Source organism: Planctomicrobium aquicomposti, assembly GCF_051466325.1.
Lineage (GTDB): Bacteria > Planctomycetota > Planctomycetia > Planctomycetales > Planctomycetaceae > Planctomicrobium.
In genome coordinates, this window is the sequence record NZ_CP195792.1 from 2,625,930 (window position 1) to 2,683,600 (window position 57,671).

Genomic DNA, 57,671 nt, shown 5'->3' on the forward strand with positions numbered 1-57,671 from the left:
ACGCGGTAGAAATCCGCAATTTTGATTTTTGCAATCCAGAGAGCCCAAGGAAGAAACGGACGTCCCGGATCGTATTCGTCAAATCGCATGGCAACTTCAACGGCTACTTCCTGCAGCAGATCCTCGGCGTCAGAAAACTGCGGAGCCGAGGCGGTAATGAAGGCGAGCAGCGACGCTTGAACATTTCCCCAGTTGCGGGCCAGAAGGGCGCGGGAACGTGCTAACGCGAGGGCGTTCTCCGGAACGGGTTCCATTGATGCCATTCTGCCTTCCTGACGCTGTAATTCACGAAGCCCGATCAGACAGGGATTTCAGAGACACTCTTTTCATCCTGACTCTGTGAATGCCCTGTTTGCTCGATGTGCCTTTTCGCTCGATAGGATTGACCGATGTCGCTTCGTCGGCAGGAATCGCCGAGCAGAGAGGACCGCCGTTTACCATCCTATTCGCCGGGTAGCCATTTCAAGGGTGGGGGGATGTGAATTTCGCGTGAAGACCGGATTTGATGATAACAAATTGAGTCCGGCCAACGATATTCCCACATCGAATGTAGAGATTCTTGCTGTGAATTGAGGCACAACATGATTCCCAGTGAGAGTTTAACCCAAAATACGCCGGCCTGCTCTCCAGACTTCAGTCTGAACCCGGAGAAGCCAACTGAGACTTCAGAGAGGAATCGATCAATGGCAATCCGCTCTTGCCATGCCCACAGTCTTCGACCGGGCGTGACACGTCCCCGCCTCTCCCAGGGCAGCGTCTGGGCGGGTCCCCGCAAGTCCGGATTCACGCTCATTGAACTGCTGGTGGTCATCGCCATCATCGCTGTCCTGATCGCACTCTTGCTGCCCGCGGTGCAGCAGGCGCGCGACGCCGCCCGCCGGTCACAGTGCAAGAATAATCTCAAGCAGATCGGATTGGCGATTCACAATTATCACGATGCCTTTGATCGCGTTCCAATCGGCTACATCGACACCGCCACCGTCACGAATGCTGCCACTGAGGATGGAGGCTGGAGCTGGGCTGCCCAAATTCTTCCACAACTCGATCAGGCGACAGTTTTTAACCAGTTCGACTTTCGCTTTCACCCCCACGGCAAGCTGACCAACGAAGAAAAGAACACTGTCGCGGGGGCCACGTCGCTGGGGGTGTTCAATTGCCCTTCCGATCTGAAGCCCCCCACACGTAAGTCAGGAAGTTCGGATCCCACCGCCACCAGTACCGCCAACGGCGTCGTCGAGGCGGCGGCCACCAGCAGCTACGTGGGAAACAGCGGTCCATTTAACGCGAAATTCTGCGATCAGGCGAATCCGGCTTATCAGAGTCCGCGATCGGTCGGAGCATTCCGGGTCAACATCGGACTCCGCTTCCGCGATTTTACCGACGGGCTGTCGAACTGCATGTTGGTCGGTGAAACTCATTGGGACCAGACCCGCAACAACCTGCTCTACGGGTCCGTGCAAAACGGGGGAGGCGCGGACTGCACGGATCTGAGTGAATTCCGGACCAACCCGTACAACCATATGCGATCCACCAATACCTTCCTGAACGCGACGATCGAGAAGTATCCCAATAAATACTTCACCGCCTTTGCCAGCATGCATGTGGGAGGGGCTCACTTCCTGATGGGAGATGGCAGTGTGCGATTCATTACGCAAAGCATTGAGAACACCTCGACCAATTTCGACGATGCAGGTGTCTCGGCCGATGGTCCCTACGGCCTTTATCAGCGTCTGTCGGCCATCGCCGACGGTCAGACGATTGGTGAGTTCTAGAGCGGGTGGCTCTTCCCCGTGCCCGTGCCGCCAAAGTATTGCAAGGTGAGACGCTGGCTGTCACGTGGCGAAGAAGGGGGAATCCGACGTTAAAGTGCTCGACGACATTTGGGCTCGCATCGACCGAAAACCGCTCTGTTCCATCTGGAGTGACAAACGATGAAGCGCTTCATCTTTTCCCTGTTGGCCGCAGTGTGCTGCCTGTCCGCATTTTTCTCGAATTCCACGTCCGCTGCGGACCGGAAGCCAAATGTACTCCTGATCCTGTGCGATGACACAGGCTGGGGAGAATTCGGTTTTCAGGGGGCGACGGACATCCCCACGCCCCATATCGATTCGATCGCAGCCAACGGAGTGAAGTTCACACAGGGCTACGTCTCCTGTCCGGTTTGCAGCCCCTCGCGCGCCGGCCTGATGACCGGACGCTACCAGACCCGCTTCGGCCATGAGAACAATGCCGGAATGAAGCGACTCGGGCTCGATGTGAAGGAAAAAACGATTGCCAACCGGATGAAGGGACTCGGCTATGCCACCGCCGCTTTCGGGAAATGGCACCTGGGAGAACTCCCCAAATATCATCCGCTCAAACGGGGCTTTGACGAATTCTACGGAGCGCTGGCCAATACGTCGTATTACCATCCCGCGTTGTTCGTGGACTCCCGGAAATCACCCGATGTGATCGAGATTCAGGACGATCTGTTCTACACGACCGAGCAATTCGGGATTCGCACGGCCGAGTGGATTGAAGAGCACGGGGACACTCCGTGGTTTGTCTATCTTACGTTTAATGCTCAGCACAATCCGTTGCAGGCCCCACAGGCCTACCTCGATCGTTTTCCACACATTGGCGATGAAAAACGTCGTACGTTTGCAGCCATGATGTCCGCCATGGACGACGCTGTCGGCAAAGCACTCAGCAAAATCCGGGAGTTGAATCAAGAAGAACAGACGCTGATCATCTTCCTGTCCGACAATGGAGGCCCCAGTAAATCGACCACCTCCAGTAACCTGCCGCTGCGGGGGCTGAAGGCAATGGTCTGGGAAGGGGGCGTTCGCATTCCATTCTGCATGCAGTGGAAGGGGCACCTGCCGGCTGGCGAAACGTTCGCCAAACCGGTCATTCAGCTCGATCTCCTTCCGACAATCATCGCTGCCGCCGGGGGGACCGTCGATCCTGAGTGGAAGCTCGACGGTGTGAATCTTCTCCCCTACCTCACAGGCAAGAACCCCGGCCTGCCACACGAAACGCTGTTCTGGCGCTACGGGGATCAATGGGCCATCCGCCACGGCGATGACAAGCTCGTCGTGGGCGAAGGGGGAAGCGGCCGTCCAGAGCTGTACGATCTGGTTGACGACAAGGAAGAGACACGAGACCTCGCCCCCCAGCATCCAGAGAAGGTGAAGAAACTGCAGGAACTCTACGACGCCTGGAACTCTGAACAGGCTCCGCCCAACGCGGAAATGGCGCCAAAAGTCCAGCCCGCCAAGTCAGGCAAGAAAAAACTGAAGAAGGCCCGTAACAATTAACGTGATTCACCCCTCATCGTTACCCGTTTCGTTCACGCGGCGTCGGTCTTTATCATCGGTTTCATGAATTGCGGTTCGTCGCCGGCCAGCTGACTGTCTGCTAAGCGATATCCCACGCCCGACTCTGTCAGAATGATTCGAGGTCGGGCACTGTCCCGTGCCAGCTTCTTAGAACGTGTTTTGAAATTGCGATGAATTGAAAAAACGGCTACGGCTCCCTTGGGAACATCTTGGCAATCCCAGGAAGGAGCCGCAGCCGTGTTGAGGACGAAGTATTCCAGCAATCTCTCGGATGAGCAATGGCAACTGATCCGGAAATACCTTCCCCAACCTTCCCGTCGGGGGCGTCCTCCCATCGATCGGCGGTGGGTTTTGGATGCCATCTGGTACGTGGTCAGAACCGGTTGCCAATGGAGATTGCTCCCTGGCGATTTTCCCAACTGGAGTACGGTCTATGGCATTTACCGACCATGGGTTCGCAGTGGTCTCTGGGAACAAATTCACCGGCACCTGAGGGAACAGCTCCGCCGGGCTTGGGGAAAGAAAAAACGTCCCAGCGTGGCGATTCTGGACAGTCAGTCCGTGCGGACCGCAGCAGGGGGATTCGAGCGGGGATACGATGGGGCCAAGCAAATCACAGGTCGCAAGCGGCACATTGCCGTCGACACGCTGGGCCTGATCGTGGCCTTGGTCGTGCACGGAGCGTACTGGCAGGATCACGACGGAGCCTGCTTTCTGTTGATGAAGTTGAGGCAGGTCTGTCCCAGATTGAAGGTTTTATTTGCCGACTCAGCCTATGGGCGTAAGGAACTGCCAATGTGGGTTCGGCAGACATTCGGTTGGGTCTTGCAGGTTGTCCTCAGGCCAGTTGGGCAAAAGACGTTCGTGGTCTTGCCGAAAAGGTGGGTTGTGGAGCGGACCTTCGCCTGGCTGGCCCGCTATCGACGACACTCCCGAAACTATGAACGAACACCCGAGTCGAGTGAAACGGTGACCTACATCGCCATGATCAACCTGATGAGCAAACCCCTCACTCGGCTTCAAAACTGATTTTTCAAACACGTTCTAAGTCTGCTGAAGAACGAAAAGACCGCGAAAGTGGGCGTGAAGAACAAACGCCTGATGGCAGGCTGGAACGAAACGTATTTGGAAAAAGTCCTGTTCGGAACTCAGCTTTAAACGCAATCGCCCTGGTCACTGGAGACCACGCAGGAACTTCATCCCAAACACGGATTTATAGCAAGATCACTTTCCGAATAGCCTCTTAATGGATCAGCTCTTGACAAAGAGGAGTGGATACTCCAAAGCCGGCACATCGCAGCCAAATCGCTCCCTCGTCCAAAACAAAGAATTCAATACACCCGTACTTCGTAGATTCTTGCCGAGGCATCGCCATGGGTCTCGAGCACCTCGATGCGCAGCTTGCTGGCTTTAACCACGCGGTCGAGCTTGTGGATTCGATGTCGATGATAGTTGCCTTCCACTCGGACAACCTCTTTCCAGCCGGATGACTCAAGTGCAACGATGCGGTAGTCCTTAATGCACTGCGGAACAGGAAACGGGAACCGATAGGCTTCCCGCGGCCATCCGTAGCAGCGATCCGGAGCACAGAGATCCGTATCGAGCGTGAGACGAATTTCACGAATCGTCTGTTGCTTCTTCCAGGAAAGTGTCAGGTGCTGAGGTACCGACTCGGAGGGGTCGGAAATCCAGATGTTAGGCCAGTCCTCGGCTCTGGAAATCCCGTTACTGACATTGGCCCCGCTATAAGGCGAAGATTCGGGACTGACCTTGCAGCACAACGTGGCGCGCACCTTGCGATCATGCTCCATCCCCATGTTCTCTGCGATCCAATGGTGAAGTTCCGCCGGCAGTCGTCCGTGATGATTGATCGCGAACCAATTCTCTTTGTGGGGAGCGATTCTCGCCAGACCGTGCGATGGCGTCGGTTCGACTCGCCCTTCGAACCGGACGGCAAAACGTGTCGAAAAGACTTCCGTGTTCGAGAATCCCCAATGAATGCCGGCATGTTTGCCGACAACGATCCAGAGGAGAGTGTCGTCCGGGAACTGGTGATGGACATCAAAGCCGAACCACCGTTGCTGGCCCGGTTCGAGGAGCAATTCGGTCGCCAGCAGGGGTGAACCTTGATCCAGGCGACCGAGTGTCTTGCTCGTATAGAGTTGGATGCTCACCTTGCTGCATTCCGGCCGGGTCGATTTCAGGCAGACGGAAACGCGATCGACCGTTCCCTTCGAAACTGGAATCTGCTGCGCCAGATCGTAAGCGAGTTCGACGAATCCATCCGGCTCGGGCGACCCAAGTCGCAGCTCACTCGATGTCGTCACGGACGCGTCGCGCGCCAAGTCGTACGGATCGGCATTCGGCATCTGGATGATGTAAACGTCTTCTTTCAGGAGTCGTTGTTGCAATTGGGCGATGTGGTCGCGACGGACATCTCTCGGGAGCACGTTTTTCTCAATGCAGATTGCGGCGGCCATTCCCACCGCTTGCGCTGCGGCTCCGAGTGAACACATCACGCGAATTGATCCCATCGCGACGTGGGTCACGCTGATGCAACGTCCGACGAGCAGCAGATTGTCGATATTGCGTGAGTACATCGCGCCGAATGGCACGCTGTAGAGTTCGTTGAGAAACGTCTGATCGCAGGGTGGGTCCTTACTGCGGAGACCTTCGGGAGGATGCACGTCAACGGGCCAGCCGCCGTGCGAAACCCGATCTTCGAATAATGTCGCCTGAAAAATATCGTTGCAGGAGAGCATGACGTCGCCGATGGCCCGGCGCGACTCGCGACGGAGCGGGAACGGCGACCACCAGACTGCTTCGTAGTTCGCCAATGCCTCCCGCGTCTCAGCGGAACAATGATTTTTCAAATGGTCCCAGACGCCGAAGGCTTCGGCTTCGAGGTCGGCCTGGATCTGTTCACTTTCTCTGATGATGTTTCGCTCTCCCCCCAGCGAGAACCACCAGAACAACTGAATGGCAGAACCTTCCTCGTTCAGTCGCTTGCCGTGCTGATACTTGTCCACCACATGGGGACGATGAGGAAAGTTGTCACAGCTTTCACGCTTGCAGATCCAGCTGGGTGGCGTAAACGGCATGGGGCGTTCGCGCCGATGAGCGATCAGATAAAGAGCACATGGTAAAGTTTTCGAGTCGCCTTGCTCAGGTGCGAGGGCTTCCCCGAATTCTTCGCGGCCTTCGCGTCCGATACGAAACTCGGCGCCGGATGCAGCGGCCACCAGGGCATCTCCGGTGCCGTCAACAAACAGCGGAGCGTGGAATTGATACTGCGTTTCGGTCGAATGCTGGATGGCGGTGATCGACGTAATGCGACCGTCCTTTGTCTGAGCACTCTCCACACGCGTGTTGAAGAAGAGGTCCAGGTGGGGTTCGCGAACGCACCATTCTTTCAGAATCATGTCGAAGATTCGTCGATTGTCGGCCGCAGGCGAGCGTGCCGCATATTCGATCATCACTTCTTCGAGGAGGCCCCCTTCACGGGCCATGCGATTGTGCCAGAACGACGCCGCACCATGAGGCGGAACAAGCGCAAGGCTGCTGGCGTTGCCTCCCAGGATCGGACGATTCTCAAGCAGCGCAACACGAATTCCCGCTCGGGCCGCCGTGATTGCAGCGCAGATTCCGGGAATCCCACCACCACAGACAACGAGGTCATACCTGGATTGTGTTTCTTCCATGGGACGTCAACTCAAGTCTCTTTCACGTTCTCGATTGACAGACATCAGAACCGCCCCAATGCCCAATAACACGGCGGCTGCAATCATCAGCGGAAACATTTCCTCGCGATTGATGAATGCCAGCACCGCCATCATGACTGCCAGTAAGACCAGGCAAATCCCCACCATCAGGCCGGGAAGACGGGACGATGGAATGGTCGCCCGTTCTGCAGCGCGCGACTGAAACTGCATGACCCGCAGCCACCCGGGATTCGTTCTTCGAGCTGAAATCTCAAAGACGAGCAGCACGACAAGCGGAACAATGATCCCGACGGTGTCCTCGACGATGTCCTGGTACGCGACGATCCACTGTACCAGGGGACGCAACGGGCCAATCTTCGTCAGGAAGCCGTCGGGCGAGACCCCAATCTTGACGCAATAGGCAGCAGCGAACCCCATGATGACAGTCACCCAGACGGCGCGAAGGTCGATCTTGCGCGAAAACAGGCCCCAGATGGTGGGCATCAGAATGGGCCCGTATAGCAATGTGTTCATGTCGAGGATAAATTTGGTATACCCATACTTGGGGATCACCAACGATCCAGCAATCACAATCGCTCCGAGCATCATCGTAATGATCCGTCCCACGACGACGAGCTGTCTCTCTGAAGCATCGTGATTAATCTGACGCTTGTACACCTCCGTCGTGAACGCACCGGCAAAAACATTCAAGCGGGTTGTTGCGCCGCTGATCGTTGCCGATGCCATCGAAGCCACCATGAGGCCCATCATGCCGGCGGGCAACACAGACTGGCAAGCGTAAATATAAGCCTGTTCCGTGTCCTGCAAGTCCGGATCGATCAGGCGATAGATCATCGGCGGCAGCATCCAGATCACAGGTGAGACGAAGTACATAATCCCAAAGAGATAGGCAGCCTTCTTGGCATCCTTCTGGGTTGGGACACAGAGAAATCGCTGAACGAAGGCCCATTCCGCGCCAATCATACAGAAGTTGACCAGCACCCAGGCAGTAATGAACCACCATGTGTACTCGCCGGCGACCGGATCAAAAAAACCTGGAGGGGCCCGCTCGACAACGACCTCCATCCCGCCGACCTTCTGTACGATCATCGGTACAACGAAGATGACCGCGACCGTCAGAATCACGAACTGCAGCACGTCTGTGACCAGCACCGCCCAAAGGCCGCCCGAGAACGTAATGACGATGATCATCAGGCATAAGACGACAGAGGTGATCTTGACTGACAATTGTCCCGTTGTCGGATCCGCCAGGAAATGTCCCTCCGGCAGCGGCAGGAGCGCACAGACGATTTTTGCGAGTGCATACACCGAGCCCCCCATGACGAACAGTCCCACGGTTCCTTTGAACCACGTGTAGAACTGGACAATGGAGTTGCCGAAGCGCAGCTGCAGAAACTCGGCTGCCGAGTCGACCCCGAGCTTTCGCCAGCGCCCGGCGACGAACCAGCCGGCCAGCATGGCAGCCACTCCGTAACACAGATTAATGACGATTGCGACTGCGCCGTACCTGTAGGCGATTCCACCCCAGACGACGAATGTGCCTGCTGAGAACATGGTCATGAACCCCGACAGGCCGGAAACCCACCATGGTGACTGCCCACCGGCGGTGAACATCTCTTTGGAACTGGTCATTCGACTGGTGAAAACCATCCCCGCGACGACGATGCCCATCAGGTAGAGTGCGATGACAATGTAGTCAATCAATTGCATCTGCGCCGTAGTCTCTCCCATCGATCTCTTTCTGCAGTTGCTCGTCTTAATGCCAGTATGATCGGTGTGCCGCGTCCGGTCCCGAGATGAAAGGGGCTCCAAGGACTTCTCGTCCGGAGGTATCCATCCCGGATTCGGCAGATCAATACCGAGAGAACGCAATTCTCAGCGATTGTGAGTGCTCATCTGTCGCTTCACTCCATCCAGAAGTACGTACTGACCCCATTTGAAACGGGGGCTGTGCGGGCACCCGAAGGAGCAACTTATCGATCCTCATGACCACGCGAACACTTCCAGTCATGAGTGCTCTTGTTTACCGGTTCTTTTACGAATTCCAAAACAGTGCTTCCCGATTGACACCACTCACTGGGTAGGATGACTCGTTTTCTTATGTCGACTTGGAAATCTGAAAATGCTTTAACGAGGCGCCGAGGGGTCGGCTTGCAGGTATGGCGGGCGGACGTCGAAGTGAGAGAGTTCCTCTTCACGCGGCAGTTGTAGGGGTTGCCATCCACTGGGAAACAGCCTGACCGTGTAGCCCGGGCGGACTCCTTCCAGGAGTTCGGCCATACTGAATGTCGCAGAGAAGCCACTATGACCGGGGGGAGGGGATTCAACAGCGGAAATTTCAATGTAACAGACGGGTTTGGAGTCGTTATTCTGGTGATAGACGCGCAGGTTGGATTCCGCCACAGCGAGTCTTCCGCAGGTATTCGCCTGAAACGCCTTCAGGTCCTCCGGCGATGGGCCCTCGTAGAAACTGACTGTCACCTGGCCGCTCCCATTTTCGGAGTGCGTGACATGGTCCACTCGCGCGGGAAAGCCACGATCCCTCAGGTATTGAAAGAACCTACGGTGTTGGTGCTGCATGGCGATGTCACGGCTTTGGGGATCGATCCAGACGTCGGTCAACCTTCCCGGGCCGAATAACGTGCACCACGTCAGATTAAATAATACTTTCTGGCCTGGTTGGAGGTCGCCCAGAGTCGCCACACGGTCCCCTTGCCACACTTGTGTCGAGGGGGTGAGATCGAATGTCTTTTGTCCGGTCAGCCCCTCCGGATGTGACATTCCAGCTTTGGTATCGACCCGCTCCGCGACGAGTTTCTGTGTTTCCCGGTTGATCGAAACAATGTTCCAGGTCACTCCCAGCCGTTTGTAGAATGAGAAGTCGTCTTCCATCAACAGGACCGATTCATACTGTGAATCGGGAGAGAAGCTGTTCGGCTGGTTCGCAGTGATCTGCCCGAAGTCTGTATCGAGCAGGGGAACCTGAAACTTCCCTTTGGGACCCAGGAAAAGTTGACAGTGGAGGTGGGTGCCGAGGGGCAAATCGCTCAGCGTCGCCGGACTGCCGTGGCGATAGACCGTGCCGTAAGGGAGCAGCTTGAAATGGTGTGGGAGATCCCAGTGGTACTTGATGTGAACGTCGCTGCGATCGGGACGCAGAATGCCCATACGGTTGACGTGATCGACCATCGTCAGCTCGCCCGACATTTTAAATGGCTGCTGCTTGGGGAACTCATCGATCTTGGCGGTCGGTGCAGGCTCATCGGCCAGGACAGAGACGTTCAAAAACAGGAGCACGACGGTGAGGTTCAGTCCCCATAAATTTGCAATTTGCATTACGACTCAACTTCTGAAATGGTTCCGAGGCTGTCCGCGAATGTCTCCGTCTCCACTCCCATTCTCTGGGCCATCGTCAGGAGCACGTTACTGAAGCGCCCCCGCTCATTGACCGGCCGGGAGCAGATCTGATAGTGCCCCTTTGCATTGCTTAAGTCATAGCCGTCAAAATGGCCAACGTTGTAGTCCACGTGCTTTCCATGCTTCAGCCCCAGTCCGCTGCCCCCTGCCAGAATCGTAGGAATGTTGGCATTGCCATGACTGTGCCCATAAGCCATGCCGCTTCCAAACAGAACCATCGTCGAGTCCAGCAGCTTCCCTTGAGCGTCCTCCACTTCACTCAGGCGATCCAGCAGGTAAGCCAACTGCTGAACGTTGAATGTGTCACTTTCTGTCAGACGACGAAGTTGCTCAGGATCGCCATTATGATGCGATAGAGAGTGCCGAGTCTGGTTGATCTGGATCTCCGGAATCGGGAGCCCTTTGCCCTCTTCTCCCGTGCTGAAGGTGGCCACGCGTGTCAGATCTGTTTCAAACGCGAGCACGATCAGATCGTACATCGTGCGGAGATAATCACCGAACTCCTGCTGGGAGACGTTGCGATTGACTCGACGTTCCTTCGGCTTTTCGATCGTCGGGCGGGGAACATCCAGCCAGTTACTGGCCCGTTGCGTACGAATCTCGACTTCGCGGACCGAGGTCAGGTATTGATCGAGCCGGGTCCGGTCTTCTCCTCCGATGACGCGCTGCAGGTCGCGGGCTTCCTCAAGGACGGCGTCCAGCACGCTTCCCCTTTGTGACAGGGCCGAGCGTTCCTTCTCCGCTCCTCCCCTGGGAGCATGAAACAGCCGCTCAAACACCTTGTCCGGTCGAGTCTCGGACGGCAACTGAATTCCGTCGGAGTTGTAGGATAATGACCGTCCGGTATCACTCAGAACCAGTGAAGAGAATCGTGTGTGAGGAGCGGTCTCCAAGGCCATACATTGATCGACCGAAATCGAATTGCGTTGGGTCGGTCCAATTTTGGCCCCTGTCAGCCAGATACTCTGGCATCCGTGGTGATGCCCCAACCCATTCGGGTGATGCAGACCACTGATGGGTGTGACATTGTCACGATGACGCTCCAGCGGCTTCAGGATTTTGCTGAATTCATAATTCTTTCCTGCCTGGAGAATCTGATAATCCAGTGTGTTCACGCCGTTTGGCAGGTAAATGAAGATGCTGCGCCGCGCTTTCGCCTGCGTGGCTGCTGTTTTTGATTCCGCATGCAGCGGTCGCATGCAATTCAGCAGGGGCAAGGCAATGGAAACGCCAAGGCCGCGCAACATGTGACGTCGACTGATCATCCATGTTTTTCTCATCGGTTCACCTGCATCTCTGTTAGTCCAGAGCCCGCTCATCGTTCCAGAAATAAATCCGAGAGCACGAACTGTTCGATAAGATCTCTCAGCCGATAGCCATCTTGCTGACATGCAGCGGCGATCTGCTGAATCCGATCACGGTCATCAATTGTCATTGGACGTCGCAACGCGTATGTGGCCAGCTTTTCGACAAGGACCACCCCAAACTGGTCCAGGTCTTCAGTCAGCAACGTCTTGAATTGCCGGGGTCCGTCATACTTTCGACCATCCGGCATCTGGCCGCTTGCATCGACAGGAGGATGATCCCCTTTGCCGTGGGCCACGAACTCAGTCGTTCGCCAGCGGCCGACTGCGTCGTAATTGTCCAAGGCGAAGCCGAATGGGTCGATCTTGCGGTGGCAGGCGGCACACTGGACATGTTTGGTGTGCGCGTCCAGCTTCATACGAATCGTCGCCCGCGGTTCGCTCGGCGGATTCGGCTCGATGGCATCGACGTTGGCGGGTGGCGGGTTCGGGGTCTTCCCGAGAATGCACTCAGAGACCCAGATCCCCCGATGCACCGGCCGATGCCGCGTTCCGTCCGAGGTCAGGGAAAGGATGGCGGCCTGTGTCAGGATTCCGCCGCGATGAGCTGCGGCATCGAGAGGAACCAATTGAAAGCCCATGTCGGACGGAGCCGGCAGGTCATAATGTGCGGCGAGCCGCGGGTTGAGAATGGTCCAGTCCGAGTCGAGAAACTCGCGAATCGACAGGTTCCGGCGGAACACTTCGGAGAAATACCCCACTGTTTCCTGCACCATGCTTTTTTCCAGCCACGGGTCGTAGTCTGGATACAGTTGCGGGTCGGGCGGAAACATCCCCACCTTACCGAGCTGGAGCCACTGGCGGGGAAACGAACCGGTGAAACGTTCGATTTTGTGATCGTTGAGCATCCGCGACAACTGCTTCTTCAGCGTCTGCGGCTCGTGTAGCTTCCCCGTCTCGGCTGCATCGAGAAGCTCTTCGTCCGGCGTCGAGCTCCAGAGGAAATAGGAGAGCCGGGAGGCCAGTTGCCAATCATCGATTTCTGCTTGCGGACTCGCGGGAACGCCAGAGGACAAATAGTAGAAGTTGTGCGAGGCGAGAATCCCGAGCATCCCCACCTTCCAGGCGGCTGGTGGTGACGCACCAGCCGCCTGTTCCCGCTCGATGATCTGGAGGTAGCGGTGAAGTTCCCGGTCTGTGGGGGGACGGCGCCACGCCCGCCGGGCGAAGCGACGCAAGACCTCCAACTGAGAGCTGCTCTCCACAGCGTGAGAAGAGAAACTGTCCCGCTTTTTCTGATCGGTCTCGTCGACGAATGGCCCTTTCCATTCGATTGAATCCAGAATGAGCAGAGGGTACAGCGGCTGGCCTTCATCATCGGTCAGCTTCCGCTGCCACGGCGAGCGAGATTTCGGATCGTCGAGCCGGGTAAAGACACGCTGATGACTGGGCCTCCCGGAATAAGGAGAGTTGGAGGGGCCGGGCACCTCATTGGTCATCGTGATACTGACTTTTCCCGTCAGAAACGTCTCGAACTCCAACTCGACCGGCGCGTCCTCAGCAGCGATCACGTCCTGCTCAAAGAGGATATGGTCCAGCTGCTTGCAATACAGGGTGACATGCGGCGGGCGTCCCGTTTTCGACCGCAGTCCGCTGACCTTCAGCTTGGCGCGATACATCCCGGGCGGGAGCTCGTCTTCACTGTGGGTCGGTTCGAGATAGCTGTAGGACAGCCCGGGCCAGATGAGTGTCCGGACCTGTTCCTCGATCCCCGCCTCGCGCAGCAGACCTCGCTTTTTCCGATTCCACGTGTCGATTTCGAGGGCATCCTTCCGCCATTTCTTCATGCGCGGAATGGGCTCGGGATAAGCCCTGTCGAGGACCGTGCGAGCAGCCTCGACATACTTTTCGACATGCGAGGGGGAGAGTGTGAGTTGCGAGCCAATCCGTTCGAAGCCGTGCCATTCAGGGTCCGCGGACATTTCACCGGGAGCTGACGCATCGTAGTGCACTCCGAGCAGATCACGGACCGTGTGGGAATACTCCTCGCGGCTGAGCCGGTAAAACTCGACCGGCGCTCGTTTGGCCATCCGCGCCCGCGCCCCTTCACTGATACCCGCCCCGATCCAGTCAACAATGCCCTGGATCTCCAGCGAGGTCGGTTGCGGTTCATCCGGCGGCGGCATTTCTCCGGAATTGATTCTGCCGATCATTTCCGCCCAACGTTCGGCCGTCAGCACTGAATCGAAGTCGGGTTTGAGATTGTCCAGCCGGAAGCCCCCTTCCTGGACCTCGGGGCCGTGACAGCGATTGCAGTACCGCTCGACGAATGGCTTCACCGCAGTCTCAAAGGAAGGCTGTGCTGAACAAACATCGGCAAGAGCCAGCCACGTGATGACAATCAGGACGCCACTGGAAGAAATGCACTCAGTCATTGCACCTGAACATCGCGTAGAGAACCGGGGCGGGAAAAGTCCCATCTGAGTCGTCATTCGTTCACGCACGATCAATCTGCCGTTGAAGGGATGCCTGCCGTCCCGGCGGTGAGCAATCGAACAACCCTCTGTTGCACGGAGCGTTCGCATTTCGGAATGAACAAGTGCATCCTGCGGCGAGGGTCCATCGCAGCCTGTCAACGGAATCGTCCGAGTCACATTCACGACAATCCTCACGCCGCAGCAAACAAAGCCGCTCCTGCAAATCACCGGGCCTTTCGGCCTATCTCCCCCAGCTGGCCTTTCCTTTAAAATTTCCGGTCTCGAGAGCGTAATCGAACTGATGGGTTGGAGCGTTGATCTCCTGGGTCAACTCAGTCGCGGAGTTGTACTTGGGAGGCACCCGTTCCACTCCCCCCAATGACGGGGGCGCGGTCGCGATGGAGACCGAGTGCCTGCCCATCATCACGCCGTCACGGTCCCGGCTGTATCTCATGCGATAAAAACCGTTCTTGTCTGTAAATGCAGACGAATACGTCCCGACGCCGCTGAGGGGCTGATAGGTGACCAGCGCTTCAGGCAATGGCTCACCATCCAGCATCACTGTCCCTGTCACAATGGACAACTCGGGGCCGCTCTGCTGACATCCGACCAGCACACCTGCCAGGGCAGACAGCATGAAAATCGTTGCGGTTTTCAAATCAGAATTCTCCAATTACGAAGCCATCATCTTTGCGATGGAGTTTCTGGTACACGCCAGCCGAGGCCGACATCACATTGCCAATCACCGCATTTTCGGGTCCGGAGTAGTTGATGTTTTCACTCATGAAGACCACTCGACCGTCACCCATCAACACATGTGCTCCACCCGGATGCAGACTGGCAAATGAATAATGACAAAGAATACTGCCGTTGGCATGAATGAGTGGATCATTCAGTTTATATTCGGTGCTGTTCCAGGCTCCGGTATCACGACAATCGCAGCTGGCCCCTTCGATTCCTGCCCACATGCCTGCGGTGCACTTACTGTCACGTTCGCCGATCAGGATGGTGTTACTCAGTCCGTCCGTCACGTCTCTCAGCATCACTTTGCTGGCGGGCCAGAAGACTCCGGAAGCAAAAATACGTCCCCGCTGACCGCCGTTGTCTTCCACATAGTGCCGATACGAACTCCACGGCTGCCACCCATAGTTGGCGACATAGTTGGAGGTTGCGAGTTCTGCCTTGGCGGGCGTGAAATAGGAGTTATAAGAGGCGAGGACTCGATTGCTGGCGGTGTTGAGCTCAGTGCCGTAATCCGAAGGACATCGATAAACCGACAGCGGCGTCTGTGGCAGCTTTTGCAAGGTCGGGCTTTTCAGGACCGTATCCAGATCTGTGACGGCGACACCCATCTGATTGTACAACCCACTCTGATCCAGGTAGGGAAGAAGGAAGGCCCCCCAGGTCCAGTTCGCAACCTTTGCGGGATAGGCCCCGCCGATTGCTCCCCTCATCGCGGGATCGCTCTTATGCAGGGAACTCCCGGAGGGAAGCACTCCTGCTGAGCTCTCATAGTTCAGGATCGCCAGGCCAATCTGCTTGAGATGGTTTTTGCACTGAGTGCGCCGCGCCGCCTCACGCGCCTGCTGAACCGCTGGCAGCAACAGGGCAATCAGCACCGCGATAATCGCGATGACAACAAGTAGCTCGATCAGCGTAAAGCCGAGCTTTTGATCCTCACGCCTTTTCATCAGAGACGCTCCCAGAAGATGAATACAGGGAAAAATCAGCGAGCCCCGGCAGTCACAGAGGGGCCGAACGGTGCGAGAGGCAGGGTCACAGGGACGAATGATGCGAGCTGCCCCCATGCGGAATATGCTTCCTCGAACGACTTCCCAACGAGGCAATCACGCCGGACCCTTGGGAAATCCTGTGGCCGATCTTCCTTCTCGAGGTGACGCAAACCCGATTCAACACATGGGTTTCTTCGACTGAGGCCAATTTTACTCACCCCATCGACAGATCAAAATGGCACGATGCGTAAATGTTTTGCGCTTTTGCGACAGCCAGTCGCGGGCGCGGGAATTAACCAATGGTGAGGCCCATCGCGCCCCTTCCGGCGAACGAATTAAGAGCCACGCGGAGACCAGCTGGCGCGAACCCGCTGATCCTTGAGCGGTAGTGGTGTGGCAGCCGCAGCGAATCCCGAAGTCCATCAAAAATCCGGGCAGTGGCCCGCTTCGGGTTCACCGAAGAGTCCGACGGGGACCAGGTGGCGTTCTCTCGGCAGCGGAACATTTTCCGAGCGGGGGCTCGTCATCAGGAGGGCGTCAAGCAAGTCCACGACTGGCAATCCAGCTGGCGAATCTCCCCGGCATCAAGACCCTGTGGTACGATCGGTTCCGGCTTGCCCGCGCACCAACCTGGCATCGAGAATCCAGATGAGCGGAATGGAGCGATTTTTATGACGTTGCCGAAACTTGTTCGCGACGCCTTCGGTCGGCGAAGTCATCGGTCCCTCGCACGACAATGTGAGTAGCACGCCACTCGTCGTGGAAGGAGGCGAGAACTTTCACATTTTCTGCACCGTAGGCCGACCTGACTAGGAAATCAGCCCGTGAATCTTTGCCGATAAACTCCGAGAGCCGCTCGCCAGCATCGTCGCGAACCCTGAGCGATTCTCACAGAAATGCCAACTCGCGAGTGTCGCCCGCCTTCAGAAGCCCCTTGGAAGAGAGAGGGAATTGAGGTCGCGTTGAGGTGCCCCGAGTTGTCTGAGTCTGCATTCTCCGTTGATCCTGACTGACCATGACTTCAGAACTTTTGATCTGCATTGCCTTTGACTATACGCTCCCGTATACCCGCGGAATCCTCAGGGGAATCGATACCTTTCTCGTCAACCGTCCGAACTGGAATCTGGTCTATTATGACATTGACGATATCACCCCAGCGCGTCTTGAATCCAATCGGCCAGACGGGATCATCGCACATGTGATTTCCAGGCGAGTCGCTGACGCCGCAGTGGCTGCTGAGCGACCGGTCGTCAATATCAGCCACTCCATGCCCCACTTGACGTTTCCTCGCGTTGGCATTGATAACCGCGCTGTCGGGGCTCTTGCCTTTGAACACCTGCAGAATCGGGGGCTGCGAAATCTGGCCTTGGTCGGGCACCCCCAGCATTATTTTTCCGTGGAACGCGAAGCGGGCTTCCGGGAGATGCTCGATCCCGAGCGGTACACGTTTGCCTGCTTTTACGATCAGGGAACGCACTCCCATTGCCATCGCGCCACTCCGCTCTCCCCGGTCGACAATCTGCGGGACTGGCTTGTGGAACTTCCCAAACCGGTGGGAGTGTTTGCCTGCCACGATGTCTGGGGGGCTCAAGTGACAGAGGCTTGCCGCGTGGCCGCTTTGCGAGTCCCGGAAGACGTGGCAGTCATTTGCGTGGATACGGATGGCCTGCTGTGCGAGCGCTCACGACCTCCCATTTCGAGTATCCTCGTCCCCTCACGGCAAATCGGAGTGGAATCGGCCGCCTTACTGGACAGATTAATGAGCGGGAGCCCCGCGCCTGTGAATCCCTTGCTGATTGGTCCCACGGGGCTCGTGACTCGAAAGTCGACAGATACGCTGGCCGGCAGCGATCCGGACCTGCTGGCGGCGGTCCGCTTTATCAACAGCTGCACCACACCAATCGATGTGAATGACGTGCTGAAAGTGGTGCCGACTTCTCGCCGATCGCTGGAACGTAAGTTTTCCGCCGTCCTGGACCGCGGTATCGGAGAGGAGATTCGTCGGGTTCAGGTCAATCGTGCAAAGGGACTTCTGACGTCCACAACGCTGTCCATTACTGAAATCGCCCAGCAGTCCGGATTCGCAACGGTCTATCATCTCTCCCGGGTGTTTCGGCGGGAGACAGGGGTGACACCCACCATGTATCGGCAGAAGTTCGAAGTTGATCCCGGTTGAACTCCCCAGCCAGGTCAGCGCGGCTGTTCGGGATCGACTAAGACTGATGGCTGACGATTGCCGTCGCTGCTGAGTTTCCAAACCATGCACCGCCTCTCAACGAATCTGCGATGCCACACTACGACGCAATTGTTCTCGGAACAGGGGGAGTCGGGAGCGCGGCCCTCGACCAGTTCGCGCAGCGCGGTTTGCGGGTTCTTGGAATCGATCGCTTCCCCCCGGCGCATGACCGTGGCAGCTCGCATGGCCAGACCCGCATCATTCGTCAGGCCTATTTCGAACACCCGGATTATGTCCCGTTGCTGAAGCGGGCCTATACGCTCTGGGAAGATCTGGAGGTACGCAGCGGTCAAACTCTCTATCAGGAATCGGGACTGCTGGAGATCGGCCCGCCCAATGGAATTGTCGTACCAGGAGTTCTCGCCAGTGCTCGCCTGCATGATCTGGCCATCGACGAACTTTCGCCCCGTGAGGTCCAGGAGCGATTTCCCGGCTTCGTTTGCCCATTCAACTCCGCCGCCGTGTTTGAGCGTCGGGCAGGGTTTCTATTTGTTGAAGAGTGTATCAAGGCTGCGACGGCTCAGGCGTTGTCCCGGGGAGCCGAACTCCGCATCGGAGAAACCGTCACGAGCTGGTCGGCGTCGCCCGGTCATGTTGAGGTGACCACCGACCACGACATCTATTCCGCAGCCCATCTGGTCATCACCGCCGGCGCGTGGGCCGGTCACTTCCTGCGGGAACTCGGCGTCCGTTTCGAAGTGGTGCGGAAGCCACTCTACTGGTACGAAACGAAGAGTTCCGTGTACGAGTATTCTCGCGGAGCACCCGGATTTTTCTATGAATTGCCGGACGGGTACTTCTACGGTTTCCCCCAGATCGATGCCCGGGGCCTGAAAGTGGCAGAACATTCGGGAGGCGAGGCGGTTCCAGATCCACTCACGGTGAAGAGACAAGAACTTTCGCACGAAACCAGACGTGTCGAAAAATTTCTGGCCGAATTTCTGCCAGCGGTCGGGCGCCGTCAGACCCGGTTTGAAGTCTGCCTCTACACCCGTTCTCCGGATGAGCACTTTATCATCGATCGCCACCCGGGACATCCGCACGTCTCGTTTGCCGCGGGCCTGTCCGGTCACGGCTTCAAGTTCGCGAGCGTGCTGGGTGAGGCACTCGTCGACCTTTCTCTGGGATGTTCCCCCGCCGTTTCGCTCGACTTCCTCTCCGCCAGCCGGGCTGCAATTCACTAGAAGTTGATCTCGCGGAGAATCATTCAGAAGGCAGAAGTCAGAAGGCGCTAAGAACGCACGTCAGCGTCTTTGCCCGCCAGCGCGTCCCAGGGATCGATCTGCCTGAGCTGTCTGGATTGCAGAGCGGCGTAGCAGTCCGGCAAATCGAAACGGGTCAGCACGTTGGGCAACATGGCGGACAAAGGCCAGCGGTAGTTCGGTGTCTCGGCAATGGCCTGATACGAGGTCAGCGCATTCTTGAGCGTGATCTGCTGGACTTGAGGCGACAACAGAGCTGCGAACGTGGCGGGGAATGTCCCCCAGCCCCGTCCGACCAGATGCACCTTTTCGTAGCCGAATGACCTCAGCCACTGCAGCACACGCAGCACATCGAAAGTTCGCTGGCCAACATAGGGGCGGTCATGCATGATGCTCTGCGTGGCGTAAAAGTGATCAGCGCCGTAACGCTCCTCATAGTTTCCATTTCGCACCGTGCCGGGCCACGAGTCCCCAATCCCGCGCACATCGCAGCTGAAGAAGGGAACACCCGGATGGTTATTCAGCAATTCCTGAATCAGTGGCTCTTCCCGCAGCTCCTGATCGCTGGAGTGATGCGGCAGGAAGAGGATGGCGGAGTCTCCGAGACGGGCCGGGCGGGAGGCCCATCCCGAGCGGGTCAGTGAATAGACGATCGCCTGAATCCCCGGTTCGGTTTCGACAGCATAGCCCACAGCCCGCATCGGATAGCCACGCCCCTTGGCGAGCTCGCGCCAGATATTGTAATCCGGGATCTCGGGGGGGACTTCCTTCAGACGCAGGAGTTCGCGGACAGCGCGGGTCAGTTCAGAACCTGATAATGCCGGTCGTGTTGCGTGCAATTCCAGGGCACGGTAGCGCGTATAATCACAGACTCTGCGGGAGTTAAAGAGTTCGCTCACTCGTCCGCTTGTGGTACAGCGGAGCACCTGGTCCTTCTCAATGACGAGGTCGGGCTCCGGTTGATAAGGGAGCTTTGCGGAACTGTTCAGCACTCCGGTGAAGGTCGTGGTTTTGGCGACTCCCTCGATCTCCGGAGTTTTGTGAGTGGCCCGGTTGAACCAGCTGTAAAGCGCCTCGCGGTTCTCCTGTGTGTAGCCATGTCCGGTCGGTCCGACGAACAGGGCGATGTTCTCTTCTGCTCCCAGCAACTGATAGAGTCGCTTCAGACGCAGGTACGATTCTTCAGCCCCCCGGACGTCGAAGAAGTCCCGTTCTTTGGCCAGAATGATAATCGGCCGCGGCGCCATCGCAGCCAGAAACTCACTATGGTCGAGGTCGAGTGCCATGGCGCGTGGGGGGCATTGCTCCGGATCGGTCGGCAACTCATTCTCCAGATTCCGGAGAAAGGTCGTGACAAAGCAGCCGGGAGCGGCCATCGTCCAGCGATCATCGAGCGCACATAACCAGGTGGTCATCGTGCCTCCTCCCGAATTTCCCGTGATGCCGATGTGCTGCGGGTCGATTTCCGGCCGCGTGAGCAGATAATCGAGAGCGCGAATGGCATCCCAGGCCCGCCAGGTGGCGAAGTTTTCGCCGACAATATGCATCTGATTGCCGACGCGCAGATGTTCATCAACACCTGGTCCCGAACGCAGGGGCTTGTCGGGATACTGCAGTCGCTCCCCTTGTCCGATCGGATCGAAGATCAGACAGGCATAGCCGAGCCGCGCCAGACCTTGTGCAAACGATTGATAGCTGGCACCTGCTTTTCCATTGGCGGAATGCCCACAGGAAGCGACCACTCCCGGGACAGGGTGTGAGCGACCGATTGGCAGGTAGAGATTGGCGGTGACATAGAAGTCGGGACGACTTTCGAAGATCACGTTTTCGATTCGGTACTGATCACGTTCGATGACCGCCATGACCCGCGGATTCAAGGGAGTCTTCTCGTGCGGCAGTCCAAAGCAGTCACGGGCCCGCGCCCGGGCGGACAGCACGTATTTCTCCGCGTCTTCTTTGGTCTTCAGACGGTCGAGCATTGCCTGCCGGCGGGCAGAGGACTCGCGGCACTCCCGCAGCATGTACTCATGGACCATCCGGGGATAGCGCTGCAGCGGCTGGTATTCCGGGGGATCCCCGAACAGCAGAGAGCAGTCCAGACCGGGGGCAACCGCCATTCCGGCACCAATCCATTGGAGCAGCTCTCGGCGGGAGGGGACGCTGCCAGGGTCAGACATTTCGGCATTCCTGTTGAACAGTAAAATCTGATCGCGTGAAACGAGTGGGTGTCGTCAGAACGTGAGGTCGGTCAGTCGCACGCTGACCTCAAGCCGACGATCGGTTGTCGACGACTCATAAAGGGTGGTCGTTTGGGGGGCGTCGGATACCGCGGCGGAGTCTTGTTGATTCTGAAGTTCGATCGGCCCGTTCTCCCCACGCGGAGTCGAGCGTGTGAACTGTCCCGAAGTGCTGCGTGGAGACTGGAATAACCGATCTATTCGGGCTCGAGGAAAGTGGCAACCGCTTTTCCCAGTCCTGCACCGACATGGAGATAGCCGGGGAGATTGCTGTGCGGAGTGTTCCATGCGGTTTCGAGCGTGACAGCCACGACGTGCGGCCGGCAGACCCGAGAGACCCAGTTTTTGCTGATTTCTCCCTTGCTCTTGCCTTTGCCGACGGAACCACCGGACTCGGCAGCCTTCCCCACGAAGGCGAGGGGCTCCACCATTTCGCTGCGGGCTGCTTTCAGAAAACGTGACAGCGAATCACGCCCCGGTTCCGACAGATCCGCCTGCGGGCAGACATAAAAGTAAGGGTTCCGTGATCCGGCGCCGGGATTGTGCAGATCGACGAAGAGATCGAAGCGCCCCTCGGCGTTCATTTTCAGAATCTCCTGCTGAGCTGCCTCGACTCCGCGCCAGTGAGGATGGTCACTCCAGTCCCGATTGTGGTCTTGAGGAACTTCGTCCTTCCCTCCCGCTCCCAGAAAAACGTTATCGATATCCATGATCGGTACGATGACAATGTCAGTCGACTGTCGAAGCTGTCGCGCGCGTGGATCGTCCGAGACGAGCCATTCGACAAATCCCTGGCAGACCCAGCTGGATCCGGCTTCAAAGGCGTGCTGGCGGGCCTGAATCCAGACACCTTTTCGGGGATGGTCTGACGGGCCCGGCTCACTGATGCGGAGGGCCGGGGTCGGTCGGTTGCCGCGCGTGACACAGAGCTCGAAAGCCTCGGCCCACGGATGCCGGGCCGCTGTCTCATTCACAAGCCGAGCGGCATCGTCGGGAACGAAGGGAGGCCCCCAGGCGAACCAGGCAACCGGCGCGTCAATACGCTGCCGGTAGACGATTCGACCTGTTTCAGGCTTCCGTTCGCCGACGTCCGTCTGCTTCCACTGCAGCTGGTCGGTGCTGAAGAAACACTGATTGGGCGTGGCCCACACCGTCCCCCCCAGATCCAGTGTCAACGTCTCACCGGGAACAACTCCCTGCACCTGAAAATACCACCAGCAAGTCCAGCCTCGTTCTTTCTGACCGGCGGGCGAGACTTGCAGAGTTCGGGATGTCTGATCGATCCCCTCCACTCGAACCGAACCGCCGGGGAAATCGCAGGAGACCGCCAACGGAGAAGTTGGCTCCGCTGCGAGTGCTCCGGGGAGGCTCAGGATGAGTACGGAAACCATGACCCCCAAACTCAGGCAGGTCGCCCGTTTGGAGAGTTGCCGGACTGTTCCGGAGGAATGGTGCATCACTTGGATTCCAGCGCGAAGTCAAAGGTGTTGGGGGCATCGGCCACCTCGACCGCCAGTTCTGATTCCCGGTTGTATCGCGCCGGCAGAATCTCTTTGCGTACCACGTTCCCGTTAAAGTCGACCGTCTGAGACGTAATGTAGACCATGCTTCGACCGGGAATCACACCTGGCCTGTCGGAGGTGAATTTCAAAGTATACTTGCCTTCCGAATCCGTGCTGCCGGTAGAAGCCCGTCCAGTCGCTGGCTGGAAGACGATTGTCGCCTGATCGAGAGGGCTTCCGTCCAGTGTGACAACGCCGCTGACACTGGCCAGTTCAGGTCCATTCTGGCTGCAGCCGGTCAACGCGAGCATCGCCAGTGCCAGTCCAGATCCGAACCATCGCGCCATTCGTTTTTGTCGCTTCATCGTTTTGCTATCGCTGATGTTGAATAGGGATTGGGAGTCCGTCCGGCTGCATGCTGTTCAGGATGAAGACTCGGACGGGCCACCAAGAGGTCACGTGAAGGCATCAGAGCATTTTGACTTTCGATCGCCCGGTCCTCGCCGCGGCAGTCAGCATATCACAATACGAAACGCTGGCTGCGCGGGTTTGGAAAGAGCAAACGACTCTAGAATTCTCCGAGCGCCTTGCCGTCATCCCGACACAGGAGGAGTTCGTAGGTGCTGTCGGCGTCACTGGTGTTCGGGAAGCCGTTTGTGACGTAATGGATGTTCTCGGAAATCAGCCGCACGGAACCGTCTCCGAGCAGGAACTGGACTCCGCCATCGTGGTTGCTGTGAAAGCTGTAACCGAGCTGGTTTCCATCGTCGACCTGATGATTCATCGCCGCGGCACCGGAAGCCACGAGTTCAGTGGCTGCACTTCCACCGATTCCACGGGGAGTCCCCGCCCACACGCCACCTCGAACCTTCAACTCGCCCCGTTGCCAGCAGGTCTCACCAATCATGATCGTATTGCTCAGGCCATCGGTCACGTCGCGAAAGCGGACCGTATCATCCGTTTTGCCGGGGTAGCCAAGCTTCAGAAAAATTCCGGTCCGCTCTGCGGTTGGATTGATTTCCAGGGCGCCGCGGCGATGTCCGAAGTTCCCCTTGTAGCTGGAAATCGCACCCCAGCGGCTTCCGGGTGCATTCCCGCGTCGCACGGCGTTGGTATCCGAACTCGAGACGAGGGGAGCCGAATCGGTCGGGCAGCGGTAGACGGAAACGACGGTGTTTCCCAGTTCGAGAACATTTTCCAGTTTCTGCCCGTTGCCGATTCCCATCTGGTTATACAGGGGAGCCTGATCGATGTAAGGAAGCAGAAACGCTCCCCAGCCCCAGCAGTCGATCTGGTTATCTTTACCGACGACATAGTCTTTGTCGGCGGTCTGCACGATCCATCCGGGAGGAATCGCCTGATGAACATCGTTGTAGTTATGAATGGCAAGGCCCATCTGCTTCAGGTTGTTTTTGCACTGGCTGCGGCGGGCGGCTTCGCGTGCCTGTTGCACGGCGGGCAGGAGCAGGGCAATCAGAACGGCGATGATCGCAATGACCACCAGCAGTTCAATGAGGGTGAATCCCCGCTGCCGACGTGGGAGCATTTGGGAGCCTCGTAGAGAGTTCATAGAAAGCCTTCCAATCAAGTAAGAGGTGATACTCAAAACAGCGTGAAAATCAAAAACCAGAAAGAGATCAGCCGAATGGGCGATTATTCGTCGTCAAAAGACAAACGGGCCACCTGCCGTTCCTGATGAGGGACCACAGCGATTCCATACATGGAGCCCGCTCCCTGCGTCGCTTCGGAAAATTTCTCGGATTTACCGCCGTTCGGTCCTAGGCGGATTTCTCCCGGTGCCGGAACGCTTCGTTTCCAGATGGTCACGGGAACGTCGACCGATTTGCCGGGTCCGACTCCGAGCAGGCGCGGAACCGTGACACCGAGCGGGGGAGTTTCTTCCATTCCCGTGCCGACTCTGCTGCCGAGGTCGATTCCCATTGTCAGGTCAGTCGCCTCGAAATCGCGGGACAACCACTCCGGAATCAGATGGCGTTCGTCCAGCAGAATGTAGACGTCAGCAGGGCTCGATAACGTGAGCCGGATTTCGAGATCTTCCTGCTGTTTGTCGTTATTGAAGGTCTGAACATAGTCCGCATTTCGCAGGACTTCCGGAATCCCCTCCTCCGTCAGCCCATTCCATTCCGCCCTCAGTCCGTTACGAAGCAGCGGTCGGTCAACATAAACCTTGGCATCTTCACGCAGTCCGTTGGGAATGATGGCATAAAACTTGGGACGAAATTCCGAGGAGAGGTTGTCTGTCACATTGGCGATGACCGAACGTGTTTCGGTCGGCCTGCGGGTGGACCAGTTGGTGTCCTGAGTGTTGCGCCAGATGCTGGCGATACGGGCACTGGTTCCCCCTTCGGCGAAGCGCAGGGCCTCGCCCGTGTTCAGATTCCGCAGCTGGGTGTAGGGGAAGGTCAGTGCCTCGCGGTGGGGGTGGATATCAACTTCACCGCTGAAGCAGACAACGTCGATTTCACCCGAATCGTCGACCCCCACACCAAAGACCGTCCCCAGATCGATGACTTTGGTCTCATTGGTCAGGACGGTGAATCCCCGTCCCTGCCGGCCGACGTCGATCTGCAGGCGACCGCTGATCAACCGGACTTCCGTCTCGGAGACCAACTCCAGCTCGGCACCGGGGAGGAGCGAGACCTGCACGTTTTTCGGGAACCAGAGGTTTTTCTGTGCATCCTGACTGCTGAATCGTTCCCCGACCCGGAGCGTCATTTCCCCAGGCTTCCATCCGGCCACCAGCTGCGGTGGAAGGTCAGGACGATCCGCTGCAGGTCCTGTCGTCTCCTGCGGGGTCCCCGCCGTTTCACCCACTGCGGTCCGCGAATCGTGGACGCTGCGCGAGGCTGAGAAGGTCCAGAGGGTCAATCCCAGACAGAGCGCGACCGCGATGGCGAGAAACGCTTCCACCACCGGACGTCGGGAACGCACAGCCCGCAAGGAGTTCGTCTGTTCGAAATCGAGCTTCGGTTCCGCACCTTCATGCAGCAGGGCGTGGAGCAATGCATGAGTTTCGGAATATTGCATGTAAAAACGTCGAGCGGCACTGCTGGTCGACAATTCGTGTTGCAGCTGAAGCCGGTCCGCTTCGGAAATTTCGCCATCAAAAGCTCGTCTCACGAGCTCGGCGAAATGTTTATCAATCCCGGTGAAATCGTCTTCCATCTTTTTATCCATTAGACTGCCCTTCTCCTGCCATCACGCATTGGATCAGGGCCAATCGCGCCCGGTGCAGAGTCATTCCGACTGCCGCCACCGTTCGTCCGAGACTGTCGGCGAGTTCCTGCAGAGAGAGCGAACCTGCATAACGCTGCTGCACCACTTCACGTTGGTGCAGCGGGAGTTTTTCGATACAGGCCGCCAGACGGGCATACCGTTCATCCGGCTCACTGGGACTGACTTCGGAGTCTTCCACAATCTGCTCGATGACCGCCTGGTCGAACAGAATGCGACGTTCCTGACTCCCCGCCTTGAGCGCTGCCAGCGTCTGCAGATAGCCAAAGCGGAATGCCCACCGGCGAAAACTCCGTTCTGGCGAATACTGCGAGCGCTTGCGCCACAGGACGAGATTTGTCTCTTGAACAATGTCGTAGGCGAGGTGCGGATCCCGGACCATCGAAACAACAAACCCCAGCAGGGCTGCCTGTGTTTTCAGGAGCAGCTGACAGAACTGTTCATCCTGTCCATCGGGATGCTGCAGCGACGAGTTCGGGCGGAGCTGCCCCAGATCGTCATCAAGCTCCGATGGTGCTGGAATATTCTGCGACATCAAACAACAGGCCCGCGACCCGCCTCAAGAGGACTTCTGCCATCTTCGTTCGAGTGAACTTCAAGACACCTACCGGGCGGCTTGTGCTGCCCCCGCCTGCACGTCCCTCCACGAGAGTTCGTGGGGCATCAGCCCCTTCTTCAGCGATACGGCACAGGTCAGGCCGGCGGCTTCGCCCATGGGAACCGAGTTTCCTGTCACCCGGTAGCTGGAGTGAGCAATGAAGTCTCCGCTGATGCACCGCCCCGCCATCATCAGATTATCGATGTCCGCCGCGATCAGCGCTGCGAGCGGAATATCATACGGCTTAACGCCCAATCGCCGGTAATCCTTGACAACTTCCGGCATGGCGTCATTGAGTGTGGTCTCATGCACGTCCATCGGGAAGGTGGAGCGGCAAACCGCATCCGGATGCCGCAGACCTTTCACAAGGTCGTCGGCGGTGACCGAGTACCGGCCTTTGATTCTCCGCCCTTCGCGGACTCCGATCTGCTCGGCTGTCGCAACGATGGCAATATTCGACCAGGGCCCACCGAGCTGACGCAGGTGATTCACAATGCGGTGCACCTCGGCCCGTGCACGGATTGTGGCCTCGGTAATCTGCCCTGCATCGAGTGCAGAGACGCCGTACTCGTGATTCGTCATGAGTGAAAACAGATCGCCGCTCAGGTGCCGCAGAGTCGGGGAGCGATAGGAAGGATCGAGTCCCGTGGTCGTCAACAGCTTCAGGAGATTCGGCTTGGCCTGAATTCCGACTTCCCGGTTGTATTCAGCCACGAGGTCGGCATCGAGTCCCGTCAGCAGAGCAATCAGCGACATCGGCTGGCAGACACAGTCCTGTCCCAATCCGACGTCGAATTCACAACCGGCCGCCGCCGCGAGATCGCCATCGCCGCTGCAGTCAATGAAACGCTCCGCGAGCCAGGCCTGCCGACCCGACTTGGATTCTGTAATGACGGCAACCAGCTTTCGGTTGTCATCCGTGATGGCTCCGACAACTTGCGTGTGGAGCTGAATCTTGACGCCCGCTTCGACACACATTTCCTCGAGCACCAGCTTGAGCAGTTCCGGCTCATAGGTCGTGCCACGACTCACCTTCGCGGGATCGGCTCCGCGCGCCACCATCTCGTCCAGAATCTCTTTCATGATGCCGGTCTTGTTCCCGGCATCCAGAATTTTGGTGAGGAGCCCTGCGGTCCAAACACCCCCCAGGCAACCGGCGAATTCCAGGAGTTGCGTCCGAGCACCGGCCCGGGCTGCCGCGATCGCCGCTGCGATCCCCGCGGGTCCTGCTCCGCAGACCAGAACATCGCTCTCTCCGGCGACGGGAAGTTCTCGCTGAGATTCGAGCAGCGTTCCCGAGGACGAAATCTTCCCGAACGTCCGGCGTCCATCCCCGGTTTTGCCCGACGAAGGAGGAGAAATGGAAACAGCCTCCAGTGCGACCGCCTGTTGGTCCTGCAGTTGCAGGGCCAGCGGCGCAGCGAGCGCACCAAAGGTGAACTGTCGCAGTAAGTTGCGGCGGTTCGTCTGTTGTGAATTGTGTATTGTTGTCATGACCGCCTGGCGTCGGAATCGGGGGGATTGATCGGCCCTTCTATTCAACATTAGTAGTGGCCGGGAAATCTTAACGGCTGAGTTCTGAAATTTTACGGAATAGCGTCAGTTCGTTCTGATTCGTTCTGAAGCTGCTCATCCCCCCGAAGCCGACGCTCTGCCTGCTGTCCACGAGCAGGACTGTCCGCTCGATGCCACCACTGCCGTTTTTCACTGTGTCATGGCGATCAAACTCCATCCTGCGCTTTCAACGGGTCCTGTGAGCATGCCCCTTCCCGAGCAACCGACCACGGCATTGACGCACCCTCGCCGTTGTCCGGCATTTTGGGGCCCGGCGTCACATGGACGTTTGAACCTGTTACACGGTATTCTCGGCTGGGGAATGGTGACCGGCGGCATTTGTTCGCTGTTGTCATCGTGGATGAACAGCTGGCACCTCTGGCCAATTCGTCTACTGACGGGGACGGTGGTGCTGCCCATACTGGGGTACTTTGCCGGAGTGGTGTTGTGGAGAATGATCATGCCCGAAACATCATTCCGGGTCCCTCCCGGGGCCGGAGTCTGTCGCTCTCCCATGGACAGCCCGTTCCCTCGCAGCAAAACCCCTTCCGGGAGTATTTCCTGGGCCGGTTTCTCTTCTTCGCCGGAGCAGCCGGACTGATCTACCTGATTCTTACCCAGTCAGCGCCGGACCAGATTCCGGATGTCCTTCCATTTCCGTCGTCGCTGCTGGCGATGTTCAGTTTCGCGTCCATCATCTGGGGGCTCATTCGCCTGTGGCGCTGGTCCCATCCGCATGCAGCGTGGGCCCCCACACAACCGGGGCAGCGATTCCATGCCCTCGTTGTGTATTCCCGCCCCGACTGCCATCTTTGCGAAGAAGCGGTCGAGATCCTCGAACATTACCGGAAGTGGCTCCCAGCTGTCTCGGAAATCAATATCGAAGAGGACGACACCCTGCTGCGGCAGTTCGATCTGACCGTCCCCGTGGTAGAGTTCGACGGAGTGATCCGCTTTCAAGGGCGGGTGGATGAATTGCTCCTGAAACGTCTGATCGAGGGAACTCCCCCGCAGCCACATTTGCGGCAGAGGTAGGAACCGGCCTGATTTGCCCTTCCCTTGATGGTCCAACTTGAAGAACATGCCGGAACTGACTCCCTCTGCGGGATGTCACAGCCCTCAGCAGTCAGTCGTGAAACGCTACTGGCTGCACTCATCAAAGTCCCGCAACCGTCATCCGACGACTCAACCTGCCTGCTCCCCAACTGGAAAGCCGACCTATGCTGACACGCCGCCAGTTTGCAGCCTCGATCCTTGCTTCTCCGTTGATTGCGAGGACAGCCTTAAGCTGGTCGAACGAACCGGCAGTCCGGAGAATCGGCTTTGGTTCGTGTGCCCGTCAGACATTGAATCAGCAGATCTGGGATGTGATCGGCAGCTTCCAGCCGGATCAGTTCCTGTTCATTGGAGATACCGTCTACGCGAATCCCACCGACCCGTCGATGCTGGTGGACGCGCTGAAGCAATTACGAACGCACGAGGCGTTCGAGCGCTTCCGTCACAAGTTCCCGTTCTACGCAGTCTGGGATGACCACGACTTCGGTGTGAATGACAGCGGGGGCGACAATCCGCTGCGGGAGGATTCACAGGAAATCTTTCTCGATTTCTTCGGGACCGGAGCCAATCCCCGGATGCGGGAGCAGGCCGGGATCTACCAGTCGTTCGTGTCGGGGCCTCCGGGCCAGCGCGTGCAGACGATTGTGCTGGACACCCGCTATCACCGGTCTCCATTGACCTACAAGACTGTCGGAAAGCGGCGTATCTATATTCCCGCCACTGACGAACGGACCTTTCTCGGCGAAGAACAGTGGAAATGGCTTGAGCAGCAACTCCAGGTTCCCGCAGAGGTGCGGATCGTTGCTTCGAGTATTCAGGTGCTGACGCTGAACCACACCGGAGAGAAGTGGGCCAACATTCCGGCGGAGCGCACACGACTCTTGAACCTGATCAACCGGACTTCGGGACTCACGGTGCTGGTCAGCGGCGATGTGCACATGGCCGAAGTCAGCTGCATTCAACTGGAACCGGGAAAGAAGTTGTTCGAGCTGACGTCCAGTGGAATGACACACCACCGCGAACGGGTGCCACCCTGGAGTCATCTGCGCGTGGGCGAGGCGCTGATCGAGAAGAACTTCGGCCTGGTCGAGCTGAACTGGGACAACCCGCACGGGGTGTCCGCAGATCTGGTGATCTGCAACGATTTGGGCGTCGAACGGATTCGCCAATCGACCGCCCCGAAAGAAAAGGCCCCCGGACGAAATGTCCAGGGGCCAGGCACTCAGACGAGTTGAGACAGGGCTGGAATTACCAGTTCAGCTGCAGTCCTCCGCTGCCCACGTGGAAGGTCTGCATCTGGTTGAACTGGATGTCATACCCAGCGTAGAGCGACAGGAACGTCGCAGCCTGCCAGTTGACTCCCGCACCCAGCACGGCCCAGTCGCGGCCGAAGTTGAGCCCGTTCGTCTGGAAGCTCGGCCCACCGACCCCGTTGAAGGTGGAATTGAGCGAGGTTTCCGGATCGAGGAACTCGTGCAGCCACATCGCATGGACACTGGGTGTCCACAGGCGTCCGCGCTCCGACTCGATCGACGAGGAGATTGAAGTCCCCAGCACGCCGCGGAGAGCGTTCGTGTCGATCCGATCCACATCGAGGTTCAGGACTCCCGCTCCCGATTCGGTGAAGGCTTCCTGACCGACGAAGATGTAGTTCAGAGCCACGAACGGCCGCCAGTTGACAGCTCCGCTTTCGAGCTTCATCCCCTGTTCGAGCCAGGCATTCGCCTGCCAGCCGTTGTAGTCGGCGGTCGCGACCTGCCCCATCACATTCCGGCGGGAGTCATAGTCGTTGAAGCCGATACCGCCGGTCACGAGCGTGTACCACAGATCGTAATCGCGGACGAAATACCCACCGAACTGCGAAGCGTTCGACTTCACATACTGGGCTCCCCCACGGTCATCCAGGCTCATATTGGCGTAGGAGCCGAAGAGTCCGACCCGGGTCTGCGTGTCGAGTCCCCGGTCGATGCCGAAGACCGTACCACCGATGCCATAGTTCGCTCCGCCGGCATTGCCGTCGCTGCGAGCCGTACCACCGAGGCCGTATCCGGTCACCCAGCCGGTCCAGTCGGTTCCCGACTGTCCACGCACAATCATCAGTTCCTGCTTGCCGGTTTCCGGATCGCGGACGACCATCAGCTGTTCGCCGAACGGACCCGCTTCCGAAGCCCCGTTGTTCTGCGTGATGAACGCGTTATCGCCGTTGTCCTTGAAGAGCTGGTTCCGAATCATCAGCTGGATTTGCAGAATGTTCTGCACGGAAATCTGGGCGGCCGTCCCGAACGCTTCGCCATCCATTTGGGACATGGCGGCGTCGAGCTGGCTTTCCGTCATGGAGAGCAGCTGGTTGTACAGTTCCTGCATTTCCGGATTGGTTGTCTTGTAGTGCTCATCGAGGTACTTGGCGACCTGCTCCTGATTGTAGGTGTTGGCGTACTTCTGGAAGTCAGGATACTGCATTACCAGCTGGATGAACGCATCCATCGAGTCGCCCGGACCATTTTCGTAGACCAGCATGGCGTCGTAGAACGCCAGGTTGTCCGAAACGGAATCGAAGGTCGTTTCGTTGAAGCCATTGGTGGCTGTCAGGAACTTGAACTTCTGACCGTCGTGGAAGCCTCCCTTCGTGTTGTTGGCAACGACTTTCACCTCGCCGCCCAGAGTGGCGATGCCCGATTCCACGGGTTCAGGCTGCGGAGTTGGCACCGGAGTTGGCACCGGAGTTGGCACCGGAGTTGGCACCGGAGTTGGCACCGGTGTTGGCACCGGTGTTGGCACCGGTGTTGGCACCGGTGTTGGCACCGGTGTTGGCACGGGCGGCACATACGGCAGGGTTTCGGGAACCATCATCACCATCGACTTGTGATTGTCGACGCCGACAACGATCAGATCGTTATTCGAGCCAGCCTCGGGGTCATAGCTTTTGTCGTTGATGTCGATCTCAAGGACACCGTTCGCAGTCTGCTCGAAATTCCCCTTCACCTGCAGCGTCGCGATTCCCTTCCCGGGAGCAACATACCCGCTGTTCAACAGCGAGCCCATGGTTCCCGTTCCGGTGAGTGTTCCGTCCGAGTTGACGGTCACTCCTCCGAGCAGGCTGCCGGTCAGGTGCAGTTCCCCGGCGTCGATAAACGTTTCGTTGTTGAAGGTGCTGGTCCCGCTGAGAGTCAGCTTGCCACTCCCCGTTTTGGTGAGTGATCCGGTCCCGATCAAGCCGCTTTGCAGGGTGAGATGGTGATCCTGAACATCGATGGTTCCATTCTCTTTGCCCAGCGAGAAGATGCGTGCGGTGTCGATGTCGTCGCCGATGCGGAGAGTTCCTCCATCAAGCTTGAGACCACCGTCCGCAGAGCCGAGAGCGTCATCCTGGAAGATCTTGAGGACCCCGCCTGACACCACTGTTCCGCCTGTGTAGGTGTTGGTATTCGACAGGGTCAAGACCCCCTTGCCAACTTTTTCCAGCTGACCTTCGCCACTGATGACTCCCGACAGCGTCACGTTGGTGTCATCGGTGCGAAACGTACCCCCAAGTTCTTCGAGGCTGAAATCCCGGGAGGAAGTGAGTGACTCCAGGAACTTGATTTCGCCGTTGTGCAGCGTGACCGAGGTCTCGAATGCTCCCAGATTCTCGTCCCGGAAGATGGAGATTTTCGAGAAATCAACGAGGGTTCCCCCTTCATAGGTGTTGGTTCCCGCGAGAATCGCCTCGCCATCTCCAGCGATACGCAGTCGACCTCCGCCGGAGATCGTTCCATCGAATCTGCTGGAGGAGGCGTCGCCATCAATGAACAGCGTCGATTCCTGTCCTTCCAGCACAATGTTCCGTGACGACTCAATGTTCTGAGTCTTGAGCACTGCGTCCTTCAGGGTCAATTCACCAGTGCTGTCGCCGAGGTTCGATTCGTGGGAAATTTCCACGGTGCTGTTATCGACGAGCGTTCCACCGGAGTAGGTGTTCGTCGCGGTCAGCTGCACCGTCCCGCCGCCGGTAATCAACAGCTTCCCGGTCCCTGACAGAACTCCGCCATACTCGCCGATGAAGTCCTGCGAGAGCTCAAACTCGGAATTGTTGGTGATATTGGCGCCGACACTGTTCGTCGTCGCCTTCAGACGACCTGCTTCCACCGTGATCGGACCGGCGAAGGGGTCAGCTCCCTGGAGACTGAGCACTCCAGTTCCCTTTTTCCTGAGCAGCCCGCTGCCACTCACCGAGGATTCCAGCGTCAGGTCAAAGCCATTGGTGTCGATCGCCCCGCTGTTCACAAACAGAGTGCGGTCCGTCGTAATGTTGGCATCGGTCCGCAGCGTTCCCCCGTTCAGAGTGACGAACTCCGTGGAGTTCCCGACGTTTCCAGCGTCTTCGATCGCGAGGACACCTTCATCGATCGAGGTTCCGCCAGCGTATGTGTTCTCGCCCGACAGTTTGAGAACGCCTGCGCCCGTTTTCGTCAGCTGTCCCTTCTTGCTGATGACACCTGAGAACTCGGAGTCGAATCCATTGGTGTCAATGTAGACGGTGTCCACAATGCCGATCGTTTTCGAGAAGGTCATCGCTGCGTCGGTCCGCAGGGTCCCGCCGCTTTGAATGTTCAGGCCGCCTGTGCCGAGGTTTTCTTCTTTCTCGATGGCGAGCGTGCCGTAGGCGACCGTCGTTCCCCCCTCGTAGGTGTTGTCGCCCGTGAGCTTGAGAGTCCCCAATCCGGAACTCGTGAGTGATCCCGTACCGGAAATCTCTCCCGTCAGAGTTGACTCAAATCCGAAGGTGTTGATCGCGGAATTCCCCTTGAGGGTAATATTCCGGGCGGAGGTGACATCGGCTTCCGTCTGAAGCACAGCCCCGTCAATAGTCAGTCCGTTACTGCTGTCTCCCAGGTTTTCGTCGGCGACGATCGCCAGAATTCCCTGCTTGATGGTCGTGCCACCGGTGTAGGTGTTCTGTCCGGTGAGCTTGAGGGTATTGCTGCCGGTACCGGTTTTCGTCAGGCCACCGTCTCCGCTGATGACGCCGCTGAAGGTTGTCTTACCGGACAGCGCCTCGATTGTTCCGCCCCCGTCCAGCACGATCTCGCGTGAAGACGTGACGCCAGCGTTCAACTTCAGCTTGGTCCCTTCGAGTGTCAATGTCCCCGAGCTATCTCCGAGGTTGGCATCGTTCGAAATGGCGATACTGCCTCCGGAGATCTTCGTTCCACCGGAGTAGGTATTGGTGCCCGACAACGTCAGTTCACCATCTCCGGTCTTCAGCAGGTCCCCCGTGCCCAACAGGGTGCCGGCGTAGGTGCCGTCTCCTTTCTGACTGAACTCGAGATGGGAATTGTTCTCGATGTCTCCCTGCAGGCTGTCGGTGTTCCCCTTCAGTTTTCCAGCGGAGACCAACGTTCCGCCCGAGTAGGTATTCTCGCCGCTGAGGGTCAGGGTGGCATCGCCATCTTTGGTCAGTTTCCCCTCACCGCTGATGACTCCCCAAAGGGTCGTGTCCTCTTTGGTGTCAACGGTTCCCCCGTTGGCCTTCAGTTCAATGTCGCGTCCGGACGTCAGTTCTTTGGTGATCTCCAGAGTTCCGCCGTCGAACGTCAGCCCACTCCCGTCGGCCCCCAGTGCGGCGTCATCCGACACCGAGACCACTCCCCCGTCGAGGTTCATCCCGCCCGAGAAGGTATTGGTCCCTGTCAGGGTGAGCTTCCCGGCTCCGGCCTTGGTGAACGAGCCCTCGCCGGTGATGGTCCCGTCGAAAGTCGAATCGTCGTCGGTGTTGGTGGTGAACGCACCATCTCCCAGCCTCAATTCCCCTTCCCCAGTGAGCGTTCCCAGCGTCTGGGTGTGCCCGTTCAGGTCGAAGATCGAGGTTTCGTTCGTGATGTCGAGAGAACCGCCGCTGAAGAGCTGTCCCCCTTTTCCAAGCTTGACCGTCCCATCGAGAATCTGTGTTCCGCCGGAATAGGTGCTCGATCCCAGAAGGGTGAGAGTTCCGTCGCCATCTTTGACGACTTTCCCGTCGCCGTAGATCGTGCCGGAAAGTCCCACGTCGATGCCGTCCGTCACAAACCCGGCATCGTTGGAGATGTCGAAATTGCGTCCGGACTCCATGTCGGATTTGAAGACGATCCGGGCGTCGTTCAGACTGACGGTCGAGATGCTGAGCCCGAGCGCGCTGTCGGCCTCGATCACCACATCACCATTTTTGACGTTGGTGCCGCCGGCGTAGTCGTTGCAGGTGTTGTTGAGGTTGAAAATCCCGTCTTCGAGATTGAGTGCCCCGCCTCCGGTGACTTTCCCATCGAGCGATACTTCGGAGGTCGAGGCGTTGCCGGTGATGGTCCCGTTCAGATCGAGGAGCGTGACGTCCTGATTGAGAGTCGTGACCCCGTCGACATTCAGGGTTCCCCCATTGAACGTCAGGGTTCCGGTTCCGAGCTGACTGCCCTCAGTGATCTTGACGGTGCCGCCGTCGAAGTTGGTCCCCCCGGAGTAGCTGTTGCTGTTATTGGTCAGCTCCATTGTTCCGGCGGTATTGGTCAGGCTTCCCTTCCCACTCACTTCGCCATTGATGGTCAGCTGACCTTCGCCAATCTTCTCGATGTTTGAGTCGGTCAAAATCGCGTCGTCATAAATCTCGGTCTCGCCTTCAGAGACGTCGATCGTGACTGTCGTTCCGCCCCTGAAGAAGAAGCCGGTCCCCGCCGTCGTTCCGTCCGCACCGACATGCTTGCCTGACCCTCCCAGACCTGCCGTGGTGGCGCTGCCAGAGACGGCGGAATTCTTGATGGTCAGTGAGCCCCCTTCGCGAACGAAGATCGAGCCCCCGTAAGCGTCGCCCCCATCTCCCCCATGGTCTGAAGCGCCCCCATCGCCCCCTCCGAAGCCGCCATGTCCAGCGTTCTTCGAGAGGCCGGAGCCCCCTCCCCCCCCTCCGAACCCGCCGTGTCCGGCAGAGCCCAACGCGGTTGTTCCACCCCCACCCCCAAAGTCACCGCCATCACCTCCACCGGCAGTTCCGCCACCCCCACCCCCGAAGATTCCCCCATCGCCGCCGCTGCCCCCTGTTCCGCCGGCGCCACCGCCCCCGTAGGCTCCACCGCTTCCCCCACCTTTAAAGGAGCCCCCTCCGCCCCCCCCACCAGCGTCCTGGCCATTGGAGCCGGCTTTATTCAGGGCGCCACCATTCCCCCCGCCTCCCTTGCCTTTTCCCCCTGCCAGCAACTGCCCGTTCTGGCCCTCATCAGTGGTCTGGGCGCCACCGCCACCGCCACCGGTGGAGAGGGCTCCGTTCCCCCCTTGGCCCAGCTGACCGCCGCCACCGCCACCGCCTCCACCAAAGGTGGCACTACCGCCGTCACCATACTGACCGCCCCCGGCACCACTGCCGCCGCCGACGTGCCCCATCCCCCCAGACCCGGCGAATCCACCTCCACCACCGGCTCCGAGGAGCACACCGGCACCGCCGTCGCCGTGGAAGCCCCCACCGCCTCCACCACCGACCAGCTTCCAGTCCGACGCTCCCCCCGTTCCGCCGGTGGCGGCATTATCGACGAAGGCCACGCTGTCCAGGGTGACATTCGCACCCGAGTTGACGAACAGGCCCCCACCGGCGCCGAGGCCTCCCCCTCCGCCGCCCTTCCCCTTGCCCCCTTCACCACCGACTGCATTCCCCGCCTGAATGGTCAGCCCTTCGATTGAAACGGTACCAGCTTCGACGAAGAACACCTGATGAGAGTTCCCCCCGTTCACGGTCAGGTCACCGCTTCCCAGTCCGGTGATCTTCAGGTCACCACCGGACTTATTGATCACCGGCAGCCCGCTCGCCAGGTCAATCGACTGACCGGCCAGTGCCTGATCGAAGACGATCGTGTCACTTTGCGATGGATTGAGGTTGGCCTGCTGAATGGCCCACCGCAGCGTGCCCGGGTCATTTGTGTCGGCGAGGCTGGTGACCTGATAGTCGGCAGCGCGTGCTGACCCTGACAGCAGGGACATGCCTCCAGCCGCCCCCCACAGGGCCGCCCGCACCGCACGGGAGCGAAACTTTTGAATGAGCCAATGACGTAGCCTGAGCCTAAACGTCCCTGTCATAGCGCAGCTTCCTGTCTGAGGAGTCGCAGAATTGCGAAGCACTGTGTTGAATTGATACTTCCGAAGCCCAATGTGTATCGATTTTCGGCAGGCCTAATCGCGCTCAGCAGAATGCCTCTCATTCACCACAAACCTGGATTAACCCTCACATCTTCTCCAGGCTGCAAATTCACTTGACGAATTCTTCTCAAGTTCCGGGTGAGCGCGTTAAAAGCGACACCTCTCTCGAATACGAAGGGAACCACAGCCTGCATGAAGAAACATGCGGCGGATCGATGTTTCATGTTGAAACAGACCGCCACTGGGTCTCGCGCTAATTGTGGAAGGCCGTTGCCGGCTCTCGGCCAAAGCGATTCGAAATCCGGAATCATCAACATTTTGGCGGGAAAAAATTTCCCGAAATGCCATCGTATCACGCAGTACGTTGGCACCGACGGGGATCAGTTTGAGACTGTCGAGTTGGGGCGATTCGCCCGACTCCCGTTTCTCGCAAGTCGTTCGGGCCTCTCCAGGGGGGGCTTGCCTCGCTGAAAATTCAGGCAAAATCTGCAGACACAGCTGAAGCAGCTTGCAATAATTACAAACCAGCCGGACCCGGCCTGGAATTCCTTAAGTTTCACAGGACACCGTAAAGTGTTTCCTTAATGAATCTTGCGGAAGACCCACTGAGTCGGAAGCTGTCAGCGAGAGCCATTTGGCCTGCTGCTTGCAAAGTCATCGTGTTGAAGCCAGTAGGCATGGAACTTCGCCCAACGCTTCACCCCTCCTCTCCCACACCCCAATCCCACAGTCGATACTTGCATGGAAGCAAAACTCCTGAAAATCGGGGCGTTCTGCGCCCTGTTGCTCACCACCTCCCACGTGGGGGCCGCAACTTATTCGACCCCGAACTTCACGGTGACGGCGACCACGGACGACGTTGCCCGGAGAGTTGGTGAATGTGCGGAGTTCTGGCGCAAGGAGCTGGCTGAACAGTGGTTGGGCCGCGCACTTCCTAATTGGTATAAGCCCTGCCCGATCAGTGTCAAAGTCGGCCAGATCGGTGCCGGCGGGCAGACGACGTTCACCTTTGAAAACGGTGAAGTCTTCGGTTGGAAAATGCAGGTGCAGGGGTCGCTGGAGAGAGTGCTCGACTCCGTGATTCCGCACGAAGTCAACCACACGATTTTCGCGTCGCATTTTCGTCGTCCGCTCCCCCGCTGGGCGGATGAAGGGGCCGCGACCCTTTTCGAACATGACTCTGAGAAAGCCCGCCAACTCGAATTGCTGGAGCGGGTCTTCCACACCAGCCGTCGCATTCCCCTGCAGAAGCTGCTGGCCATCAAAGACTATCCGAGCGACATGCAGGATGTGCTGACGCTCTATGCGGAAGGCTTTTCGCTGGCGGAGTTCCTCGTCGGACAGAAGGGGGGTCAGGGGCGTCAGGTCTATCTGCAGTTCCTCAACGATGCGCATCAGCAGGGTTGGGAAGTCGCGATCCGCAAGCACTACGGTTATCAGAGCATCAACACGCTGGAAGAAAGTTGGGGAAGCTGGATTCTCGCGGGGTCTCCTTCGTTCAACCTGCCTGCTGAGCAGCAGCTGGCCCAGAACGATGCTCCTTCGCACAGCGTCGCACAGGCCTCCATCGCAGAGCCTGTGGTCCGGGGACAGAGTCCGGTCGCAGATCCCGTCCCGCTTCCTCCGGTTTCCCGTCGACTCCGCAACGCCGCCAGCAACGCGGTCGATGCTGAAAACGCAGTTCAGACGGCAGAGCTGCCGCTCGAACGGAGCGTCGGTGCTACTGACTCCCGAGATTCATTCCGGACGCGTGTGGGAGAACAGCCGACGTCTCGGCCCTCTCCCCCCTCCAGCTCGCTGTCTCCCACCGCGGACGGAATTGAAGTGGATCTGGGCGCGAAATCCTACGCCTTCCCCGCCGCCCGCCGGTAAGCGTACCGGCGCAAGAGGCTTACTTCACAAGGCGACTGATCGCCTTGAATCGCTCAGAACCGGCGACTTCACACCACTCCATCAGCACCATTTCGCTGGTAACCAGCCGGACTCCCCCATCTGCGAGCCGCTTTAAGCCCAGCTCATGGTCCGTCGGATTTCGGCTGCCGGTGGCGTCGGCCACGACGTACACATCGAAGCCTCGAGCCAAGAGGTCGAACGCGGTCTGCAGCACGCAAACGTGCGTTTCAATCCCCGCGATGACGATCTGGTGGCGGGCTCCCGCCGACTTTCCCTCGCCAGACCAGTCCAGCGCCTCAACGGCACTGAACCGCAGCTTCTCGGGACGATGCGGAATCAGCCCTGCCAGCGGTGGGACCGTCGGGCCAAGGCCTTTGGGGTATTGCTCTGTCGCGGAGACAGGAATCTCAAAGAGCTGCGAGCCTTGAACGAGCTTCACGCAGCGATCGATCATCCGGTCGAGTCCAGTCATCACCGGCAACAGCCTCTCCTGCATGTCCAGAATCAGCAGGCGGCTGCTGGCCGCGCTGAGAAGTTCCGGGCTGCGGGAGAAGTCGGTTGCGGTCATGTTCGGTCGTCTTGCAGGACGGGCCGGAAGGCGAGGATCGCACTGTTCCAACCACCTCGCGAACAGAAAATCGCTGGTGAATGGCCCAGTCTCCTACTGCCCGTCCGGCTCAAGTCAGTTCGTGTTATGTGGCGGCAGCGGGAGCGGCTCCCCCGAACGCATCCAGCGGCGGCCCCCCCATGATGTGATAACCGCTGTCGACATGCAGCGTCTCGCCGGTGATTCCGCTGGCGTAGCTACTCAGCAGGAACATCGCGGCCTTGCCGACTTCGTCTTCGGAAATGTTGCGACGCAGCGGCGAGAAGGTTTCGTACAGCGTCAGCATCTTTTTGAAGTCACCGACGCCGCTGGCGCTGATGGTTTTCACCGGACCGGCGCTCAGGGCGTTGACCCGAATGCCATCGGCGCCGAGTTCACTCGCCATGTATTCGACAGCGCTTTCGAGAGCCGATTTGCACAGACCCATCAGGTTGTAGCCGGGGATCACCCGTTCGCCACCGAGGTAGCTCAGGGTCAGCACGCCGCTCCCGGGGTTCAGAAACGGCTTGGCTCGACCGGTCATGGCGATCAGGCTGTACACGCTGATGTCCATTGCGGTCTTGAAGCCTTCGCGGCTGGACGCGTAGACCGGACCGGTCAGGTCAGCGGGTGGAGCGAAGGCGACACTGTGAACGACGAAGTCGATCTTGCCGAACGTCTCACCGACCTGCTGGTAGACCCGGTCGAGGTCTTCGTCTTTCTGGACGTCGCAGGGAACCACAAACTTGGCCCCGAGCGGTTCCACGAGTTTGCGGACCTTGTTCTCGTTCTTCGGACGGACAGGATCTTTATCCGGCAGGTGTGTGAAGCCGATCTCGGCTCCCTCGGCGTGCAGGGCCTGCGTGATGGCCCAGGCGATGGACCGTTCGTTGGCGATGCCGAAGATGACTCCCTTTTTTCCGTCGAACAATCCCATTTGGGCAATCCTTCAATCACTGGGGCTGCAGAATATTTGGCGACTTGAATGTCGATGATCGACAGGGGAATTCCCTGCGATTGAGGATGCACCGACCAGCAGCCCTGGCCGTTGCGTCCTCGGAACCGCAAACGATATCGGAGGGGCGACCCGTAATCAATCGGGGGGCTGCAGAAGCCGCGAAGGGCGGGTGATAGTCAGTCGAGTCCGCTCCGGTTAGACTGCGGCAGACCTTCGAACCGGCGGACGGTAGAGCTTCCGCGCTTGCCTGAAATTGATGTATGCGAGCCTTCCCGATGATGCACAGCGTGACCCTTTCCTCCGGACGCCAGCTGCCGTCAGTCGGACTTGGCTTCTGGAAAGTCCCTCGTCCCCGGGCGGCAGGACTGGTCGTCGAAGCGATCGAGGCGGGGTATCGCCATCTGGACTGCGCTGCGGACTACGGGAACGAAGCGGAAGTGGGAGAGGGCCTGCAGCGGGCACTGCAGAAGGGGCTCTGCCGGAGAGAAGATCTCTGGGTCACCTCCAAATTGTGGAACACCTATCATCGCCCCGAACATGTCCGCCCGGCCCTGGAACGAACTCTGCGGGACCTGCGGCTCGACTTTCTGGATCTGTACCTGATCCACTTTCCGATCGCATTGAAGTTCGTTCCTTTCGAGCAGCGGTATCCTCCGGAGTGGTTCTTCGATCCCAACGCCCCCGCACCCCGGATGGAGCCGGACCCGGTTCCACTGCTTCAGACATGGGAAGCGATGAAAGAGTTGGTGACGGCGGGACTCGTCCGGGAGATAGGTGTCTCAAATTTCAGTGTGGCGTTGCTGCGCGAGTTGGCTGCTGGTTCGGGGACCACACCGGCGGTCCTGCAAGTGGAACTGCACCCGCTGCTGACGCAGGAAAAACTCCTGCGATATTGCAGGGAGCAGGGGATTGCGGTCACGGGGTTTTCTCCACTGGGAGCGCAGTCCTATGTTTCGATCAACATGGCGGGCGAAGAAGATTCCCTGCTGTCGAATGACTCCGTCCGGCAGATCGCACAAGGGCACGGTCGAACCGCGGCGCAGGTGCTTCTGCGCTGGGGAGTGCAGCGGGGAACGGCGGTCGTCCCGAAAACATCACGTCGCGAGCGTCTCGTCGAAAATCTGCAGATCTTTGATTTCGAGCTGAGTGCCGAGGAGATGCAGAAGATCAGTCATCTGAATCAGAATCGACGGTTTAATGATCCGGGCGTCTTCTGCGAGGGAGCCTTTCAGACCTTCTTCCCAATCTACGAGTGAGTATGCCGGGGAATGGAGATGGTCATTCCCCTTTCGCGATCACCTGTTACGGATTTGTCTGCCCGGAGTGCAGCTGCTCGAGCATTTTGTGAATGCGGCGAGTGTCTCCCTCATCTGGATGGCAGTGGTCGAGTGCATATTGAAGTGCTGTCACCGCTTCTGCCGTTTGCCCCAATTTCTCAAGTGTGAGTGCCCATTGAATGTGGACGACCGCGAGCGTCGGTGCGTGGGTGCGGGCATAGCTCCACAGGCTCACGGGATCTCGCCACACAGGGAGATAGGCAGCCGTTTGCCTTGCCAGCAGCGAGACGACAACCACAACGGCAATCGCCGCTCCCCCGGTTGCGAGCCTGCTCCGCCCGACGCTGGGGGCCGGTCTCGCGGAGTCGGATGACGGGCTTGCTTCGGCCGTTCGGGATGTGAACAGCCTGCTCCAGGCAGCATCCAGCAATCCACAGATCCCCGCGAAGAAGGGGACGCAAGGAAGGTACAGGTAACGATCGTTCATCAACGTCGTGAGCGGAAAAAGATTCAGCATGGGCAGCAGAAGCAGAATCGAGGCCCAGGCTGCAAACAGCAGCAGCGGCGTGCGGTTTCTGTTTCTCCACAGGGCGTAAGAAACCAGTCCCCACCCCACACCTGCAAGGGCGATGCGGCCGGCAATCCCCTGGATCGGCGGGTCATAGAGTACACAGAGCTGCCGCGGCCAGAGCAGCATGCCAACGTACTCCCACAGCAGCGTCAGGTTGATTCCGAACAGCCGCAGTTTGCTCAGGCCGATGTGGCTGCGAACGCCCCCGACGATGGTCGTCTGCGACTGCATGGTGACCAGAATGAGCAGCACGCAGAAGAACATCGGAATCAGCTGCTGAAAGAAGCTTTCCGCAAATTTTCGACGGCGAATCAGAACGTCGTAGGCGATCACGATCGGAGGAACCGAGACCGCGGAGGCTTTGCTGAGAAGGGCGAGCACCAGCCAAAGGCTCCCCCATTTCTCATCTTTGGAAGTTCGGTATGGACGAAGCCAGCAGACGAGGCTGGCGAGCATGAACGTTGACGAAAGCAGCGTCTTGCGTGACGAGACCCACGCCACCGATTCCACCTGCACCGGATGGACCACAAAAATCGCTGCGACGGTCCAGGCGAGCCAGGAGCGGGCCGTCAACTGTCGAACCAGCTGAAACACCAGAATCGCATTGACCGCATGCAGCAGCACATTGGTCAGGTGATATCCCCCCGGCCAGAGCTGCCACAGGGTGCGTTCGACAAGGAATGTGGCGATCGTCAGCGGTGCATAGTTGCGTGCGACGGTCTGCGTCAGGATGCCGTAGAGATTGGCCGGCGACCAGGAGGTGGTCAGCTCATTCCACTCGATGTACCACGGGTCGTCCCAGTTGACGAACTGGAAGCGGGCAGTGGGAACATAAAGGGCGACCGCCAGCAGAATCAGTCCGATCGTAAACGCCCAATTCGTCTTCAGCCACCGCTCGAAACGACGGCAGGAGGTTTCCGGACAGATTCCTTCATTCACAACAAATTCTCGCGTTGGCAGGCAGCCCCACATCCGGAAAAGTGGATGTTCCGGACGGCATTCTCACTGGACTCCGTGACGCACGGATTGACGTTAGCAAAGTGAGCCGACATATCGGCGAGCGGGAGGCCCGTTCGCAGCAAAGGTTTGTTCTCAGCAAGGGTTAGTCCACAGGCGGGTGTTGTCAAAACTCAACAGGCGTTTCCTGGGTCGCCGAGGGGTGCTCGTGTAGTGATTGCAACACTTCGGCCGGTTGGGGGGCACGGGGAAGAATCACGCGGAACGTGCTGCCGGTCCCCAATTCACTGGAGACTTCGATCTTCCCGCCGAAGACATGGACAAGGTGTTTGACAATCGCCAGGCCCAGTCCGGTTCCTCCCTGTGTGCGGGCCCTGTCAACGCGGTAAAAACGTTCGAAGATCCGTTCGCGGTCATCGGCTCCGATTCCGATTCCGGTGTCCTCCACCGCGATGGTGATCTGCTCCTCATCGCAGGACCAGCAGACTGCGGCCCGACCTCCAGCAGGAGTGTAGTTCAACGCGTTGTTCACCAGATTGTCGAAGATCGTACGCAGCCCGCTCTCATCGGCATGAACAAACGCCATCTCAGTCGAGGGGATCAGTTCCAGTGTGACCTGTCGCGACCGGGCGATATCCTGACGGCCCTCGACACACTCTTCCAGCAGCGGGCCGATCGAAAGCACTTCCAGCTGAAAGGCGTCGGACTGAGATTCGATCCGGGCCAGCCGCAACATGTCCTGAATCAGCGTCTGCAGACGTTTCGACTGCTCGATAATGCGTGTGACGAAGGTCCGGCTATGCTCGACATCTTCCAGTCCGCCATCGAGGAGCGTGTCTCCGTAGATCTGGATCGATGTCAATGGCGTTTTGAGTTCGTGGGAGACGTTGGAGACGAACTCCCGTCGCAATCGTTCAAGCCGTCGCAGCTCTGTCACCTCGTGCAACACCACCACGACCCCCGGTTCGGGTGAAAGAGGCAAGCGGGCGACAGAGACTTCGACGACACATTTGCTGCGCTTGAACTCCACCTCCTTGCGGAAATCGCTGCCGGTCTCGTAGACGGATTCGAGTGCTTCCTGCAGATCCGTGGCGCGAGCCACTTCCCAGAGAGCCCGGCCTTCGATGTTTCGCGTATTACAGTCAAGAACTTCACGGGCCGCCCGGTTGAAGTACAGCACCCGACTGCGGGAATCGAGCACGAGCACCCCTTCCATCATCGTCCCGAGAATCGATTGAAACAGGGTCTTGTTCTGCTCCAGATTCAGGTTGGCGGCACGCACCTCCGCGAGTTTCTGCGAAACCTGTTCCAGCGTGTGGTTCAGCTCGGAGGCGACTTGACCGAACGAATCGTCCGCCCGCTCGCTCTTCAGCAGGAGCGGCTGACGGCCGAAGGCCAGTCTGTCACGGGCGTCCTTCAGAACATTGACGAAATCGCCATGCTGTTCATCGACATCACGGAGGAGCCAGCGGCTTGCCGACACCGCCAGCAACAGGACCAGCACCAGCGTCAAAAAGGCGGCACCCCAGGCAGGGGTGATCATGCCCGCCAGCAGGCTCAAGAGCGCCACCGTCGTCACCGTCAGTCTGACGCGGAGCGGATACGACATCATAAGTGAAACTTTCATGGATCCCGGCGGGGAACCGGCCGCTGCGGGATGATCGGCCGCGCCATCGCTGTTCGCAGAACGACGATCGCGTCCCTTCGCCGATTGTGGCAGGCCGAGGGAGATCAGAAAAGTGCACCCGGAGGTGATGATCGCTGATTGGTGGGCGATCGTGATTCGCAAGGGAAACGCTGGCGACAACGGCCATTGTCGGAATCTCGACACATGGTGACGCGATTGACCTCGTGTTAAAAATCAGCGAATCTCGACGCGTGCCTCAATCCTGGAAAAAAGTCCGGCGTAAGCTGTTTCACCGCAGAACCCCACCCGGGACTGCGCCGGGGACACTCGTTCCCGATACAACCAAGCAGCCCTCGCAACTGCATTATACGCTGTTCGGCCCCACGACTTTTCAGGAGCAGGATGTCGACAGCCTCGCCGAAGTTCCGCAGCCCGAACGGGATGAGGTTCTCTGGCTCGAGGTGGTTGGCCTGGGAGATTCCCAAACCGTTGAAGCGGTGGGCAAGCGGTTCAAGCTGCATTCTCTGGCTCTGGAAGATGTCCTGCATGTGCATCAACGTGCCAAGACTGAGGAATACGACCAGACTCTGTTCGTGATCGCACGGATGCTGACCTCACACGAACCGGTGACCAGCGAACAGATCAGTCTGTTCCTGGGGTCGAATTTCGTCATCACGTTCGATGAACGTCCCGGCGACTGCTTCAACGGGGTCCGGAACCGGCTGCGACAGAACGGTGTGGTTCGGTCACATGGAGCGGACTATCTCCTGTACTGCCTGCTCGATTCGATCATTGACGACTACTTCCCGAGAATGGAACATTTCGGAAGCCAGATCGATAATCTCGATGAGATCATCACGCGGGCCCGCGACCGCTCCGTCCTGATTCTGCTGCATGAAATTCGGCGCGATCTGATTCAGATCCGCAAGCTGCTCTGGCAACATCGCGAAGCCTTGAACTCTCTGGTCCGTCTGGAAATTCCGCTGATTTCAAGAGAAACGCAGGTCTACCTGCGAGACTGTCTGGATCATGTGGTGCAGCTGATCGAAGTGGTCGAAGCGGACCGCGATTCCTGCATCAGCATGCAGGAGCTCTACCTGTCCGAGATCGGACAGCGCACGAACGACGTCATGAAAGTGCTGACACTGATCGCCACTCTGTTCATGCCCATGACGTTTGTCGCGGGAGTCTATGGGATGAACTTTGATCCGGCGGTTTCACCTTGGAACATGCCAGAATTGAAGTGGTACTACGGCTACCCGTTCGCACTCGCGATCATGGGGGTGCTGGGATTCGGGATGTCGCTGTTTTTCTGGCTGCGAGGCTGGTTCCGGCGCTAGATCCGTCTGCTCCGCGCGGCCCCCGCACAGCACGATTGCGGATGGATCATTCGAAAAGCCATTGGCACCTCCTCATCGCCGCCAGCGGCGGTCAATTCAGAGTGATCCTCCCCGAGGAGAAGCGGTGACTCAACTCAAGTAAAAAAGAAAAAATCCGCGACGGGAGTTTCGTCGCGGATCGTCGGCAATTCTGACTGAACTCACCGGTGCTCACGGTGACCCGCAGATTCAGTCTTCGGTCGCGTGGCCACTCGGTGCCGCCACGAACGTTTCCATTGTCTCCACACCTGAGAAGAGGTACAGGCGACCCTTGTACCAGACCGCATGTTCGAGCGAACCCGCTTGCGGTTCTCCCGTCAGGGCCAGATGGATCACATCATTCCCTGCAGCGGCCGGTGCGTACTTCGTCGGCTCGTGCAGGAAGGTCTCCATCGCAGCCACAGAGGAGAACTCATAACGCTTGCCGTTATAGATCACACTGAAGGCGGGATTGGAGTCGACCAGATCACGGTGATCCCTCAGCACTACGGGACAGAATCCCTTCAGACCGGGCAGATCTTTGCGGGCGGCAATGCGTTCCATCTTCGACTGAGGATTGCCTGCATCCGATGCTGGTGCTTTCGCCGGAGCCACATTGGCTTGGGCCGGTTCCGCCGGAGGCGGAACATTGATGTTGATCTGCGTATTCGGTCGTCCGAGTTCCAGCATGGGCATCTGCGGAGCCATCGTCATCTGCGGCTGCTGAGCCGTTTTGATTTCCTTGAGTTCCGGAGCAGCTGTCGGCGGTTCCGGTGCATTCAGGCTGACGCCGGGCTGGGCGGCAATCTGAATCTGCGGGGTCACCTGAGGCTGCAGGGCCGGAGGAGCGACCGGTTGCAAGCGGACCTGAGGCTGCTGCGAGGGCTGCAACTGGAGCTGCAGTTGAGGCTGAGCCTGGGGTGCCGCCTGGACCGTTATGGTTGGCTGTGCTGCCGGCTTGACGGTAATGACTCCATTCCCAGCCGGCTTGTTGTTCTGCTGGACGAACAGATCTTCTTCCAGCTTCAGACCGGTATAGGGCTGTGTCACCGGAGCATCGACGAGCTTTTCATCATCGTCGTCGTCATCATCTTCCGGGAACAGGTTGTTCAGCGGATCGTTCGCTGCCATCGCCGGCTGTGCGGCTTTCGGCGCGGTCGGTTCAGCAGGTGCGACAGCCACGTTCTGCTGCGGCAACGGAGCATTGAAATCGAGTAAGGGGAGGTTCGGATTGCCGACCGGCAACTGTTGTTGCTGGACTCCCGGAACCGGAGGAACAGCAGGAATCGCCGGCCCCGCCTCGGGAGGAGGAACCATGTTCTGCACCATCTGGTGCTGCTGTCCGTTGTCGTGCAGCATCGTCTTCAGTTGATCGATGTTTTTGGGCTGTGCAACCGGTGGTGCACTGTTGGTGGCGATCGGAATCGCGGACGCGGGCGGATGGAAGATCGCGGGCGGAGCCCCGGTTCCCCCCGGAGTGGACGAAATGACGGGAGGAACAGCCGGGATCTGGGGGCTGGAGACTCCCGGAACCATATTGTTGGGCTGTTGGCTGGCAGTTGGATAGGACATGCCCGGATCGACAGGCGGTGCCTTGCCGGCCCGATTGATCCGGAACGCCTTCGACATTTTGCTGAGAATGCTGGTGTCAGCCGGAGGCTGCGTGGCGGCGGCAGCCGTCGTGCGCGAAGCCTCCGGAGTCATGGTGTGCATCGTGGCATTGCGTCCGGTCTGTGCCGTCCCGCCCGCGGCTTTCACTGCGGCGGGTGTATTGGCCGGCTTGGACATGTCCAGGCGGGGCATTTCCGGCATGGGCTGTCCCTTCTGCTCATACAGCAGTTCCAGTTGCCGCTGCACTTCGCTCTTGGGTGGCGAAGCTGGCTGAGCGGTCGTCATGGCCGCCGGTTCAATCGCCCGTGCCGCCTGATTGGAATCGGAGAGTCGGCGCGGTTCCGATTGGGAGACGGCCGCCGGTGTGACCGTTGCCATTCCGGGAGCCTGGGCAAAGAGCTCTGCACGCGTGGAGCACAGACTGACACCCGCAGCTGTCGCCAGCATCCAGGGACGGGTATTCTTGAGAAAACTTCGATAGAGCGTCATCGCTGATCCAGCTCCCATTTGGACGAGGTCGGGCCGGCTTCTTGTGGCAGAATCCGCCGGTTGAACGAGCCCAGTTGCGATCAAATCGCCTGCGGCGTCCGCTCCGGTCGTCAGAGCCCCTACACACGTCGAAAGTCCGACATTTGCAACAGCCGCTACAACTGGCGGCTGTGGAAATATCGTCGCTGTGCTAAGATCGTTTTGACTTCCGTCACGTTGGAATCAACCGATTCCACCGTTGGAACGGGATCAGCTCCTACAGCCGCAATCACCGACAAGGTGGTCCCAAACCTCCTGAATTAACATGAGCGACATGAAAGACACGACCCCACAGACCCCGACTCATTACGTTGTGCTGCAGCAGCCCAAACGAACCTGGCTGCGTCGGCTGGTCCTGCTGCTGTTGCTCGGATCGATCTTCCTGAACTTCTCACTGCTGGCGACGACCGCCAGCTACATGTCGCCGACGCTGGGGCCGAACGAGAAGTTTCACTCCGGCGAACTGACCGCCACCGACAAGATTGCCCGCATTGTCGTCGACTTCACGATCATGGCTCCTTACACCAAACGAATCATTGAAGTCATCGAGAAAGTGACGAAGGACGACAGCGTCAAAGGTGCCATCCTCGTGATCAACAGCCCGGGCGGGCTGGTGTCCGACAGTCATGAAATCTACCACAAGCTGAAACAGCTCGCGGCCAAGAAGCCCGTCTACGTGGCAATGAAGGGGATCGCCGCTTCCGGAGGCTATTACATCGCGATGGGTGCCGGAGAAGGAGCTCCCATTTATGCCGAGCCCACGACCTGGACGGGGAGCATCGGTGTGATCGTTCCTCGCTACGACGCCAGTGAACTCGCGAAGAAGGTCGGCGTGGAGCCCGATTCGCTCACCACCGGGCCACTGAAAGAGACGCTCAATCCTTTCAAGGAACTTTCCCCCGAAGAGCGAAAGGTCTGGGACGAGATCCTCGAAGAGTCATTTGTCCGGTTCCTGACGGTGATCGACGAGTCGCGCACCAATCTCGATCTGGAGAAGACCCGCGCTCTGGCGACAGGGCAGGTCTACACCGCCGATCAGGCACTCAAGCTCGGCATGGTCGATCAGATCGGCTATGAGGAAGATGCCCTCGCAGCGCTCAAGACCAAACTGGGTCTGTCGAACGTTCGTGTGGTCGACTATGAGCATCAGAAGTCGGCGGCCGAAATCCTGTTTGGCAGCTCGGCGATTTCTGCACCGGCAGCACGTGACCCGTTGTCACTGTTGCTGGACGCCAGTGTCCCCCGGGCGATGTACTTGTTCGGATGGCAACAGGGGCTGCGATCCGGTTCACTCTAGGTGCCGTTCGCCATTTGAGACCGCTTTGGTCCCGTGTTGTTCTTCCCGTCCTGTTCTTCAGTGCCTCTGCCCGGGATCGTGTAATGATCCCGGGGCCAGTCCCGGAGACCGCCGGGAGGAACTCGCATGTCTATCGAGATCGATCCCGAGCAGCTGGCGTTGCTGCAATTGAATCTGATCTCGGGGCTCGGCCCCCGACTGCAATCGCGGCTGCTCGAAGCATTTGGAAGTGGGCAGGCCGTCTTTCAGGCGTCCGGTCAGGAACTGCTCAGTGTCGAGCGGCTGGGGGTAAAGACGTCGGCCGCTATTACGCAGCATCGCAGCCTGTCGGAAGCCCGCGAGGAATGGCAACGGGCCGTCGACCACGGAATCACATTGAGCTTTCGCACACAGGCGGAGTATCCCCGATTGCTGTCGGAGATCCATGACCCTCCGATCGTGCTGTATGGTCGGGGAGAAGTGCAAAGTCAAGATGCGCTGTCGGTCGCCATTGTGGGTTCCCGCCGGTGCACGCACTACGGCACCACGCAGGCCCGGAAAATTGCAGCGGGTCTCGCCCGAGCTGGCATCACCGTGATCAGCGGGATGGCCCGGGGAATCGATGCCGCGGCCCATGAAGGAGCACTGGAAGCGGGCGGGAGAACTCTGGCGGTCTGCGCACCGGGGCTATTGCACATTTACCCTCCCGAGCATGTCGACTTGGCCGGGCGAATTCAGCAGCAGGGTGCTCTGCTTTCGGAATCTCCCCTGCAGCGGCAGCCGATGCCGGCGCTATTTCCGCAGCGGAACCGTATTATTTCCGGACTGTCACTGGGAGTGATCGTCATTGAGGCGGGGCGGAAAAGCGGGTCATTGCATACCGCCCGACACGCCCTCGAGCAAGGGCGGGAGGTCTTTGCAGTGCCCGGACGCATCGACAGTATTGAAAGTGAAGGAAGCCTTGATCTGCTGCGAGGCGGAGCGACCCTGATTCGCGGCGTCGAAGATGTGTTGGAGTCACTCGGTCCCCTCATGCAACCGGTAACGATCCAATCGGCAGCCAAACCGGAGAAAGTCGCCGTTCCCCGGGAATTGAGTCTCAATGAGGTTGAACGGGAAGTGCTGAACCTTGTGGAGTTCGTGCCGACTGCAGTAGACATTGTGCTGTCGCGAGCGACGCTGGACCTCTCGCAGGTGCTCTCCACGCTGACAGTGCTGGAGATGCGGCGGCTGGTTCGTCGCCTTCCCGGTGGTCTGGTGGAGAGGACAACCGGCTGACAGGGGTCGTCCGATCCCGTCCCCGAACTGCAGAGCCGAGTGCACCAGTGGTTCGAGTCAGCGCAGCGAGGCTGACAGGAGAAAGCCGGAGACCGGATTTTGATGAGAGGACACAGGCCTGCGCCGTTTACGCAACTGATCGGCGGACTGCTCCTCCGGCTCTTTCAGCTGGGACCACGTATTTGTTTTTGTTGACTGACATAGGGATCTGGATGTGAAGACGGTTTGCCTCTTTGATATTGACGGAACGCTGCTGAATTCCGGTGGTGCGGGCCAGCACGCCATGGAACAGGCCTTGGCGGAGGTGTTCGGCCTGACGGGACCATATACCGACATTCCGGCAGCGGGACGGACCGACTGGGCGATCACTACCGACCTGTTTGCCTTCCACCAGCTGGAACTCGACCCGGATTCGTGGCAGAAATTCCTGAAATCCTACCTTGGGCATCTCCCTGCCTCGCTTTCCCTCCGCTGCGGAGGAGTTCTGCCCGGTGTCGTCGACCTGCTGAACCAGCTGAGCGACCGGGAAGACGTGGCGCTCGGTCTGCTGACCGGCAACGTGGAAACGGGAGCTCGCGCGAAGCTCCGTCACTACGATCTCGACCATCACTTCCCGTTCGGCGGATTCGGTGACGAGTTCCACAATCGGGATGACGTGGCCCGTTCTGCCCACGCAGCGGCACGGAAGTATCTGCTTGATCAGTTGCATGCCGACCGGGTCTGGGTGATCGGGGATACTCCAGCCGATGTTCAATGCGCCCGGGCGATCGGCGCGCGGGTCATCGCCGTGGCCACGGGAATACATACTCCTGAGGAACTGGAGCCGTCACGCCCAGACCGCCTGCTCAAGGATCTTTCGGACATTGACGGTGTTCTGCGAGTCCTGTTATGAGACCGCATTCCGCCATTGAGCCAACCGGCAAGGGAAATCTGCGGCACTGACCGGGATGTCCCGTCAGGGATTTCGCCGGAGTCAACGTCTTCCTGTTTTTTTCCAATCGTCCGTTCTCAAGCCTGTCTGTATGGACCCGATCGAACTCCTCTCTGCGAAACTGCTGGCTCTCGCCACAACCGGTACAAAGCACCCCGCCGGGAATTTCGTATCGGGGAGCGTTTTGGCATGGTTAATGGGATCTATTCCCTGCAGCCTGCTGATTGCCCGCTACGCGAAAGGGATCGATCTGCGGCAGCATGGCAGCGGCAACATCGGGGCGACAAATGTGGCGCGTGTGCTCGGGTGGAAATGGGGATTCCTGGCGTTTCTCTTCGATGCGCTCAAAGGGGCGCTCCCCGTTTTGCTGATTCCGAAGTTGCTGCCTGTCGGCGACGAACTGGTTGTGCATCAGAAAGTCGTCTGCGGCGCACTGGCGATGCTGGGACATATGGCTCCTCCCTGGCTCCGTTTTCGCGGGGGAAAAGGCGTGGCCACCGGGCTGGGGGTGGCCGCGGTGCTGTCTCCCTGGGCCAGTGGGGCGGCTCTGCTCACATTTATCGTCATCGTCGGGGTCACCCGCATCGTGTCGATGGCATCGATGGTGGCGGTCCTGACCTTCGCCATCACACAGGTGATCCTGTGGGGGCCGGAACTTTTTTCTTCCCGCTACTGGAGTCTCGGATTATTCAGCCTGCTCGCGCCACTGGGAATTATTTTCAGGCATCGGACCAATCTGGTCCGGCTCTGGCGCGGCGAAGAACGCCGCATTGATGACCGCTCTGAAGACAAGGCTGCGAAGTGAGCGAGCGGGATCTCGACGCCTCTCGCAGCGTCCACCGCGCTTTTGGGACGCCCCACTCCGAGAGACGGGGAGCGGCGAATCAGATGTCCGATTCCTCTAAAACGGCATGGGAATCGTCGGGCCGGATTCCCGCTGCCAGTGGAGGCGATCCTGAGTCACAATCCCCTGCCGGAGCGCGCAGCGGAGGCAAAAGACTTCATCTCCTCCCTGCAGAAAGATCTCGCCCCCCAGAATCAGGTGATAGTAGTCTTCACCCGGGTTCTTGGCATAGCAATACGTCTTGTCCCACGACGTCTTGATCTTCACCTGCCAGCGATCGAACTGCGGCACGTACAGGCGACAGTCGGGAACATCGGGGTCCCGGGTCGGAGTTTCTGAAGCGGGAATCGGCTGGCCTTCACTCATCGACGGGATGCCGCTCCTGGGCCTGACGAAGCCCCTGTGCCAACTTTTCCAGCTCGAGTTGGCGGCGTTCCAATTGACTGAGTTCTCGACGCATAAAGGATCGGGTTGCGAGCAGATCTCCCATCGCGAGCAGCCCCACCCACAAGGCCAGCAGGATGACGGTCAGCCAGAAGACGCCAAACGTCATCGGCGCTTTCCGCCAATTGGTCATCAGCGAATCACCGGCCATAATCATGACCCCGATTAGCAGGATCATCCCCGCAATCTGGGACCGGCGGCTGCTTCGACGCTGCAGATAGGTCCGCTCCCTGGAGTCCACCACCTCACTGATGCGTTGGCGACCACGATATTGGGCAACCAGCAGGCCGACGGCCCCCAGGATCAGTGCTGATCCGAACAACAGTGCCGGGAGCCGATCATCCATTCGTCCAACTTTCCAGAACTCAACCTGACCAGAATTATGAGGAGCGTTACTTCCGCTGATGGGTACTGCCGTCCGGCAGCGTCACCTGCGGGCCTTCATCGGATCCGCTCCCAGGGAACCATGCAGGTCTCGCAGATATTCTGCTGCACTGACTTTCTCCAGCTGATGGCGGGCCACCCGTTCGCGGCGTTTCAGCTCGTTCTTCAGTTCGACAGGCAGCGAACCGTTCTGTTCCAGACAGGTTGACAGCGAGTCGACATGACGCTTCCACAGGGCAATATCATGGGCCTGTTTGGTCGCCAGTCGCTTCCGGTACCAGTCGCTCTGCAGGAGAGCTTCCCGGGTGAACATCGCCCGGATTTCGGGATCGCGTTCATCTTTCCCTTCGTACTGTCCGTGGGCCATGATGTGCAGCAGCACCTTCAGTGGCGGGCAGGCTTCCTCGATTGAGCCATCGTCGAAATACCGCTGCGCCACACGCTGATACGCCTCCATGATGTACTGAACGCCGTCCGCGAACGATTCGGGGTCCTGGAGCTCGGGCTGGAGAATCCGGTCGTCGAAGACGGTTCCCGGATTATCAAACACGCGGCCGAAAAACCGGCGGATGAAACGCTTGGTGATGCGGTAGCCCAGTCGGCGGGCAGGAATTACTTTCCCGTCAGCCGTCTTGATATCGGCGACGGGCTCCAGCATTTTCTCCCGGATCAGGAACTGCGGATCACGTTCGGCGGGGGTCAGGCGACACCAGACTTCCGGAACCAGCAGGCTGATGTCATGGTCGAAGCGATTGCCGGGGCCGACATGGCCGGCTGCGGAAGAGAATCCCGGCAAGCCGGTCAGAATCATGCTGACCAGAGCGGTGTTCAGATCCGCCGTGGTGCGAAGGGCGTTGAATGGTCCCTTCGTCAACGCCCCTTCACTGCCGGCCGCTGTTGTGGAAGGACTCTTTCCGGTCAGCGAGCAGGTGTAGTCCATGAAGAGTTCAGGCAGCTCCTGATAGTGAATCGGGTTGTAGACCGCGAGACTGCGGATCCCCTTTTCGCGTTCAGGCGGATTATTGCGACGGCCTGACAGAATCGCCGTCACCGGCAACGGCACAAAGGAATCGGCAGGCAACCGCCGGAACAGACGGGTGCTCATCTCCGCGAGGTAGCGGTCGATGGGCCGGGCCATGTCCGGACGGTCCTGCAAATAGCGGGGATTCTTGCTGGGCACACCGCCGACGCGACGGGGGTTGTCCGAGCAGACAATGTAGCCGCTCTCCCCTTTATCGACCGAGCGGAGGAGCTTTTTCATCGGCGGGGTGAAGGCGTCGAAGTCGACGACTTTCTCCAGCATTTCGTTGACCTGCTCCTTCGTGAGCGGTTCGAAGTTGGAGATGAAATTGACATCGCGCCGGGCCAGGTCGGCCTCGGCCTGCTTATCGAAGCCGCGATGAATCGCGTCGTCCGGACGCTGAAACAGCCGATACTCGCAGTTCACGGAAAACTTCGCCGACTCTCCGGGAAGGGTCCGCTTGAATTCCTCGGTCATCCCCTGAATCGCGTCATTGGGGACCACCGTCGACGCGGTGATATCGTCCTCGGTCTGAACCTTGAACGCGGCCGCGAAATCCTGACGGACCTTGAACAGCCGCCATTGCTGCTGATTTGAATAGCCCACCCGAAGGTAAGTTCCCACCAGCTTCCGGTCATCCAGTTTGAGCTCATGTCCGGGACTGCCGTTCACATAGTCGACAGCAAAATGAGATTCCCAGTCGTTCCCCCATTCCGGCTGCTGGAACCGTTTGATCGCAAAGACGAGGGCGTAGATATGGCTGGGGATCTGTTCCAGCCACTTGTTGTATTCCTCGTTGTATTCCTCGGAGGGAGTGAGCAGCTTGATCACGCTTCCCAGCGAGCGGAGCGGACTCAGGATCGGACGGCTGGGTGTCGCTGCATAGTCCTGGAGCTTGGCGGCGGCAGGAGTCCAGCGGGTCGAATAGTCGCGATCAAAAATCTCCCGGGCCAGCTGCAGGTCTTCTTCGTAATTCGAGACGAAGATGGAGCCATACTCCATGTAGTCGGTCAGCGATTTGCTGATTTCACTCTTTCCCCCGCCGGAAACCGTGCAGGGCTTATGGCAGAAGACCCCTTCCCCTGCCGTGCCGATCAGCCGCCAGGATGGTGCGGAGGGGTGCTTCTCCATGCGGACGCGGTAGCCCGAAGGGCCCATGTAGATCTGCCCCGGCAGAAGCGGAATGTCGTAAGTCTGGCCATCACGGGTCCAGGTGATGTTCTGCGATCGCAGGCTCGCGGAGGCATTCTCCGGGATGTAGAAAAGATCCGGAAAACGCTTGTCGATACCGTATCCTTCAGGCTGCACCTCCATCAGGTGGCCGTAATCCTGGACCACATCGTTGAAGGTCCGGCCATGATTTCGCTGGCTCGCGAACTGAAACCCTTCTCCCAGACTCCAACTGGGGTAAACCAGAGCACCCCCGGAGTGTTCCTCTTCCGCCCCCCCCATCAGATTGGTGGCATAGCTGATCTGGGTCTTCACTTCCTTCTTGCAGTAGCCGTAATAGTTATCGGCGATGAGGGTCACGATGACCCCTTCTTCCGTCCGGCAGGTCACTTTGAACGCTTCGCCGTCGTTATACTGCTCGTTTTCATCCTCCCAGCACATGCGATCATGAATCTGGGCCGGTGATGCCTGGCTGATGTGAGGGAGTCCCAGTTCTTTCTTCGTCAGCTTGAGAATATGCGGCGCGAGGATCACACAGCCTGTGTGTCCTGTCCAGTGCTCAATATCGAGTGCCGCATCGTTCTCGGGAATGAACGGATCTCCCGCATTTCCAAAAATCGATTCGACGAAGTCGAGATTGCTCACTAGTGAACCGGGCGCGAAAAACCGGACTTCCATGGTCTTTTCACTGGTCCAGCCAGGGACCTCCGGACAGACGAGAGGACGGAGCAACAGCGAGACCCAGCCCCGTCCCGGTTCTGGCAGCTCCGACGTGAAGGGGAGCAGCAGCAGGTCTTCCGGCGGATTGACCGCATTGAGGAGCAGGTTCACAAAGACATGCCGCGGAACGCCACGTTTATCGCCGGGAAACGGAAGCCCCCCCTCCGCAACATGGAACGTTCCCTGAGTTGTCCGGCGATCCGCTTTCGGGTTGTGCAGCACGCCATTGCGGACGCGGAACGACTGCAGATATTCGGAAACGAACACATCTTCGCCGGCAGGGAGCGACAGTTCCCGGGCAATTCCGTGTCGATCGAGCACGAGCGTGTGCCCGGGCAGTCGGATCGGCTGTGTCAGATTCAGATCGGAGAAGTGTTCATTCAGGAAACGCTCAATCCGTGTGTCGGCCGGGCAGCGCTGGTGCGATTCCAGCAGGCGGGACTTCTCCAGAAAGTTCGCCAGCAGTCCCGATGCGAGCCGCACCAGTTCGGCAC

General features: G+C 58.7%; 38 protein-coding genes (2 of these 38 cut by a window edge). 14 read left to right on the forward strand and 24 right to left on the reverse strand.

What is annotated here, in order from left to right; translation table 11 throughout:
* Positions 1-263, reverse strand: the 5' portion of a protein-coding gene (locus SH664x_RS10200; protein ID WP_437200711.1) for a sigma-70 family RNA polymerase sigma factor. It extends 304 nt beyond the left edge of the window; only the first 263 of its 567 coding nucleotides appear in the window; the start codon lies at positions 261-263; the stop codon falls past the left edge of the window.
* A 420-nt stretch (positions 264-683) separates the two neighbouring features.
* Between SH664x_RS10200 and SH664x_RS10205 the strand changes: the two genes are divergently transcribed.
* From SH664x_RS10205 to SH664x_RS10215, 3 genes are all read left to right on the forward strand, one after another.
* A complete protein-coding gene (locus SH664x_RS10205; protein WP_437200712.1) occupies positions 684-1,772 on the forward strand; it encodes a DUF1559 family PulG-like putative transporter in 1,089 nt (362 codons plus the stop codon).
* 159 nt (positions 1,773-1,931) lie between these two features.
* A complete protein-coding gene (locus tag SH664x_RS10210; RefSeq protein WP_437200713.1) occupies positions 1,932-3,299 on the forward strand; it encodes a sulfatase family protein in 1,368 nt (455 codons plus the stop codon).
* 258 nt (positions 3,300-3,557) lie between these two features.
* Positions 3,558-4,349 (forward strand): IS5 family transposase, encoded by a 792-nt coding sequence (locus tag SH664x_RS10215; protein WP_437200714.1) that lies wholly within the window; start codon positions 3,558-3,560, stop codon positions 4,347-4,349.
* A 302-nt stretch (positions 4,350-4,651) separates the two neighbouring features.
* On the opposite strand, the gene SH664x_RS10220 is transcribed toward SH664x_RS10215, so the two are convergent.
* From SH664x_RS10220 to SH664x_RS10250, 7 genes are all read right to left on the reverse strand, one after another.
* Positions 4,652-7,021: an FAD-dependent oxidoreductase gene (locus SH664x_RS10220; protein ID WP_437200715.1), complete on the reverse strand. Its 2,370-nt coding sequence runs from the start codon at positions 7,019-7,021 to the stop codon at positions 4,652-4,654.
* 6 nt (positions 7,022-7,027) lie between these two features.
* Positions 7,028-8,773, reverse strand: a complete 1,746-nt coding sequence (locus SH664x_RS10225) for a sodium:solute symporter family protein (protein ID WP_437200716.1) — start codon at positions 8,771-8,773, stop codon at positions 7,028-7,030.
* Positions 8,774-9,169: 396 nt separating this feature from the next.
* Positions 9,170-10,378, reverse strand: a complete 1,209-nt coding sequence (locus tag SH664x_RS10230) for a hypothetical protein (RefSeq protein WP_437200717.1) — start codon at positions 10,376-10,378, stop codon at positions 9,170-9,172.
* Positions 10,378-11,724 carry a DUF1552 domain-containing protein gene (locus SH664x_RS10235; protein WP_437200718.1) on the reverse strand — a complete coding sequence of 449 codons (1,347 nt, stop codon included), beginning with the start codon at positions 11,722-11,724 and terminating at the stop codon, positions 10,378-10,380. Before SH664x_RS10235 ends, SH664x_RS10230 begins: the two co-directional genes overlap by 1 nt.
* Before the next feature lie 50 nt (positions 11,725-11,774).
* On the reverse strand, positions 11,775-14,198 hold the full coding sequence (locus tag SH664x_RS10240) for a DUF1592 domain-containing protein (RefSeq protein ID WP_437200719.1): 2,424 nt from the start codon (positions 14,196-14,198) through the stop codon (positions 11,775-11,777).
* Between the two features lie 283 nt (positions 14,199-14,481).
* Complete coding sequence (locus SH664x_RS10245) at positions 14,482-14,877, reverse strand: hypothetical protein (protein ID WP_437200720.1); 396 nt, start codon at positions 14,875-14,877, stop codon at positions 14,482-14,484.
* Between the two features lie 22 nt (positions 14,878-14,899).
* Entirely contained in the window at positions 14,900-15,931 is a 1,032-nt protein-coding gene (locus SH664x_RS10250) for a DUF1559 family PulG-like putative transporter (RefSeq protein WP_437200721.1), read from the reverse strand.
* Between the two features lie 1,057 nt (positions 15,932-16,988).
* Here SH664x_RS10250 and SH664x_RS10255 point away from each other — a divergent pair.
* Together SH664x_RS10255 and solA are read left to right on the forward strand one after the other, a co-directional pair.
* Positions 16,989-18,149 carry a substrate-binding domain-containing protein gene (locus SH664x_RS10255; protein WP_437200722.1) on the forward strand — a complete coding sequence of 387 codons (1,161 nt, stop codon included), beginning with the start codon at positions 16,989-16,991 and terminating at the stop codon, positions 18,147-18,149.
* 110 nt (positions 18,150-18,259) lie between these two features.
* Complete coding sequence (gene solA, locus SH664x_RS10260; protein WP_437200723.1) at positions 18,260-19,393, forward strand: N-methyl-L-tryptophan oxidase; 1,134 nt, start codon at positions 18,260-18,262, stop codon at positions 19,391-19,393.
* 47 nt (positions 19,394-19,440) lie between these two features.
* On the opposite strand, the gene SH664x_RS10265 is transcribed toward solA, so the two are convergent.
* The 7 genes from SH664x_RS10265 to SH664x_RS10295 all read right to left on the reverse strand — a co-directional run bounded on the left by SH664x_RS10265 (position 19,441) and on the right by SH664x_RS10295 (position 28,497).
* On the reverse strand, positions 19,441-21,588 hold the full coding sequence (locus tag SH664x_RS10265; RefSeq protein ID WP_437200724.1) for an alpha/beta hydrolase family protein: 2,148 nt from the start codon (positions 21,586-21,588) through the stop codon (positions 19,441-19,443).
* Between the two features lie 257 nt (positions 21,589-21,845).
* On the reverse strand, positions 21,846-23,105 hold the full coding sequence (locus tag SH664x_RS10270) for a M14-type cytosolic carboxypeptidase (RefSeq protein ID WP_437200725.1): 1,260 nt from the start codon (positions 23,103-23,105) through the stop codon (positions 21,846-21,848).
* Complete coding sequence (locus SH664x_RS10275) at positions 23,105-23,515, reverse strand: carboxypeptidase-like regulatory domain-containing protein (RefSeq protein WP_437200726.1); 411 nt, start codon at positions 23,513-23,515, stop codon at positions 23,105-23,107. Before SH664x_RS10275 ends, SH664x_RS10270 begins: the two co-directional genes overlap by 1 nt.
* Before the next feature lie 203 nt (positions 23,516-23,718).
* A complete protein-coding gene (locus tag SH664x_RS10280) occupies positions 23,719-24,696 on the reverse strand; it encodes a DUF1559 family PulG-like putative transporter (protein ID WP_437200727.1) in 978 nt (325 codons plus the stop codon).
* A 107-nt stretch (positions 24,697-24,803) separates the two neighbouring features.
* Positions 24,804-26,348: a FecR domain-containing protein gene (locus SH664x_RS10285; protein WP_437200728.1), complete on the reverse strand. Its 1,545-nt coding sequence runs from the start codon at positions 26,346-26,348 to the stop codon at positions 24,804-24,806.
* Positions 26,341-26,940, reverse strand: a complete 600-nt coding sequence (locus SH664x_RS10290) for a sigma-70 family RNA polymerase sigma factor (protein WP_437200729.1) — start codon at positions 26,938-26,940, stop codon at positions 26,341-26,343. Before SH664x_RS10290 ends, SH664x_RS10285 begins: the two co-directional genes overlap by 8 nt.
* 69 nt (positions 26,941-27,009) lie before the next feature.
* Positions 27,010-28,497, reverse strand: a complete 1,488-nt coding sequence (locus tag SH664x_RS10295; protein ID WP_437200730.1) for an FAD-dependent oxidoreductase — start codon at positions 28,495-28,497, stop codon at positions 27,010-27,012.
* Between the two features lie 507 nt (positions 28,498-29,004).
* Here SH664x_RS10295 and SH664x_RS10300 point away from each other — a divergent pair.
* Together SH664x_RS10300 and SH664x_RS10305 are read left to right on the forward strand one after the other, a co-directional pair.
* Complete coding sequence (locus tag SH664x_RS10300) at positions 29,005-29,592, forward strand: glutaredoxin family protein (protein ID WP_437200731.1); 588 nt, start codon at positions 29,005-29,007, stop codon at positions 29,590-29,592.
* A 185-nt stretch (positions 29,593-29,777) separates the two neighbouring features.
* Positions 29,778-30,848: an alkaline phosphatase D family protein gene (locus tag SH664x_RS10305; RefSeq protein WP_437200732.1), complete on the forward strand. Its 1,071-nt coding sequence runs from the start codon at positions 29,778-29,780 to the stop codon at positions 30,846-30,848.
* Between the two features lie 13 nt (positions 30,849-30,861).
* Here the strand turns inward: SH664x_RS10305 and SH664x_RS10310 are convergent, their stop codons facing one another.
* Positions 30,862-37,587: an autotransporter-associated beta strand repeat-containing protein gene (locus SH664x_RS10310; RefSeq protein ID WP_437200733.1), complete on the reverse strand. Its 6,726-nt coding sequence runs from the start codon at positions 37,585-37,587 to the stop codon at positions 30,862-30,864.
* Positions 37,588-38,484: 897 nt separating this feature from the next.
* Between SH664x_RS10310 and SH664x_RS10315 the strand changes: the two genes are divergently transcribed.
* Positions 38,485-39,615 carry a hypothetical protein gene (locus SH664x_RS10315; RefSeq protein ID WP_437200734.1) on the forward strand — a complete coding sequence of 377 codons (1,131 nt, stop codon included), beginning with the start codon at positions 38,485-38,487 and terminating at the stop codon, positions 39,613-39,615.
* 19 nt (positions 39,616-39,634) lie between these two features.
* Here the strand turns inward: SH664x_RS10315 and SH664x_RS10320 are convergent, their stop codons facing one another.
* Positions 39,635-40,204 carry a hydrolase gene (locus tag SH664x_RS10320; protein WP_437200735.1) on the reverse strand — a complete coding sequence of 190 codons (570 nt, stop codon included), beginning with the start codon at positions 40,202-40,204 and terminating at the stop codon, positions 39,635-39,637.
* A 124-nt stretch (positions 40,205-40,328) separates the two neighbouring features.
* On the reverse strand, positions 40,329-41,159 hold the full coding sequence (locus tag SH664x_RS10325) for an enoyl-ACP reductase FabI (RefSeq protein ID WP_437200736.1): 831 nt from the start codon (positions 41,157-41,159) through the stop codon (positions 40,329-40,331).
* A 281-nt stretch (positions 41,160-41,440) separates the two neighbouring features.
* On the opposite strand from SH664x_RS10325, the gene SH664x_RS10330 reads away from it, so the two are divergent.
* Positions 41,441-42,436, forward strand: coding sequence for an aldo/keto reductase (locus tag SH664x_RS10330; RefSeq protein ID WP_437200737.1), 996 nt, complete (start codon positions 41,441-41,443; stop codon positions 42,434-42,436).
* Positions 42,437-42,482: 46 nt separating this feature from the next.
* Here SH664x_RS10330 and SH664x_RS10335 read toward each other — a convergent pair whose 3' ends face one another.
* Positions 42,483-43,967, reverse strand: a complete 1,485-nt coding sequence (locus SH664x_RS10335; protein ID WP_437200738.1) for a phospholipid carrier-dependent glycosyltransferase — start codon at positions 43,965-43,967, stop codon at positions 42,483-42,485.
* 184 nt (positions 43,968-44,151) lie between these two features.
* A complete protein-coding gene (locus tag SH664x_RS10340) occupies positions 44,152-45,612 on the reverse strand; it encodes an ATP-binding protein (RefSeq protein ID WP_437200739.1) in 1,461 nt (486 codons plus the stop codon).
* Between the two features lie 251 nt (positions 45,613-45,863).
* On the opposite strand from SH664x_RS10340, the gene corA reads away from it, so the two are divergent.
* Positions 45,864-46,952, forward strand: coding sequence for a magnesium/cobalt transporter CorA (gene corA, locus SH664x_RS10345; protein ID WP_437200740.1), 1,089 nt, complete (start codon positions 45,864-45,866; stop codon positions 46,950-46,952).
* Positions 46,953-47,180: 228 nt separating this feature from the next.
* Here corA and SH664x_RS10350 read toward each other — a convergent pair whose 3' ends face one another.
* On the reverse strand, positions 47,181-49,070 hold the full coding sequence (locus SH664x_RS10350) for a hypothetical protein (RefSeq protein ID WP_437200741.1): 1,890 nt from the start codon (positions 49,068-49,070) through the stop codon (positions 47,181-47,183).
* Between the two features lie 313 nt (positions 49,071-49,383).
* Here SH664x_RS10350 and sppA point away from each other — a divergent pair, with 313 nt between their 5' ends.
* The 4 genes from sppA to plsY all read left to right on the forward strand — a co-directional run bounded on the left by sppA (position 49,384) and on the right by plsY (position 53,399).
* Positions 49,384-50,406 carry a signal peptide peptidase SppA gene (gene sppA, locus SH664x_RS10355; protein ID WP_437200742.1) on the forward strand — a complete coding sequence of 341 codons (1,023 nt, stop codon included), beginning with the start codon at positions 49,384-49,386 and terminating at the stop codon, positions 50,404-50,406.
* A 126-nt stretch (positions 50,407-50,532) separates the two neighbouring features.
* On the forward strand, positions 50,533-51,663 hold the full coding sequence (gene dprA / locus SH664x_RS10360) for a DNA-processing protein DprA (protein WP_437200743.1): 1,131 nt from the start codon (positions 50,533-50,535) through the stop codon (positions 51,661-51,663).
* A gap of 214 nt (positions 51,664-51,877) precedes the next feature.
* Positions 51,878-52,555 carry an HAD family hydrolase gene (locus tag SH664x_RS10365; protein ID WP_437200744.1) on the forward strand — a complete coding sequence of 226 codons (678 nt, stop codon included), beginning with the start codon at positions 51,878-51,880 and terminating at the stop codon, positions 52,553-52,555.
* 130 nt (positions 52,556-52,685) lie between these two features.
* Complete coding sequence (plsY, locus tag SH664x_RS10370; RefSeq protein ID WP_437200745.1) at positions 52,686-53,399, forward strand: glycerol-3-phosphate 1-O-acyltransferase PlsY; 714 nt, start codon at positions 52,686-52,688, stop codon at positions 53,397-53,399.
* A gap of 96 nt (positions 53,400-53,495) precedes the next feature.
* Here the strand turns inward: plsY and SH664x_RS10375 are convergent, their stop codons facing one another.
* The 3 genes from SH664x_RS10375 to SH664x_RS10385 form a co-directional block, all read right to left on the reverse strand.
* Entirely contained in the window at positions 53,496-53,804 is a 309-nt protein-coding gene (locus SH664x_RS10375) for a hypothetical protein (protein WP_437200746.1), read from the reverse strand.
* Positions 53,797-54,228: a hypothetical protein gene (locus SH664x_RS10380; RefSeq protein ID WP_437200747.1), complete on the reverse strand. Its 432-nt coding sequence runs from the start codon at positions 54,226-54,228 to the stop codon at positions 53,797-53,799. Before SH664x_RS10380 ends, SH664x_RS10375 begins: the two co-directional genes overlap by 8 nt.
* Positions 54,229-54,309: 81 nt before the next feature.
* Positions 54,310-57,671: the 3' portion of a hypothetical protein gene (locus tag SH664x_RS10385; RefSeq protein WP_437200748.1), read on the reverse strand. Its footprint extends 136 nt past the window's final position; the window shows 3,362 of its 3,498 coding nt (coding positions 137-3,498); its start codon lies off the right edge, out of view; its stop codon occupies positions 54,310-54,312.

Coding starts and splice junctions, on each gene's coding strand:
- SH664x_RS10205 (WP_437200712.1), top strand. CDS start 684: ATGGCAATCCGCTCTTGCCATGCCCACAGTCTTCGACCGGGCGTGACA.
- SH664x_RS10210 (WP_437200713.1), top strand. CDS start 1,932: ATGAAGCGCTTCATCTTTTCCCTGTTGGCCGCAGTGTGCTGCCTGTCC.
- SH664x_RS10220 (WP_437200715.1), bottom strand. CDS start 7,021: ATGGAAGAAACACAATCCAGGTATGACCTCGTTGTCTGTGGTGGTGGG.
- SH664x_RS10225 (WP_437200716.1), bottom strand. CDS start 8,773: ATGGGAGAGACTACGGCGCAGATGCAATTGATTGACTACATTGTCATC.
- SH664x_RS10230 (WP_437200717.1), bottom strand. CDS start 10,378: ATGCAAATTGCAAATTTATGGGGACTGAACCTCACCGTCGTGCTCCTG.
- SH664x_RS10235 (WP_437200718.1), bottom strand. CDS start 11,724: ATGATCAGTCGACGTCACATGTTGCGCGGCCTTGGCGTTTCCATTGCC.
- SH664x_RS10240 (WP_437200719.1), bottom strand. CDS start 14,198: ATGACTGAGTGCATTTCTTCCAGTGGCGTCCTGATTGTCATCACGTGG.
- SH664x_RS10245 (WP_437200720.1), bottom strand. CDS start 14,877: ATGCTGTCTGCCCTGGCAGGTGTGCTGGTCGGATGTCAGCAGAGCGGC.
- SH664x_RS10250 (WP_437200721.1), bottom strand. CDS start 15,931: ATGAAAAGGCGTGAGGATCAAAAGCTCGGCTTTACGCTGATCGAGCTA.
- SH664x_RS10255 (WP_437200722.1), top strand. CDS start 16,989: ATGACTTCAGAACTTTTGATCTGCATTGCCTTTGACTATACGCTCCCG.
- solA (WP_437200723.1), top strand. CDS start 18,260: ATGCCACACTACGACGCAATTGTTCTCGGAACAGGGGGAGTCGGGAGC.
- SH664x_RS10265 (WP_437200724.1), bottom strand. CDS start 21,588: ATGTCTGACCCTGGCAGCGTCCCCTCCCGCCGAGAGCTGCTCCAATGG.
- SH664x_RS10270 (WP_437200725.1), bottom strand. CDS start 23,105: ATGCACCATTCCTCCGGAACAGTCCGGCAACTCTCCAAACGGGCGACC.
- SH664x_RS10275 (WP_437200726.1), bottom strand. CDS start 23,515: ATGAAGCGACAAAAACGAATGGCGCGATGGTTCGGATCTGGACTGGCA.
- SH664x_RS10280 (WP_437200727.1), bottom strand. CDS start 24,696: ATGCTCCCACGTCGGCAGCGGGGATTCACCCTCATTGAACTGCTGGTG.
- SH664x_RS10285 (WP_437200728.1), bottom strand. CDS start 26,348: ATGGATAAAAAGATGGAAGACGATTTCACCGGGATTGATAAACATTTC.
- SH664x_RS10290 (WP_437200729.1), bottom strand. CDS start 26,940: ATGTCGCAGAATATTCCAGCACCATCGGAGCTTGATGACGATCTGGGG.
- SH664x_RS10295 (WP_437200730.1), bottom strand. CDS start 28,497: ATGACAACAATACACAATTCACAACAGACGAACCGCCGCAACTTACTG.
- SH664x_RS10305 (WP_437200732.1), top strand. CDS start 29,778: ATGCTGACACGCCGCCAGTTTGCAGCCTCGATCCTTGCTTCTCCGTTG.
- SH664x_RS10310 (WP_437200733.1), bottom strand. CDS start 37,587: ATGTCCCTGCTGTCAGGGTCAGCACGCGCTGCCGACTATCAGGTCACC.
- SH664x_RS10315 (WP_437200734.1), top strand. CDS start 38,485: ATGGAAGCAAAACTCCTGAAAATCGGGGCGTTCTGCGCCCTGTTGCTC.
- SH664x_RS10320 (WP_437200735.1), bottom strand. CDS start 40,204: ATGACCGCAACCGACTTCTCCCGCAGCCCGGAACTTCTCAGCGCGGCC.
- SH664x_RS10325 (WP_437200736.1), bottom strand. CDS start 41,159: ATGGGATTGTTCGACGGAAAAAAGGGAGTCATCTTCGGCATCGCCAAC.
- SH664x_RS10330 (WP_437200737.1), top strand. CDS start 41,441: ATGCGAGCCTTCCCGATGATGCACAGCGTGACCCTTTCCTCCGGACGC.
- SH664x_RS10340 (WP_437200739.1), bottom strand. CDS start 45,612: ATGAAAGTTTCACTTATGATGTCGTATCCGCTCCGCGTCAGACTGACG.
- SH664x_RS10350 (WP_437200741.1), bottom strand. CDS start 49,070: ATGACGCTCTATCGAAGTTTTCTCAAGAATACCCGTCCCTGGATGCTG.
- sppA (WP_437200742.1), top strand. CDS start 49,384: ATGAAAGACACGACCCCACAGACCCCGACTCATTACGTTGTGCTGCAG.
- dprA (WP_437200743.1), top strand. CDS start 50,533: ATGTCTATCGAGATCGATCCCGAGCAGCTGGCGTTGCTGCAATTGAAT.
- plsY (WP_437200745.1), top strand. CDS start 52,686: ATGGACCCGATCGAACTCCTCTCTGCGAAACTGCTGGCTCTCGCCACA.
- SH664x_RS10375 (WP_437200746.1), bottom strand. CDS start 53,804: ATGAGTGAAGGCCAGCCGATTCCCGCTTCAGAAACTCCGACCCGGGAC.
- SH664x_RS10380 (WP_437200747.1), bottom strand. CDS start 54,228: ATGGATGATCGGCTCCCGGCACTGTTGTTCGGATCAGCACTGATCCTG.